At 68.2% G+C, this 55,700-nt stretch carries 56 protein-coding genes (2 of these 56 cut by a window edge); 30 read left to right on the top strand and 26 right to left on the bottom strand.

The window, feature by feature from the left end; translation table 11 throughout:
* A protein-coding gene (locus F792_RS0104110; RefSeq protein ID WP_051080697.1) for a GGDEF domain-containing protein crosses the window boundary here: on the top strand, positions 1–703 show its 3' portion. 287 nt of this gene lie to the left of the window's left edge; 703 of the gene's 990 nt are visible here — the last part of the coding sequence; its start codon lies off the left edge, out of view; it ends in the stop codon at positions 701–703.
* A gap of 30 nt (positions 704–733) precedes the next feature.
* Here F792_RS0104110 and F792_RS0104115 read toward each other — a convergent pair whose 3' ends face one another.
* From F792_RS0104115 to purM, 4 genes are read right to left on the bottom strand one after another with little or no spacing between them, the layout of a single operon-like run.
* Positions 734–2,140 carry an NAD(P)/FAD-dependent oxidoreductase gene (locus F792_RS0104115; RefSeq protein ID WP_018168478.1) on the bottom strand — a complete coding sequence of 469 codons (1,407 nt, stop codon included), beginning with the start codon at positions 2,138–2,140 and terminating at the stop codon, positions 734–736.
* Between the two features lie 5 nt (positions 2,141–2,145).
* On the bottom strand, positions 2,146–2,895 hold the full coding sequence (locus F792_RS0104120) for a DUF3108 domain-containing protein (RefSeq protein ID WP_018168479.1): 750 nt from the start codon (positions 2,893–2,895) through the stop codon (positions 2,146–2,148).
* Between the two features lie 7 nt (positions 2,896–2,902).
* Positions 2,903–3,631 (bottom strand): phosphoribosylglycinamide formyltransferase, encoded by a 729-nt coding sequence (purN, locus tag F792_RS0104125; RefSeq protein WP_018168480.1) that lies wholly within the window; start codon positions 3,629–3,631, stop codon positions 2,903–2,905.
* On the bottom strand, positions 3,628–4,683 hold the full coding sequence (purM, locus tag F792_RS0104130) for a phosphoribosylformylglycinamidine cyclo-ligase (RefSeq protein ID WP_018168481.1): 1,056 nt from the start codon (positions 4,681–4,683) through the stop codon (positions 3,628–3,630). Before purM ends, purN begins: the two co-directional genes overlap by 4 nt.
* Before the next feature lie 185 nt (positions 4,684–4,868).
* On the opposite strand from purM, the gene F792_RS0104135 reads away from it, so the two are divergent.
* Genes F792_RS0104135 through hda form a run of 4 tightly spaced genes read left to right on the top strand, consistent with a single transcriptional unit; the run spans position 4,869 to position 8,376 of the window.
* The gene (locus F792_RS0104135; protein ID WP_026305893.1) at positions 4,869–5,900 is read left to right on the top strand and encodes a DUF2066 domain-containing protein; all 1,032 of its coding nucleotides are present in this window, start codon (positions 4,869–4,871) and stop codon (positions 5,898–5,900) included.
* Positions 5,901–5,936: 36 nt separating this feature from the next.
* Entirely contained in the window at positions 5,937–6,527 is a 591-nt protein-coding gene (locus F792_RS0104140) for a CDP-alcohol phosphatidyltransferase family protein (RefSeq protein WP_018168483.1), read from the top strand.
* Positions 6,524–7,642 carry an AI-2E family transporter gene (locus tag F792_RS0104145; RefSeq protein WP_018168484.1) on the top strand — a complete coding sequence of 373 codons (1,119 nt, stop codon included), beginning with the start codon at positions 6,524–6,526 and terminating at the stop codon, positions 7,640–7,642. The genes F792_RS0104140 and F792_RS0104145 overlap by 4 nt, the downstream gene beginning before the upstream one ends.
* A complete protein-coding gene (gene hda, locus F792_RS0104150) occupies positions 7,639–8,376 on the top strand; it encodes a DnaA regulatory inactivator Hda (protein ID WP_018168485.1) in 738 nt (245 codons plus the stop codon). The genes F792_RS0104145 and hda overlap by 4 nt, the downstream gene beginning before the upstream one ends.
* Positions 8,377–8,719: 343 nt before the next feature.
* Here hda and F792_RS0104160 read toward each other — a convergent pair whose 3' ends face one another.
* The 3 genes from F792_RS0104160 to arsC are packed head-to-tail and all read right to left on the bottom strand — an operon-like array spanning position 8,720 to position 10,037.
* Positions 8,720–9,076, bottom strand: coding sequence for a DUF2069 domain-containing protein (locus F792_RS0104160; RefSeq protein WP_018168487.1), 357 nt, complete (start codon positions 9,074–9,076; stop codon positions 8,720–8,722).
* Positions 9,073–9,684 (bottom strand): NAD(P)H:quinone oxidoreductase, encoded by a 612-nt coding sequence (wrbA, locus tag F792_RS0104165; protein WP_018168488.1) that lies wholly within the window; start codon positions 9,682–9,684, stop codon positions 9,073–9,075. Before wrbA ends, F792_RS0104160 begins: the two co-directional genes overlap by 4 nt.
* Positions 9,681–10,037 carry an arsenate reductase (glutaredoxin) gene (arsC, locus tag F792_RS0104170; protein WP_018143908.1) on the bottom strand — a complete coding sequence of 119 codons (357 nt, stop codon included), beginning with the start codon at positions 10,035–10,037 and terminating at the stop codon, positions 9,681–9,683. The genes wrbA and arsC overlap by 4 nt, the downstream gene beginning before the upstream one ends.
* Positions 10,038–10,059: 22 nt before the next feature.
* Between arsC and F792_RS0104175 the strand changes: the two genes are divergently transcribed.
* Positions 10,060–10,350, top strand: coding sequence for an acylphosphatase (locus F792_RS0104175; RefSeq protein ID WP_018143907.1), 291 nt, complete (start codon positions 10,060–10,062; stop codon positions 10,348–10,350).
* A 12-nt stretch (positions 10,351–10,362) separates the two neighbouring features.
* Here F792_RS0104175 and F792_RS0104180 read toward each other — a convergent pair whose 3' ends face one another.
* From F792_RS0104180 to F792_RS0104195, 4 genes are all read right to left on the bottom strand, one after another.
* On the bottom strand, positions 10,363–10,977 hold the full coding sequence (locus tag F792_RS0104180; RefSeq protein WP_026305894.1) for a hypothetical protein: 615 nt from the start codon (positions 10,975–10,977) through the stop codon (positions 10,363–10,365).
* A 68-nt stretch (positions 10,978–11,045) separates the two neighbouring features.
* The gene (locus F792_RS0104185; RefSeq protein ID WP_026305895.1) at positions 11,046–12,908 is read right to left on the bottom strand and encodes an SLC13 family permease; all 1,863 of its coding nucleotides are present in this window, start codon (positions 12,906–12,908) and stop codon (positions 11,046–11,048) included.
* Positions 12,909–12,980: 72 nt separating this feature from the next.
* Positions 12,981–14,693, bottom strand: coding sequence for a proline--tRNA ligase (locus F792_RS0104190; RefSeq protein ID WP_018168491.1), 1,713 nt, complete (start codon positions 14,691–14,693; stop codon positions 12,981–12,983).
* Positions 14,694–14,727: 34 nt separating this feature from the next.
* Positions 14,728–15,069, bottom strand: coding sequence for a phenylpyruvate tautomerase MIF-related protein (locus F792_RS0104195; protein ID WP_018143903.1), 342 nt, complete (start codon positions 15,067–15,069; stop codon positions 14,728–14,730).
* A 286-nt stretch (positions 15,070–15,355) separates the two neighbouring features.
* Here F792_RS0104195 and F792_RS0104200 point away from each other — a divergent pair, with 286 nt between their 5' ends.
* The 5 genes from F792_RS0104200 to F792_RS0104220 all read left to right on the top strand — a co-directional run bounded on the left by F792_RS0104200 (position 15,356) and on the right by F792_RS0104220 (position 24,094).
* Positions 15,356–16,381 (top strand): efflux RND transporter periplasmic adaptor subunit, encoded by a 1,026-nt coding sequence (locus tag F792_RS0104200; RefSeq protein WP_018168493.1) that lies wholly within the window; start codon positions 15,356–15,358, stop codon positions 16,379–16,381.
* Positions 16,378–19,683, top strand: a complete 3,306-nt coding sequence (locus tag F792_RS0104205; RefSeq protein WP_018168494.1) for an efflux RND transporter permease subunit — start codon at positions 16,378–16,380, stop codon at positions 19,681–19,683. The genes F792_RS0104200 and F792_RS0104205 overlap by 4 nt, the downstream gene beginning before the upstream one ends.
* Before the next feature lie 123 nt (positions 19,684–19,806).
* Entirely contained in the window at positions 19,807–20,025 is a 219-nt protein-coding gene (locus F792_RS0104210; RefSeq protein WP_018143900.1) for a hypothetical protein, read from the top strand.
* A gap of 42 nt (positions 20,026–20,067) precedes the next feature.
* Positions 20,068–20,274, top strand: coding sequence for a hypothetical protein (locus tag F792_RS0104215; protein WP_018143899.1), 207 nt, complete (start codon positions 20,068–20,070; stop codon positions 20,272–20,274).
* 28 nt (positions 20,275–20,302) lie between these two features.
* Positions 20,303–24,094: a PAS domain-containing protein gene (locus F792_RS0104220; protein ID WP_018168495.1), complete on the top strand. Its 3,792-nt coding sequence runs from the start codon at positions 20,303–20,305 to the stop codon at positions 24,092–24,094.
* A 46-nt stretch (positions 24,095–24,140) separates the two neighbouring features.
* On the opposite strand, the gene F792_RS0104225 is transcribed toward F792_RS0104220, so the two are convergent.
* From F792_RS0104225 to F792_RS0104235, 3 genes are read right to left on the bottom strand one after another with little or no spacing between them, the layout of a single operon-like run.
* A complete protein-coding gene (locus F792_RS0104225; protein WP_018168496.1) occupies positions 24,141–25,517 on the bottom strand; it encodes a nucleoside recognition domain-containing protein in 1,377 nt (458 codons plus the stop codon).
* A 19-nt stretch (positions 25,518–25,536) separates the two neighbouring features.
* Complete coding sequence (locus tag F792_RS0104230) at positions 25,537–26,391, bottom strand: SDR family NAD(P)-dependent oxidoreductase (RefSeq protein ID WP_018168497.1); 855 nt, start codon at positions 26,389–26,391, stop codon at positions 25,537–25,539.
* Between the two features lie 10 nt (positions 26,392–26,401).
* A complete protein-coding gene (locus tag F792_RS0104235) occupies positions 26,402–26,779 on the bottom strand; it encodes a DsrE family protein (protein ID WP_018143893.1) in 378 nt (125 codons plus the stop codon).
* Positions 26,780–27,204: 425 nt separating this feature from the next.
* Here F792_RS0104235 and F792_RS0104245 point away from each other — a divergent pair, with 425 nt between their 5' ends.
* From F792_RS0104245 to F792_RS14985, 8 genes are all read left to right on the top strand, one after another.
* Positions 27,205–27,522 (top strand): FmdB family zinc ribbon protein, encoded by a 318-nt coding sequence (locus F792_RS0104245; RefSeq protein ID WP_018143892.1) that lies wholly within the window; start codon positions 27,205–27,207, stop codon positions 27,520–27,522.
* 3 nt (positions 27,523–27,525) lie between these two features.
* Positions 27,526–28,176, top strand: coding sequence for a DUF502 domain-containing protein (locus F792_RS0104250; protein ID WP_018168499.1), 651 nt, complete (start codon positions 27,526–27,528; stop codon positions 28,174–28,176).
* Positions 28,177–28,277: 101 nt separating this feature from the next.
* Positions 28,278–30,062: an aspartate--tRNA ligase gene (gene aspS / locus F792_RS0104255; RefSeq protein ID WP_018168500.1), complete on the top strand. Its 1,785-nt coding sequence runs from the start codon at positions 28,278–28,280 to the stop codon at positions 30,060–30,062.
* Positions 30,063–30,083: 21 nt separating this feature from the next.
* Positions 30,084–30,713, top strand: coding sequence for a triacylglycerol lipase (locus F792_RS0104260; RefSeq protein ID WP_018143889.1), 630 nt, complete (start codon positions 30,084–30,086; stop codon positions 30,711–30,713).
* Between the two features lie 402 nt (positions 30,714–31,115).
* Positions 31,116–31,856 carry a YebC/PmpR family DNA-binding transcriptional regulator gene (locus tag F792_RS0104265; RefSeq protein WP_018168501.1) on the top strand — a complete coding sequence of 247 codons (741 nt, stop codon included), beginning with the start codon at positions 31,116–31,118 and terminating at the stop codon, positions 31,854–31,856.
* Positions 31,857–31,877: 21 nt separating this feature from the next.
* Complete coding sequence (ruvC, locus tag F792_RS0104270; protein WP_026181986.1) at positions 31,878–32,393, top strand: crossover junction endodeoxyribonuclease RuvC; 516 nt, start codon at positions 31,878–31,880, stop codon at positions 32,391–32,393.
* Positions 32,390–32,998: a Holliday junction branch migration protein RuvA gene (ruvA, locus tag F792_RS0104275; RefSeq protein ID WP_018168502.1), complete on the top strand. Its 609-nt coding sequence runs from the start codon at positions 32,390–32,392 to the stop codon at positions 32,996–32,998. Before ruvC ends, ruvA begins: the two co-directional genes overlap by 4 nt.
* A gap of 438 nt (positions 32,999–33,436) precedes the next feature.
* Positions 33,437–33,622, top strand: a complete 186-nt coding sequence (locus tag F792_RS14985; RefSeq protein ID WP_081620113.1) for a hypothetical protein — start codon at positions 33,437–33,439, stop codon at positions 33,620–33,622.
* Between the two features lie 260 nt (positions 33,623–33,882).
* On the opposite strand, the gene F792_RS0104280 is transcribed toward F792_RS14985, so the two are convergent.
* Together F792_RS0104280 and F792_RS0104285 are read right to left on the bottom strand one after the other, a co-directional pair.
* Complete coding sequence (locus F792_RS0104280; RefSeq protein WP_018143885.1) at positions 33,883–34,185, bottom strand: cell division protein ZapA; 303 nt, start codon at positions 34,183–34,185, stop codon at positions 33,883–33,885.
* Positions 34,182–34,409, bottom strand: coding sequence for a cell division protein ZapB (locus F792_RS0104285; RefSeq protein ID WP_018168503.1), 228 nt, complete (start codon positions 34,407–34,409; stop codon positions 34,182–34,184). Before F792_RS0104285 ends, F792_RS0104280 begins: the two co-directional genes overlap by 4 nt.
* 217 nt (positions 34,410–34,626) lie before the next feature.
* Here F792_RS0104285 and F792_RS0104290 point away from each other — a divergent pair, with 217 nt between their 5' ends.
* From F792_RS0104290 to F792_RS0104315, 6 genes are all read left to right on the top strand, one after another.
* Positions 34,627–34,914, top strand: coding sequence for a hypothetical protein (locus F792_RS0104290; RefSeq protein ID WP_018168504.1), 288 nt, complete (start codon positions 34,627–34,629; stop codon positions 34,912–34,914).
* The gene (locus F792_RS0104295) at positions 34,914–35,519 is read left to right on the top strand and encodes a UPF0149 family protein (protein ID WP_018143882.1); all 606 of its coding nucleotides are present in this window, start codon (positions 34,914–34,916) and stop codon (positions 35,517–35,519) included. The genes F792_RS0104290 and F792_RS0104295 overlap by 1 nt, the downstream gene beginning before the upstream one ends.
* Positions 35,520–35,551: 32 nt before the next feature.
* Positions 35,552–36,880 carry a Xaa-Pro aminopeptidase gene (gene pepP, locus F792_RS0104300; protein ID WP_018168505.1) on the top strand — a complete coding sequence of 443 codons (1,329 nt, stop codon included), beginning with the start codon at positions 35,552–35,554 and terminating at the stop codon, positions 36,878–36,880.
* A gap of 483 nt (positions 36,881–37,363) precedes the next feature.
* Positions 37,364–38,626: an FAD-dependent monooxygenase gene (locus F792_RS0104305; RefSeq protein WP_018168506.1), complete on the top strand. Its 1,263-nt coding sequence runs from the start codon at positions 37,364–37,366 to the stop codon at positions 38,624–38,626.
* Positions 38,623–39,810: an FAD-dependent monooxygenase gene (locus F792_RS0104310; RefSeq protein ID WP_018168507.1), complete on the top strand. Its 1,188-nt coding sequence runs from the start codon at positions 38,623–38,625 to the stop codon at positions 39,808–39,810. The genes F792_RS0104305 and F792_RS0104310 overlap by 4 nt, the downstream gene beginning before the upstream one ends.
* Before the next feature lie 1,055 nt (positions 39,811–40,865).
* Positions 40,866–41,999: a porin gene (locus F792_RS0104315; protein ID WP_018168508.1), complete on the top strand. Its 1,134-nt coding sequence runs from the start codon at positions 40,866–40,868 to the stop codon at positions 41,997–41,999.
* Between the two features lie 175 nt (positions 42,000–42,174).
* Here the strand turns inward: F792_RS0104315 and F792_RS0104320 are convergent, their stop codons facing one another.
* The 8 genes from F792_RS0104320 to F792_RS0104355 form a co-directional block, all read right to left on the bottom strand.
* Positions 42,175–43,026 carry a hypothetical protein gene (locus F792_RS0104320; RefSeq protein WP_018168509.1) on the bottom strand — a complete coding sequence of 284 codons (852 nt, stop codon included), beginning with the start codon at positions 43,024–43,026 and terminating at the stop codon, positions 42,175–42,177.
* On the bottom strand, positions 42,992–43,474 hold the full coding sequence (locus tag F792_RS0104325; RefSeq protein WP_018168510.1) for a hypothetical protein: 483 nt from the start codon (positions 43,472–43,474) through the stop codon (positions 42,992–42,994). The genes F792_RS0104320 and F792_RS0104325 overlap by 35 nt, the downstream gene beginning before the upstream one ends.
* A gap of 383 nt (positions 43,475–43,857) precedes the next feature.
* Positions 43,858–44,355 (bottom strand): GNAT family N-acetyltransferase, encoded by a 498-nt coding sequence (locus F792_RS0104330; RefSeq protein ID WP_018168511.1) that lies wholly within the window; start codon positions 44,353–44,355, stop codon positions 43,858–43,860.
* A gap of 360 nt (positions 44,356–44,715) precedes the next feature.
* Positions 44,716–45,306 carry a chalcone isomerase family protein gene (locus F792_RS0104335; RefSeq protein ID WP_018168512.1) on the bottom strand — a complete coding sequence of 197 codons (591 nt, stop codon included), beginning with the start codon at positions 45,304–45,306 and terminating at the stop codon, positions 44,716–44,718.
* Positions 45,303–46,646, bottom strand: a complete 1,344-nt coding sequence (locus F792_RS0104340) for an MFS transporter (RefSeq protein ID WP_018168513.1) — start codon at positions 46,644–46,646, stop codon at positions 45,303–45,305. The genes F792_RS0104335 and F792_RS0104340 overlap by 4 nt, the downstream gene beginning before the upstream one ends.
* Position 46,647: 1 nt before the next feature.
* Positions 46,648–47,904, bottom strand: coding sequence for a cyclopropane-fatty-acyl-phospholipid synthase family protein (locus tag F792_RS0104345; RefSeq protein WP_018168514.1), 1,257 nt, complete (start codon positions 47,902–47,904; stop codon positions 46,648–46,650).
* Complete coding sequence (locus F792_RS0104350) at positions 47,904–48,674, bottom strand: DUF1365 domain-containing protein (protein ID WP_018168515.1); 771 nt, start codon at positions 48,672–48,674, stop codon at positions 47,904–47,906. Before F792_RS0104350 ends, F792_RS0104345 begins: the two co-directional genes overlap by 1 nt.
* Positions 48,675–50,057 (bottom strand): NAD(P)/FAD-dependent oxidoreductase, encoded by a 1,383-nt coding sequence (locus F792_RS0104355; protein WP_018168516.1) that lies wholly within the window; start codon positions 50,055–50,057, stop codon positions 48,675–48,677.
* Positions 50,058–50,179: 122 nt separating this feature from the next.
* Here F792_RS0104355 and F792_RS0104360 point away from each other — a divergent pair, with 122 nt between their 5' ends.
* The 4 genes from F792_RS0104360 to F792_RS0104375 all read left to right on the top strand — a co-directional run bounded on the left by F792_RS0104360 (position 50,180) and on the right by F792_RS0104375 (position 53,016).
* On the top strand, positions 50,180–50,986 hold the full coding sequence (locus F792_RS0104360; protein ID WP_018649794.1) for a DUF3429 family protein: 807 nt from the start codon (positions 50,180–50,182) through the stop codon (positions 50,984–50,986).
* A gap of 24 nt (positions 50,987–51,010) precedes the next feature.
* Entirely contained in the window at positions 51,011–51,664 is a 654-nt protein-coding gene (gene folE / locus F792_RS0104365) for a GTP cyclohydrolase I FolE (RefSeq protein ID WP_018168518.1), read from the top strand.
* 276 nt (positions 51,665–51,940) lie between these two features.
* Positions 51,941–52,570, top strand: coding sequence for a class I SAM-dependent methyltransferase (locus F792_RS0104370; RefSeq protein WP_018168519.1), 630 nt, complete (start codon positions 51,941–51,943; stop codon positions 52,568–52,570).
* Between the two features lie 233 nt (positions 52,571–52,803).
* Entirely contained in the window at positions 52,804–53,016 is a 213-nt protein-coding gene (locus tag F792_RS0104375) for a putative motility protein (RefSeq protein WP_018168520.1), read from the top strand.
* Positions 53,017–53,438: 422 nt separating this feature from the next.
* On the opposite strand, the gene F792_RS0104380 is transcribed toward F792_RS0104375, so the two are convergent.
* Together F792_RS0104380 and F792_RS0104385 are read right to left on the bottom strand one after the other, a co-directional pair.
* Positions 53,439–54,077, bottom strand: a complete 639-nt coding sequence (locus F792_RS0104380) for a YceI family protein (RefSeq protein WP_018168521.1) — start codon at positions 54,075–54,077, stop codon at positions 53,439–53,441.
* Positions 54,070–54,849 (bottom strand): CDP-alcohol phosphatidyltransferase family protein, encoded by a 780-nt coding sequence (locus F792_RS0104385; protein ID WP_018168522.1) that lies wholly within the window; start codon positions 54,847–54,849, stop codon positions 54,070–54,072. The genes F792_RS0104380 and F792_RS0104385 overlap by 8 nt, the downstream gene beginning before the upstream one ends.
* A gap of 136 nt (positions 54,850–54,985) precedes the next feature.
* Between F792_RS0104385 and F792_RS0104390 the strand changes: the two genes are divergently transcribed.
* Positions 54,986–55,700 carry the 5' portion of a zinc-binding alcohol dehydrogenase gene (locus F792_RS0104390; RefSeq protein WP_018168523.1) on the top strand. It continues 296 nt past the right edge of the window, so the window shows 715 of its 1,011 coding nt (coding positions 1–715); the start codon lies at positions 54,986–54,988; its stop codon lies off the right edge, out of view.

Raw genomic sequence — 55,700 nt, forward strand, 5'->3', positions numbered from 1 at the left:
GGCCTTTCGCGACGGCGATGGAGTCGAAAAGGAAGGGCACTGGCTCACCCTGCTGTTGCCCGTGCATGACACGCAGGGCGCGATCACGCACTTGTTCGGAATTTCCCAGGATGTCACCGAGTTGCGCCTGGCGCGTGAGGATCTGGAGCGCTACAGCCACAACCTGGAGGCCGTGGTCGAGGAGCGCACGCAGGCCCTGAACCAGGCCAACCGCGAGTTCGAGGAGGCCAATCGGCGGCTGGAAAAGCTCGCGTCCTGCGACCCCCTCACCGGGGTTGGCAATCGCCGGCACTTTCAGGCACGGGCCGAGAGCGAGATGGAGCGCGCCCGCCGCCACGGCAGCCCCCTTTCGCTGTTGATGTTCGATCTCGACGGCTTCAAGCGGATCAACGACGAAGTGGGACACGCGGCCGGCGACGCCATGCTGAAGCGGGTCACCGCGACCGCGCAGGCAACCCTGCGCGACGCGGACCTCCTCGGACGCTATGGCGGGGACGAATTCGTCGTCCTGCTTCCGCATACCCCGTTGGCGGATGCCCGACGGATGGCCGAGCGCCTGCAGGCGCGGGTGCAGGAACGGGCGGACATCTCCATCAGTGTCGGCGCGGCCGGCTTTCTCGCCGACGACACCCATCTCGAGCACCTCGTCCACCGCGCGGATACCGAGCTCCTGGCCGCCAAACGTACCCGGGCTGAACGCTAGCCCAGGACTTCCGGGTGGCTTAAGGCCGGGTCAGAGACCGAAGATCTCGGACTTGAGGTTCCACTTGGATGCGAGGGTCTCGGTGGCGTTGAGGAACTCCTCGGCGCGGGTCGGGTGGTTCCATTGGCCCTTGGCGATCCAGGCCAGCGCGGTGTCGCGGTTCGGGGCCAGCGACAGGATGTGGATCAGCTCGCCGGCTTCGGCGCCGATCACCTCGCCGCCCAGCAGGGCCCCGGTATCCATGTCGCCGATCAGGCGCACGAAGCCCTCGGGCTCGTCCTGGCCCAGGGCGCGCGGGGAGGTCTCGAAGGCGGCGAAGCCGACCGCGGGTTCCAGTTCATCGTCCTCGGCGTCGTCCTCGTCCATGCCCAGACGCGCCATCTCGACGGCCGAGTAGATCGCGATCGGGACGAAGCGCTCGTCCTGTTCGCGGGTGTTGCCGTTCTGGATGTTCTCGACCGCGATGGTCGCGTCGGCCAGGGCGTGGTTGGCGGTCTGCCACTCGCTGGCGACATCGCCGATGACGTAGATGTTGTCGACGTCGGTCTGCAGGGTGGGGCGGCGCTTCACGAAGCCGCGGCCATCAGTCTTCACCCCGATCGCATCCAGGTTCAGGCCCTCGGTGTGCGGGGTGCGTCCGGTGCCGAGCAGGACCCAGTCGACCTCGAAGGTGTTGCCTTCGCTGTCGGTGATGGTGACGCCGTCGTCGGACATCTCGACCTTCTCGTAGCCCTTCACGCGGGTGGGCTCGACGCCGTCCTCGGCCAGGCGTTCCTTCAGCGTGCCCAGCGCCTGGGGGCTGAATTTCTGGCCGGACAGCGGCTTCGAGCGGCTCAGCCAGGTGACGTCCTTGCCGAGGTGGTGAAAGATCCAGGCGAACTCGGTGGCGACCACGCCGGAGCCGATGATGGCGACGCGCTGACCGGCCGGCGGCTTGTCGTCGAACAGCATGTCGGTGGTGAGGACGCGGCCGGGCGCCGCCTCGAAGGGCGCGGGCACGCTGGCGGTGGCACCGGTGGCGATGATGGTGTGCCGGGCCTGCACGGTCTCGGTGCCATCGTCGGTCACGACCTCCAGGGTCTCGGCGTCGCGGAAGCTCGCGGCTCCGTGGCGGTACTGGATCTTGAGGTGCTTCATGTAGCCGAGGTAGGAGTTGCGCACCTCGGTCACCACGTCCTTTTGATGGTCCCAGGCCTTGCCCATGTCGGCGCTGAGGCGGCCGCTGATGCCACGTGCCTCGAAGTGGCGCTGGGCGGCAACCGTGCGTGCGGTGTGGTACCAGTCCTTCTTGGGCACGCAGCCGCGGTTGAGGCAGCAGCCGCCCCAGTCGGCCTTCTCGATGATGACGACGCTCAGTCCGCGCAGGGCGCCCAGGACGGCGGCACGATAGCCCCCGGGGCCACTGCCGATGATGGCCAGGTCAAAGGTTTCGCTCATGGTGGTTACTCGTCGGTCAGATCAATGATCGGGTCGTGCCATTCCAGCTGCGTGAGGTTCAGCTCGAACACGCGGCCGTCGGCCTCGTAGTCGAAGCGCACCGGCACATGGCGCAGTTCGCGGGCGAACCAGGCGGACAGGGCGACATCGCTGTCGTCCGTGCGCCGATCGATGCGGATGGTCTCGACCCGGCCGATCGGGGAGTCCATGGTCTCGCGCCCGGCGTATTCGAAGCGGTATTCGCGCAGGCGGTCGCGTTCCAGGGCCTGGATGGTTTCGCGGTCGCCTTCGCTGGACAGCTCGCCACTCTCCAGGCGCTGCATCATCAGGTACAGCGAGCCGAGGAAGTCCAGGGTCTGCGGCGGCACCTCGAGATCGAAGCGTTCGCCGTTGATGGTGCCGATCGCGCGGTTGGTCTCCCAGTCGAAGCGGGTCTCGACCTTGCGCTCGCGGCGCGGGGTGATCTGCTGGCTGCGCGATTGCACCAGCTGCAAATCGCCGTTTCGGTTGTTCATCAGGGCCTCGCGGCTCAGCTCGAAACGCCCGAGGATGCGCAGAAAGCCGGAGACATGGGCGTCCATCGCCATGCGGGTCTGCACGTCTTCGTGATTGAGGGTGATGCGCGCCTTGAGAGTGTTGCCCATGGCGTTGGCCTCGTAACTGGCGGTGTACGGCGGGATCGGGCTCAGGTCGCGCTCCGCAGCCGCGGGGGCGGCCAGCAGTGCCAGCAGCAGGGCGATTGCGAGTCGGAACATGGGGGTTCTAGCCGACCGGGTGCGGTGGGCGGCTCCGGGCGTCAGGGCCTGAAACATCGTGGGTGTCCTCGTCGAGTTGCAGCGGCGCCTCAAGCGGCGAGCCGTCGGCCTGCAGGATCCGCCCGGACCACTGAATTTCACCTGAACACACCCGGCGCACGGCCTCGGGGTACAGCCGGTGCTCGGCCCGTTGCACGCGGGCGGCCAGGGTGTCGGGCGTGTCGTTGGGGTCGACCGGCACGCGGGCTTGCATGACGACCGGGCCGCCGTCCAGTTCCGGGGTAACAAAGTGCACGCTGGCGCCGTGTTCGGGCTCGCCATCGGCCAGGGCGCGGGCATGGGTATCCAGACCACGGTACTTCGGCAGCAGCGACGGGTGAATGTTCAGCATCCGGCCGGTGAAGCGGTCCACAAAACCGGGGGTCAGGATGCGCATGAAGCCGGCCAGGATGACCAGGTCGGGGGCATAGTCCTCGATGGCGGTGGCCAGGTCGGCGTCAAAGGCCTCGCGCGAGGGGTAGTCGCGGTGGTTCAGTACCCGGTGCGGGATGTGATGCTGTGCGGCAAAGCCCAGCCCGGCGGCATCGGGGCGGTTGCTGATGACGCCGACGACCTGCGCCGGGATGCGGTCCTGCTCGCAGGCCTCGATCAGGGCGCCGAGGTTGCTGCCACGCCCGGAGATCAGCACCACCAGGCGCTTCGGGGTCGCGGCCGATTGCCCGGCGGGGACGCTCATGCGGCGTAGGAGACGCTTGGCTGGTAGTCGTCGCGTTCCTGGATCACGCCGATCGGCCAGCTGCGGATGCCGGCGCGGGCCAGCTGCGAGCTGGCGGCCTCGACCCGGTCCTCGGGGAGGATCACGGTCATGCCGATGCCGCAATTGAAGGTGCGCAGCATCTCCTCGTCGGCGATGTCGCCGGCCTGCTGCAGCCACTGGAAAACCGGCGGGCGGGCCCAGCTGTCCGGGTCGATGCGCGCCCCCAGGGTATCCGGCAGGACGCGCGGAATATTCTCGGTCAGACCACCGCCGGTGATATGCGCCATCGCGTGCACCGGGAACTGCTGCAGCAGCTCCAGCAGCGGGCGTACGTAGATCCGGGTGGGGGCCATCAGCGCCTCGCCGAGGGAGACCCCGTCGGCGCCCGGCAACGGGGCGTCCAGGCCGGCGCCGGAGTGTTCCAGGACGCGGCGGATCAGGGAATAGCCGTTGGAGTGGGGCCCGCTGGCCTCCAGGCCCAGGACCACATCGCCCGCGGTAACCCGGCTGCCGTCGATCAGGGCGGCCTTCTCGGCGATCCCGACTGCGAAGCCGGCCACGTCGTAGTCCTCGCCCTGGTACATCCCGGGCATCTCGGCCGTCTCGCCGCCGATCAGCGCACAACCGGCCTGCTCGCAGCCCTCGGCGATGCCAGTGACCACGTCGGCGGCGATGTCCACGTCCAGGTGGCCGGTGGCGTAGTAGTCGAGGAAGAACAGCGGCTCGGCGCCTTGAACGACGATGTCGTTCACGCACATCGCGACCAGATCGATGCCGATGCTGTCGTGACGACCGGTCTCCTGGGCCAGGCGCAGCTTGGTGCCAACGCCGTCGGTGCCGGAGACCAGAACCGGCTGCTTGTAGCGATCCATCGGCAGTTCGAACAGGGCGCCGAAGCCCCCCAGTCCGGCCATGACGCCGGGACGCCGGGTGCGCGCCGCGTGCGGCTTGATGCGTTCGACCAGTTCGGCACCGGCCTCGATGTCGACACCGGCCTCGCGGTAGGTCAGGCCTGAACGGGATTCGGACATGGGTTCCCCGATGTTTGATGACCGCGCGCTGCGGCGGTCTCGCAGAACCCGGCATGGTAGCGAGCCGGGTGCGGGCGTGCAAAGAAGACGGTCCGGCCCGGGCCGCATTTGGCCGCTTTCCTCAGGGACTTCGGCGCGGTGGCCTGTGGTATTTTGTGGCGCTTGTCGAACAATTGAACGCAACCATGTCACTGCACCCCCGAACGCATTCGCGCCTGGCTATGCTGCTGGGTCTTTTCCTCCTCGTGCTGACCCCGGCGGCCGCAGCCGGTGGCCCGGTGGTGGTGACGGTCACGGCCGAGGACGAGTCCACGGCCCTGGAGCAGGGCCTGGAACAGGCGCTGGTGCGTCTGGCCGGGCTGCGCTCGGAGCCGGTACTGGAACTGGTCGAGGCGTTGCTGGACGCCCGTGACGACGCGGGCTGGATCGCGGCCCTGGAACGCCGGCAGCAGGTCGAGGACGATTCCTACCGCCTGGAGTTCGACCGCTTCCGTCTGCGCACCGCGCTGCGCGATGCCGGGGTGCCATCCGTGCTCGGGGAGCGTCCGGGGCTGCTGGTGTGGGCCGTCCACGAGCGGGGCGGGCAGCGCGAACTGCTCGGGGATGCCGTGGACGGTCCGGGCATTCTCTCCTCGCTGGGGGATCTGGCCGCGGCGCGCGACATGCCGCTTTTGTTCCCCCTGGGCGACCTTCAGGACCGCCGCGCGGCCCAGCCGTCCGACATTGTCGGCGGCGTGACCGAGCCGCTGGTGGAGGCGGCGCGTCGCTACGACGCCGATGGCGTCGTGCTGCTGCATGTGCGCGAGACCACGAGCGGGGCGGAGGCGCGGGCGATTGCCGTGCACGATGGCCGCGAATATCGCAGCGCGGCGAGCGGGGAGGATCCCGGTACTGCGGCGCACGACGCGGTGGCGCGAGGGCTGGATCAGGTGGCCGAACGCCTGGCGCGGGTGGCGGCCGAGCCGGAATGGCTGCGTCTGGGCTTTGCCGGGGTTCAGGGCTATGGGGCCTTCGAGCGCCTGCGCGCCGAGCTGACGCGGTTGCAGGCGGTGGAGACCGCGCGCCTGGATTCCCTGGCCGGCGATAGCGTGGTGCTGCAGGTCCGTACTGGACTCGAGCAGGACGATCTGATCGATCTGCTGCGTGGCTCCGGCTTCGCGCGGGCCGAGACGCCCGAGGACGCCGCCGGTGCCGATGCCTGGCTGGACCGGCGCTAATCCGCGCCGGTCTCGGTTCGCGCCCACTTTCATCGAATGTTCCCTCGCCACCAGATCCCCAACGCCGTCACCATTGGCCGGATCGCGCTGATTCCGCCGATCGTGTGGTTGCTGGCGCTGGAGTACTACGTGGTGGCGGTGGTGCTGCTGACGATCGCCGGGCTGAGTGATGCCCTGGATGGCTGGCTGGTGCGGCGCTACGGCTGGCACACGCGGCTCGGGGCCTGGCTGGACCCGGCGGCGGACAAGCTGCTGATGCTGGGGGTCTACGTCGCGGTGACGCTGTCCGGGCTACTGCCGTTGTGGCTGCTGGTGCTGGTGGTCGGGCGGGATGTCTGGCTGACCGTGGGCTCCGCGTTGTATCGGGTGTTCGTGGGCCCGCTGGCCATCCGGCCGCTGCTGATCAGCAAGGTGAACACCTTTTTGCAGATCACGCTGGTACTGGTCGCCATCGTGAAGGTCGGTCTGCTGGCGCTGGATCCGATCTGGGTGCAACTGCTGGTGATCGTCGTGGCCTTCACCACCGTGGCCAGCGGGCTGGCCTATACCGTGCAATGGGGGTTTTATGCCTGGCGTCACCTGCACGGACACACGAATCCGGCAGGGACCTCGGGGAGGACGCCATGAATCCGGATACCCGCGACCATGTCTGGCCGCTTTCGGCCGCCCCTCTGGCTGCCCTGGTTGGGCTGCTGGTCCTTGGCGGAGCGCTGTACCTGCTGGCGCCCATCCTCACGCCCTTCGTCGCAGCCCTGCTGATCGGCTACCTGTTCAACCCGCTGGTGACCCGGCTGGTTGCGCGCACGGGGCGCTCGCGCACCCTGGCGACCGTGGTGATCTTCCTGCTGGTGATGCTGGGGTTGGCGGCGCTGATCCTGATCCTGATCCCGCTGGCGATCGCCCAGTTCGAGCGGCTTACGCTGGCGATGCCGCAAATCCTCGGCTGGTTCGACGATCAGGTGCGCCCGCGGCTGGAGGATCTGGCCGGGGATTCCCTGCCGCCGCTGGATGCCAGCGCGCTGCAGGGGCTGGTGGCCGACCACTGGCGCGAGGCCGGCGGGCTGGCCGGGGGCGTGCTGCAATGGATCGGCAGCTCGACCGGCGCGCTGGTGCTGGGGGTGCTTAACGTGGTGCTGATCCCGGTGGTGAGCTTCTATCTGCTGCGCGACTGGCCGCGGCTGCTGGACGGCCTGCGGGATCTACTGCCGCAGGCCTGGCGCCCGGCGGTGCTGACCTTCGCCGCGGAGTCGGACGAGACCCTGGGGGCCTTCCTGCGCGGGCAGTTGCTGGTGATGCTGGCGCTTGGCCTGTTCTACGCCGTCACCTTGACCGTGGTGGGCGTGGAGATGGGGCTGGCGATCGGCCTGATCGCGGGGCTGGTGAGCTTCATTCCCTACGTCGGCGTGATCGTTGGCGTGTTGCTGGCCACCGCCGCGGCGCTGGTGCAGGGCGACGGCTGGAGCCTGCTGCTGATCGTGCTGGTGATCTTCGCCATTGCCCAGGTGCTGGAGTCCATGGTCCTGACGCCCTGGCTGGTGGGGGACCGTACCGGGCTGCACCCGGTCGCGGTGATCTTTGCCGTACTGGCGGGCGGCCAGCTGTTCGGGTTCTTCGGCGTGCTGCTGGCGTTGCCGGTGGCGGCGGTCCTGGCCGTGGGTGTGCGCCATACCCTGGCGCACTACCGGCGGCTGAATGCGGGGGATGCGCCCGCGGATGCGGATACAGGGGGCGGAGGCTCATGACGACGGGGCGGCAGGGCGGCAATGCTGCGCCGCAGCGCCAGCTCCCGCTGGATTTGCGCCTGCGCGACGCCTCGCGCTTTGCCAGCTTCTATCCGGGCGGCAACCGCCTCGCGCGGGACGCGGTGGAGGCCCTCTCGATCGGGACCGGGATAACCGAGCCACAGATCCTGTTGCACGGCCCGGCGGGCCTGGGCAAGACCCATCTGCTGCAGGCCGCCTGCCACCAGGGCCACGAACGCGGCGAGCCCGTGGCCTATCTGCCGCTGGCCGAACTGGTGACCGCGCCGCCGCTGGCGGTGCTGGATGGGCTGGAGCGCGCCCGCCTGGTTGCGCTGGATGATCTCGACGCGGTGGTCGGGCAGGGCGACTGGGACGAGGCCCTGTTCGGGCTGCTGAATCGACTTCGCGATGGCGGCTGCCGGGTGCTGCTGGCGGCCGCGCACGCGCCGGACGGGCTGGGCAGTCGCCTGCCGGATCTGACCTCGCGCCTCGCCTGGGGGCCGGTGTTCCGCATACAGGCGCCGGAGGAGGAGGATCTCAAACGCATCCTCGCCCAGCGCGCGGTGCTGCGCGGGCTGGAGCTGCCGGAGGCGGTGGCCGAATACCTGCTGCGCCACTACCGCCGCGACCTGGTGGCGCTACTGGAGCTGCTGGACCGCCTGGACCTGGCCGCCCTGGCCGAGCAGCGGCGCCTGACCATCCCCTTCGTCCGCGACCAGCTCGCGCGTTTCTGATAGTCACCCCGAAGCGCACGCAGAAGGGCAAGGGCGATTCACAGGCAGAAGGGAAGGGCAGAAGAACGGAATTATTGCTTGGAGTCGATCGCCCGGAACGCCATCGCGGTGTGCAGTGCCCCGCCCATGTCCGTCATCCCGGACACCGCGCAGCGGTGATCCGGGATCTGGTTGTCCTGCGCCGGAGATCCCGGCTCTGCGCTGCGCTCCGGCCGCCGGGATGACGGGCAACGGAGGCGGCAGCCCTGAAGGTCCTTGCGCCCGCGGCGCCCCATCCAGAACCGCCTTATTTCCTGTGAGACGCCCTTGCCCTTCTGCGTGCGCTTCGTGGTGGATGGAAAAGTCAGGAAGCCATCTGACGGGCGCGGCGGGCGTCCAGCTTGACGTAGAGCAGGCAGCCGGCGAACCAGGCGAGGCTGGCGGTGGTCATCAGCACGCCGTAGAGTCGGGCGTCCGCCGCGGCGGCCAGCGTGATACCGAGGGTGATGTAGGCCAGCGCCAGCAGGCTGGACCAGGCGTGGGTGTAGCGGCGTCCGTGCAGCATGCCGCGCAGCGGGAACATCAGCGGCAGGACCAGCACGACCAGCGCCACGGCGACCGGAACGATCTCCGGCGGGTCGATCCAGGTCGTCCAGATCAGGATCACGCCCAGCAGGCCGAAGTAGGCGATCAGCGCCAGCGCGCGGGCCGCGAGGATCATGCGTCGTCTCCGGCCTGGAGCCGCAGGGCAATGCGGCCGACGCGTTCGCCCAGCGCGCCGGCAATGCGCTGCTCGTCGCGCGTGACCGGGTGTTCGCCCTGCCCCCCCGCGACGTGGCTGGCGCCATAGGGCGAGCCGCCGCTCGTGGTGGTGCTCAGTTCCGGCACGGTGTAGGGCACGCCCACCCACAGCATCCCCTGGTGGATCAGCGGCATGGCCATCGTCAGCAGGGTGGTCTCCTGCCCGCCATGCTGGGTAGCCGTGCTGGTGAACAGCCCGAACGGCCGATCCACCAGCCCGCCGCTCGCCCAGAGACCGCTGGTGCCATCAAGGAAGTGTTTCAGCGGCGCGGCCATGTTGCCGAAGCGAGTGGGCGACCCCATCACCAGCCCGGCGCATTCTTCGAGGTCGCGGGTCTCCGCGTAGGGCGGGCCGTCGGCGGGGACCGCCGGGGCGTCGCCGGTGATGTTGGTGCTCACCGGCGGTACGGTGCGCACGCGGGCGACCGCACCGGCGCGCTCCACGCCACTGGCCACGTGGCGGGCCAGTTCTGCCGTCGCCCCATAACGGCTGTAGTACAGCACGAGGATCTCGGGGGCGGCGCTCACGACAGGATCTCCAGGACCTGTTCCGGCGGGCGCCCGATACGGGCGTCGTCGCCGTGGACGAGGATGGGGCGCTCGATCAGTTTCGGATGCTGGACCATGGTCTGGATCAGCGCTTCGTCGTCCATCTCGGCATCCTTCAGGCCCAGCTCGCGGTACTCCGCCTCGCCGGTGCGCAGAAGGTCGCGTGGCGCAATGCCGAGCTTGTCCACGATCGCGCGCAGGGTGGCCGCGTCCGGCGGGGTCTTCAGGTATTCGACGATCTGCGGTTCCACGCCCTGTTCGCGCAGCAGCGCCAGGGTCGCACGCGACTTGCTGCAGCGCGGGTTGTGGTACAGCGTAGGGGCATCGGACATGAATCCACTCCGGAGGACAACGATGACGGAGACCAATGATAACCATGCCCGCCGCTGGCGTGTGAGCGGCCAGGTACAGGGCGTGTTCTTCCGCGCGTCCACCCGCGACGAGGCGAAACGCCTGCACCTGACCGGTTATGCCCGCAACGAACCGGACGGCAGCGTGGAGGTGCTGGCCGTGGGTCCGCGCAAGGCACTGGACGCGCTGGAGGAGTGGCTGGCGGACGGCCCGCGTATGGCGCGGGTGGACGCGGTGGAGGCCGAGGAGTTGCCGCCGCCCGACCCGGCGCCGGGAGACTTCTCCACCGGTTGACCCGATGGCGCGTCAGTAGCGCCGCAGCGGGCGGCCCGGTGGCGGAATGACCTGGACGAAGGCACGCACGTCGCGCAGCCGGTGTGGCCCGTCCGAACGAATGCGGGACTCGGTCCCCTGCATCCAGTCGCCGTCCCAGGCGACGCGTGCGGCCCCGGTGCGGGAATGGCGCGGCAGGTCGATCAGCAAGAGGCCGTCTTCATAGGCGACGTCGAGCTCGCTGCGATAGCGCTCGGCGTGGACCTCGACGCTGCGGGTCTCGCCACTGGCAAGGGTAAAGCTTGTCGGCTCCAGCGCCCGGTCGCGACCGCCGATGCGCAGGGTCCCGCCGCGCAGGCTGACGCGGATCAGGTCCCCCGGCAGTCCCGCATCGCCGCTGCGGATGGCCGCGACCTGCGCCGCCCGTTCGGCCGCCAGGGCCGTCTCCTGCTCGGCCTCGGCCTGCAGGCGGGCCTCGCGCGCCTTCTGCACCGATTCCCAGGCGCGGATGGCCTCGACACGCTCGGCCTCGCCCATCGTGTCCCACTGTTCCTCGCTTACCCCGTAGATCCGCGGGCTGCAGGCGGCCAGAAGCAGCACCATGGATGCGGCTGCCAAGGGGAGCATTCGATGAAGGGTTTCGGCCATATCGGGTTCCGGTGCAGGGGCGCTGCCGCCAGTCTCTCCGTTCAGGCTGTATCGGGGCTGAACCGGGCTCAGAAGATCAGGTTGATCACGAGCAGCGAGACGACCATGAAGAGCACGGTCATCAGGGAGCCGGCGCGCAGGTAGTCGGCCACGCGGTAGCCGCCGGGGTCCATGATCAGGGCGTTGACCTGGTGGGTGGGCAGGATGAACGAGTTGGAGGCGGCGATCGCGACGATCAGTGCAAAGACCCGCGGATCGGCGTCGATGCCCATGCCCTGGGCGACGCTCGCGAAGCTGACCGCCAGCGGCACCAGCAGCACGGTGGCGCCCACGTTGGACATCACCAGCGTGAAGAAGGTGGTCAACAGGAAGACCGCGACCTGCAATACCCAGACCGGCATCCCCTCCAGCTGCTGCATGCCGTTGGTCGCGATCCACTCCCCGGCGCCGGAGTTCTCCACCGCAAGCCCCAGCGGGATCAGCGAGGCCAGCAGAAACACCGTCTTCCAGCTGATGCCGCGATAGGCCTCGTCCATGCTGATGACGCCGCTGAAAATCATCCCCAGTGCGCCGCCCAGCAGGGCCAGCGCCAGCGGCAGGTCGGTGAACAGCACGAGCCCCAGCCCCAGCGCGAGCGACCCGAGCGCAGCCAGCGGCCGGTGGGTCTTCGAGGCCTCCTGCTTGCGCCGCGGATAGCGGCTGGTCACTACCACGAAGTCGCGGTTGTCCTCCAGCGCCTGCAGGTGCTCCCATGGGGTATGCACCACCAGCGTGTCACCGGCCTTCAGCGGGGTGTCCGGGACCTCTTCGATGATCAGGTCGTCGCCGCGCTGGATGCGCAGGACCGAGATGCCGTAGGTGCGGCGCATGCCCTTGTCGCGCACGGTCTGTCCGATCAGATCCGAGCCGGGCGGCACGATGACCTCGGCGATCCCGCCATGGCGGGCCGACAGCACGCGCGCAAACACATCCAGCTCGTCCTTGAGGATGGTCCCGGTACTGTCGCAGGTCTTCTCGATAGTGGTGACCGGTCCGAGGATGGCCAGGTGCGCCCCGCGCTTCAGTTCCACGTCGCGGTTGGGCTCGATGCGGGTCTCGTCATCGCTGGTCACGCCGACGACATGTACGCCAAAGGCCGCCTCGAAGTCGCCCACCGTGCGTCCGGCCAGCGAGCTGTCCTCGCCCAGGCGCGCCTCGCGCACGCCGAAGTCCATGCCATAGACCTCGCGGAACCAGGCGGAAGTGGTCTGCACCCGGCTCTCGTCCGGGTCTTCGGTCTGCGGATCGCGGGCGGGCAGAACCCATTTCCCGAGCACCGCGAAGTACAGGATCAGGGTGGCCAGCAGGGCCAGCCCGATGGGCGTCACGTCGAAGAGGCCAAAGCCCTCGACATCCCCGGGCAGCAGGTCGTTGAGCAGGATCAACGGGCTGGAGGCGACCAGCGTGAGTGTGCCCCCGACGATCGCGGCAAAACCCATCGGCATCAGCAGGCGCGAGCGCGGGATGCGGGCGGCGGCACCAATGCGATTGATCACCGGCATGAACAGCGCGGCCGCGCCGATGTTCTGCATGAAGCTGGTCACGATGCCCACGGCGCCCGAGGTGGTCGCCATCACCCGGCGTTCCGTCTTCCCGCCAAACCGCAGGATCAGGTCCGCCAGGCGGTTCATCACTCCGGAGCGGTCCAGCCCCGTGCCGATGATCATCACCGCGATGATCGCGATCACCGCGTTCGAGGCAAAGCCGGAGAAGAGCGCCTCGCCCTCGACGATCGACGCGACCCCCGGCACCAGCGCGACCATCCCCAGCAGGAACAGCACACTCAGCGCCGCCAGGTCGATCCGGATCACCTCGGTCACGAACAGCAGGATCGTCAGCCCCAGCAGGCCGAATACGATTCCCATCTCCAGCGTGAACGCTATGTGTTCCATTGCACCCGGCGCTTGCCGCGCGTGGCGGCGTTTCGGATCAGCACATCATGAACCGCAGACAAAGCGCGTGCCTCATCCCCGCAGCCGTTCGCGCAGGGTGTCGATCAGGTTGTCGAGCGGCAGGTGTTCGGCCTCGGGGGCGCGGCGGTCCTGGTATTCGAGTTCGCCGGCGTCCAGGCCGCGTTCGCCGATGACGATCCGGTGCGGGATGCCGATCAGCTCCATGTCGGCGAACATCACGCCGGGGCGCTGTTCGCGGTCGTCCAGCAGGACCTCGAAGCCGGCCGCCTGCAATTCGTCGTGCAGTTGTTCCGCCGCCTCGCGCACGCGCTGGGATTTCTTCGCGCCGATTGGGCACAGGGCGATATCGAAGGGCGCGATGGCGGTGGGCCAGCAGATGCCGCGCTCGTCGGAGTTCTGCTCGATGGCCGCCGCCACGACGCGCGAGACACCGATGCCATAGCAGCCCATGGTCACGACCTGTTCGCGGCCGTCCTCATCCAGCACCCGGGCGCCCAGGGCCTGACTGTACTTGTCGCCCAGCTGGAAGATGTGGCCGACCTCGATGCCGCGACGGATCTCGATCGCCCCGGAGCCGTCCGGGGCCGGTTCGCCCTCGGTGATGTTGCGCAGGTCCGCGCTCTCCGGTTGCGGCAGGTCGCGGCCCCAGTTCACGCCGGTCAGGTGATGGCCGTCCTCGTTGGCGCCGACCACGAAGTCGGCCATGCCCAGCATGGCCTGGTCGGCCAGCACCGGGATCGGGCTGTTCACCGGTCCCAGCGAGCCGGGGTCGGCGCCGAACGCGGTGCGGATCTCGGCCGCCTCGGCCATGCGCAGCGGCTCCGCGATCCACGGGTGCTTCTCGGCCTTGACCGCATTCAGCTCGTGGTCGCCGCGCAACACGATGGCGACCAGGTCGGCGTCGATCTCGTCGGAGGCGGCGACCACCAGGGTCTTTACCGTCTGCTCGGTCGGGATGTTCAGGAACCCCGCCAGTTCGTCAATGGTGTGCACGTCGGGCGTGGCGATCTTCGCCATCTCCGCGCCGGGTGCCGGGGCCGGGTCTGGCTTCGGGCAGGGGGCCAGTTCGACGTTGGCGGCGAAGCCGGCCGGGGAGAAGGCGATGGCGTCCTCGCCGGAGCTGGCGAGGACGTGGAATTCGTGCGAGGCATTGCCGCCGATGGCGCCGGTGTCGGCCTCCACCGCGCGGAAGTCCAGCCCGCAGCGTTCGAAGATGCGGGTGTAGGCGGCGTGCATCTGGCGGTAGGTCTCGGCCAGCGAGGCGTTGTCGATATGGAACGAGTAGGCGTCCTTCATCAGGAATTCCCGCGCGCGCATGATCCCGAAGCGCGGGCGGCGTTCGTCGCGGAACTTGGTCTGGATCTGGTAGTAGTTGATCGGCAGCTGGCGGTAGCTGCGGACCTCGCGGCGTACCAGGTCGGTGATGACCTCCTCGTGGGTCGGGCCGAAGCAGAAGTCGCGGTCGTGGCGGTCCTTCAGGCGCAGCAGCTCGGCGCCGTAGAAGTCCCAGCGGCCGGATTCCTGCCACAGCTCGGCGGGCTGCACCGCCGGCATCAGTACCTCCAGCGCGCCGGCGCGGTTCATCTCCTCGCGCACGATGCCCTCGACCCGGCGCAGCACGCGCAGCCCCAGTGGCAGCCAGGTGTACAGCCCGGAGGCCAGCCGGCGGATGTAGCCGGCACGCAGCATCAGCTGATGGGAGATGATCTCGGCGTCGGCCGGGGTTTCCTTCAGGGTGTTCAGCGGGAATTGCGAGACGCGCATCGGGGGCAGTCCGTGGTTGATGGCTGGAAAGGGTTCAGAACGTGGTGCCGTTGGTGCCCCAGAAGTGGCGCGGGGCGTCGGCGAATTCGATGTACACGCGGGCGGGTTCGATACCCAGCTCTGCCTGCAGGGCGTCGCACAGCTTGCGCGACAGCTCGCGGGTCAGGCCCTCGGGCAGGCCGATGCTCTTGAGCTCGCAGTAGGCGAGCGCATCGGTACTGCCGCCAAAGCACATGGCCGGATTATGCGTGCAGGCCACCATCACGTAGCCCTCGGGCTTGCCTAGCCAGTCGGCGACCTCCGCGGACAGGCGCTGGCTGAGGCCGGTGGCATCGTCCGGCAGGGCGGTATTGGTCTCGACTCGCAGCAGCGGCATGGCGTCCTCCAGATCTTGTGTGGTTCCCGGATCGGTCGCCATGATACGGGGAGCGCGGGTGCGCTGCAGCGTCCCGGCGAGTCGCCGGGGTGGGTGAAACCCTTGTCAGGGTGGCTATACTCGCTGCGAGGGAGCGGACCGGTCGCGGGAGGATGCGCCCGGATTGCGTTCAGCATCAGGAAATAATAAATTAGAAAAAGCTAATATATGGAGCCGGGACGAGTGCGAGACGGCCCATCCCCGGCGACCTCACCAAGCAAGGAAAGACCCCATGACACGAATCCGGATGCGCCACACCCTGTGGGCCCTGCTGCTGTTGCCGTTTGCGGCCCAGGCGGAGCTGCCGTTCGACACGGCCACCGCGGAACGCCAGACGATTGCCCAGGAACGCATCCTGGATGGCCGCGTCGAGGCGGTGCAGCGGTCCACGATCTCCGCCCAGACGTCCGGGCGTGTCCGCGAGATCTACGTGGACGTGGATGACTTCGTCGAGGTCGACGAGCTCCTGGTTCGGGTCAGCGATACCGAGCAGCAGGCCCGTGTGAGCCAGGCGGAGGGGGATCTGGCCGACGCCCGCGCCCGCTTCAACGAGGCGCGTTCGGAGTTCGCCCGGATTGAGGATGTGTTCGAGCGGGGGGTGGTCTCGCGCTCCGAGTTCGACCGCGCCGAGGCCGCGCTAGGGTCGGCGCGTGCCCGCCTGCGCTCGGCCGAGGGTCGGGTCGAGGAGGCCCGCGAGCAGCTCGGCTACACCGAGGTGTATGCGCCGTATTCCGGGATCGTCACCGAGCGTCATGTCGAGGTCGGCGAGTCGGTCAGCCCGGGCTCACCGCTGTTGTCCGGGATCAGCCTGGATCAACTGCGCGTTGCCGTGGATGTGCCGCAGCGCTTGATCCACAACGTGCGCGAGCGGCGCAGTGCCGAGGTCCTGCTGAACGGGGACCGGGTGGCGGCCGAGAGTCTGACCATCTTCCCCTATGCCGATCCGGCCAGCTCCACCTTCCGGATTCGCGTGAACCTGCCGGAGCAGCAGGATCTGGGCCTGTTCCCCGGCATGTTCGTGAAGACCGCCTTCGTGGTGGAGGACGTTGAACGCCTGCTGGTGCCGGTGGAGGCCGTGGTCTATCGCAGCGAGGTTATCGCCGTGTACGTCGTCGATGAGGACGATCGGGTCGCGTTCCGCCAGGTGCGGGTCGGGCGCCAGCATGACGGCATGATCGAGATCCTCGGCGGTCTGGACGACGATGAACGCGTGGCGCTGGATCCGGTGCATGCGCAGATCTATCTGAAGGAACATCAGCAGGTGAACCGATGAGCGATGCCGGCACGGAGGGGGCGTCCGAGCGCATGGGGATCTCCGGGCGCATTGCCAAGGCCTTCCTGACCACCCAGATCACGCCGCTGCTGGCCCTGATCGGTCTGCTGCTGGGGTTGTTCGCGATCCTGGTCACGCCGCGCGAGGAAGAGCCGCAGATCAACGTGACCATGGCCGATGTGTTCATCCCGTTCCCGGGGGCGAGCGCGCAGGAGGTGGCCCAGCTGGTGGCCACGCCGGCCGAACAGGTGCTCTCGGAGATCGAGGGCATCGACGACATCTATTCCGTCTCGCGCCCGAACATGGCGCAGATCACCATCCAGTTCGAGGTCGGCGAGGATCGCACCGCGGCCCTGGTGCGCCTGTACAACCAGGTGTTCTCCAACCAGGACTGGCTGCCGCCGGGTCTGGGGGTCGGCGAGCCGATCATCAAGCCGATGGGGATCGACGACGTGCCGATCGTCAACGTGACCCTGTGGACCGAGGACCCCGAGCGCGGCGGACATGACCTGCTGCGCGTGGCGCACGGCATCGAGGCCGAGCTCAAGCGCGTACCGGGCACCCGCGACATCTATACCGTCGGTGGGCCCGATCACGTGGTGCATGTGCGCTTCAAGCCGGAGACCCTGGCGGCCCACAACCTGTCGGTGGACGACCTGCGCGACAGCCTGCAGGCCTCCAACTTCTCGCGTGACGCCGGGCAGCTGTACCACGACGACGAGGAAATCCTGATCCAGGCCGGTGACTTCATCACCGAGCCCGAGGCGTTCGCCAGCCTGGTGGTCGGGATGCACGAGGATCGCCCGGTCTACCTGTCGGATGTTGCCGAGGTGGTACAGGGTCCGGCCTATGCCACGGAGCATGTGCGCTTTGCCCATGGCGCCGCCGCGGGGGACCGCGCGCGCCTGGGGGATAGCCATCCGGCGGTCACGGTGGCGATCGCCAAGCAGCCGGGCACCAATGCCCCGGATATTGCCGATGCCCTGGTCGAACGCCTGGAGCAGTTGCGCGGGACCTACATCCCGGACGGCATCGAGACGACCATTACCCGCAATTACGGGCAGACCGCGGACGACAAGGCCAACACGCTGATCCAGAAGCTGATCCTGGCGACCGCCTCGGTGGTTATTCTGGTGTGGATCGCGCTTGGCTGGCGCGAGGCGTTTATCGTTGGCGTGGCGGTGGTGATCACCCTGGCGATCACGCTGTTCGCCTCCTGGGCCTACGGCTTCACCCTCAACCGCGTGTCGCTGTTCGCGCTGATCTTCTCCATCGGGATCCTGGTGGATGACGCCATCGTCGTGGTCGAGAACATCCACCGGCACATGGCCAAGGGCGGCAAGAAGTTCATCGAGGCGATTCCGCTCGCGGTGGACGAGGTGGGCGGACCGACGATCCTCGCGACCTTTGCGGTGATCGCCGCGCTGCTGCCGATGGCCTTCGTGACCGGGCTGATGGGCCCGTACATGAGTCCGATCCCGATCAACGCCTCGATGGGGATGATCATCTCGCTGGCGGTGGCCTACGTGGTCACGCCCTGGCTGACCTACAAGGTCCTGCGTCGGCAGGCCGAGAAGCACGAGCACGCGGCGCCCGCCAGCGGCGGCCACAGCGCGGAGAACGAGAGCGCCTCGGCCGGGCTGATGAAGATCTTCAACACCCTGCTGCTGCCCTTCCTTGGTACTGGCGGACGCAAGAAGACTGCTCGCCTCGCGCTGTGGTTGGGCACCCTGGTGCTGATCCTGGCCTCGGTGTCGCTGGCGTACTTCCAGCTGGTGGTCATGAAGATGCTGCCGTTCGACGACAAGTCGGAGTTCCAGGTGGTGCTGGATATGCCGGAAGGTACCAGTCTGGAGCGCACCTCCCGCGTGCTGGCGGAGATGGGCGACTACCTGAAGACGGTCCCCGAGGTGCACAACGTGCAGACCTACGCGGGCACCGCGGCGCCGATCAACTTCAACGGCCTGGTGCGTCAGTACTACCTGCGCGAGGGTTCGCACGTCGGCGACATTCAGGTGAACCTGGTCGGCTCGTACGAGCGCGATCGCAAGAGCCACGCGGTGGCCCTGGGCGTGCGCGAGGCGATCAACGCGATCGCCGATCGGCATGGCGCGGCGGTCAAGGTGGTCGAGGTTCCACCGGGTCCGCCGGTGATGTCGCCGATCGTCGCCGAGATCTACGGCCCGGACTATGACGGCCAGATCGAGATCGCCCGGCAGGTGCGCGAGCGCTTCGAGAACACCGGCGACATCACCGACATCGATGATTCGGTCGAGTATCCGGGGCAGAAGAAGATCCTGCAGGTCGACCGCGAACGGGCCGCGCGCCTGGGTGTGTCACAGCAGGCGGTGGTGCAGGCGATCTCGACCTCGCTGTCGGGCGAGGACGTGACGTATCTCTACGGCTCCAACGTGAAATATGCGGTCCCCGTGCGGCTGGAGTTCGATCAGGCCGAGAAGGGCAGTCTGGACCCGGTGCTCGGGCTCAAGGTGCGCTCGCGCGACGGCACGCTGGTGCCGCTGTCCGAGGTGGTCAACGTGGTCGACTCGAGCCTCGAGCACTCCATCCACCACAAGAACCTGCTGCCGGTGGTCTACGTGATGGGTGATCTGGCCGGTGGGCTGGATAGCCCGCTGTACGGCATGTTCGACATGTTCTTCGGCCTGCGCGACCAGCCCATGGCCTACGACGAGCCGCTGGAGCAGCTGTTCATCAGTCAGCCGGACAATCCCTACAACTTCTCGCTGAAGTGGGACGGCGAGTGGCAGGTGACCTACGAGACCTTCCGCGACATGGGGATCGCCTACTCGGTGGGGCTGCTCCTGATCTACCTGCTGGTGGTGGCGCAGTTCCGCTCGTACATGGTGCCGTTGATCATCATGGCGCCGATCCCGCTGACCGTGATCGGGGTGATGCCGGGGCATGCCTTCATGGATGCCTTCTTCATGGACGCCAAGTTCACCGCAACCTCGATGATCGGGATGATCGCGCTGGCCGGGATCATCGTGCGCAACTCCATCCTGCTGGTGGACTTCATCAACGAGGAGATTCGCCGCGGCGTGGATGTGATCGAGGCGGTGGTGCACGCCGGCGCGGTGCGCGCCAAGCCAATCGTGCTGACCGGCCTGGCGGCGATGGTTGGGGCCGGGTTTATTCTCGACGACCCGATCTTCTCCGGCCTGGCGATCTCGCTGATCTTCGGCGTGTTCGTCTCCACGCTGCTGACGCTGGTGATCATCCCGGTGCTGTACTACCTGTATGTGCGCACCCGGGTCGACCTGATCCGCGCCCAAGCGGTGTAGGCCATACCGGTCATTGCGCGGAGCCCTCGGCTCCTCGCAATGACGTGGCCGGAGTCCGGCGTTTTCGCAGCCGGTGTGCGAGCGGCTACAATCGACCCCATTCAACCGAACAGGAGTCGCTCGATGGATGTCGAGATGGGAGAGAACGGGCTGAATGTCCTCGGAATCAGCCGTGAGCAGTGCGCCACCCTGGTCGAGGTGCTGAAAGCCAGCGAGGACCAGCGCTTCATGGAGGACCCCGAACTGCGCAAGCTGTTCAAGCTGCTGGCCGTACTGCAGAGCGATCTGTGGGACGACATGACCGCCGGGGAATTCGACTTTACCCCCTACAAGAAACAGTAGCGTTCACTGGCGTCGCTCCAGGCGCCTGTACCGGAGCCGTCCATGCCCGACAATGATTCCCGCCGGCCGTCCAATTTCGTGATCGGCAATATCTTCCTTGGTGCTGCCGCCATCATGCTGTTTTTCTTCGTGACGCTCTGGGAGGTCCTCGGGGTGTTCGCGCTGCTCATGTGGATGGGTCTGGCCGCCATCGGGGTCTACTTCATCGTGAAGGACAAGGACATCAATCCGGGCGGTCCCCCGAACTGATCCGTTGCATTCGTTACAACCGACGGCCGTGAAGCCGGCCCCGGCATCGCCGGGGCTGGCACGGTTGCGGGGCGAGTTTCTCGAATCCCTGGCCCAGCGGGTCGCGGAACTGGAGCGGCTGTCCCGGGCCCTCGACGGTTCGGCGCAGGATGGCGACCGGCTGACCACGCTGTACCGCGAGGCCCAGGGCTTGGCGCAGGCCGCCCAGATCTTCGATGTTGGGTTGATCCGCGGCGTGGCCGACTCGTTGCGGGCGGCCGTGGCCGGTGTCCGCCGTGCCCCCGCCGGGCCGGATCGCGACCTGATCCACGCCGGGGTCCGGCGCCTGGCCACCAGCCTCGAGGCCTACCGGCAACGCGCGCGCCCCGTGGCGCAGGCCCGCGTGCAGCCGCTGGGCGGCTGCACGGCGCGATCGCGGGTACGGCTGATCGACGACGGTGGCGAGGTCGGTCACGAAATCGCCCGCATGCTGGACGAACAGGGCTTTCGCGTGACCCGTGGCGCGGCCGATTTCTCCGGTTCCGATGCCGCCCCCGACGATGACCCCTTTTCCGCGGTCGTCCTGTGCGCCGATGCCGTGGCCGCGGATGGCGGCGGGCTGCCCGGTTTGGGGGTCGCGCTCGGCAGCGGTCTTCCCGTGCTGGCCGTTGTGCACAGCTGGAGCCCCGGCGCGCGTCTGGAATGCGTGCGCCAAGGGGTGGCGCGCTGCCTCGACCACCCGCTGGCCACCGACACCCTGATCGAGCAGCTGATGCAGATTGGCGGCTTGATCGTGGACTCCGACTATCGCGTCCTTCTGGTCACGAATGATGCGACAGACGGCGGCCTCGAGCCGTATCTGACGGGCGTTGGTCTGGGCGTGGCCACCGCGTCGGACCCAGAGGCGCTCCGGCGGCAGCTGGAGGAAACCCGAGTGGACGTGGTGGTCCTCGATCTGCAGAGGTTGGCAGAGCCGGTGGAATCCTTTGTCGCGCTGCTGCGAACCCGGGATACCGGGGGTGTGGTCCCGTTGCTGCTGTTGACCGAGGATCCGGGTCGGGTCAACCACCTGATGACCCTGCACCCGGGGGTCGCCGGAGTGTTCCTGAAGCCGGTGGAACCGGCCCGTGTTGCGGCGGCGATCACCGCGCGGGCGCGCCAGATGCGCCAGATTGACGGGGTCAGCCAGTCCTATCGCGATGCGCTCTACGAGCGCGAGCGCGAGCACGTGGCGGTCAACGAGCACGCCTTGGTCAGCATCGCCGATGTCGCCGGCAACATCATCTACGCCAACGAGCGGTTCTCGCGGGTGAGCGGCTACGCCGTGTCCGAGCTGATGGGGCGCAACCACCGCATTCTCAAGTCCGGGCAGCATCCGCCGGAGTTCTACGCCGACTTGTGGGAGACCATTGCCGCCGGCCAAATCTGGCGGGGCGAGGTGTGCAACCGGGCGCGCAGTGGATCGCTGTACTGGGTGGAGACCACCATCGTCCCGTATCTCGGAAGCAACGGCCGTCCCTACCAGTACGTGTCGATTCGCACCGAGATCACCCACGTGAAGCATCAGGAGCACCGCCTGCGCTCCAGCCAGATCTTCGCCAACATGGGGACCTGGGAGTGGGCGCCGAACCGCGAGGCGCTGGGCTGGTCGGAGCGCATCCCGCCGCTTCTGGGCTGTCCCGAGGGCGGGCTGGAGCCGACGGTCTCCAATTTCTTGGACGCCGTGCATCCCGATGATCGCGCCCGGGTACGCACCGCCATAGCCAGCAGTCTACGCCGCGGTTCCTACCTCGAGCTGGAACACCGGGTGATCTGGCCGGACGGGTCGGAACACTGGCTGCTGGAACGCGGCGACGTGGTGCGTGGCCAGGACGGCGAGATCCTGTACATGCTGGGCGTGATGCAGGACATCACCAAGCGCAAGAATTCCGAGCTGGCGCTGTCTGACCTGTCCACCCGCCTGCTGGAGTCGCAACGGCTCGCGCGTATCGGCAACTGGGAGATGGATGCGCTTGATGGACGGATCACCTGGTCCCGGGTGCTCCGCGAGATCTTCGAGCTGGATGCCGAAGACGCGCCGCTCGAACGCGACGACTACCTGAACCTGGTGCACCCGGAGGACCGCCATCGGGTCGAGAACTTCCTGGCTGGCGTTGGCGAGAGTCGGTACCACGAGATCAACCACCGGGTGGAGCTGCCCGGTGGACGCATCCGCTTTGTCCACATGATCGCGAGCGGGCGCTTCGATAGCGACGGCCGATTGACGCACGTCGGCGGAAGCTTGCAGGACATCACCGAGCTGCACCAGGCGCAGGAACACCTGGCGTTGTTCCAGCGCATCTTCGAAGCCTCCGAACAGGGGATCGAGGTGGTGGATCGCGAAGGCCGCTTCGTCTACGTCAATCTGGCTGCTCTGGAGATGCTGGGCTACCGTTCGGATGAGTTGCTGGGCCGGGATTTCCACGAGCTGGGGATCATCCCGGCGGAGAACAAAAAGGAGGAGCAGGAGATCGACCAGGTGCTCGCCGAGGGCGGGGCCTGGACGGGCAAGCTGCCCCAGCGCTGTGCCAACGGGGCCGTGTTCATTACGGCCAGCACTATCGGCGTGGTGCGCGATGCCCGCGGGGAGCCGCAATACGGCTTCAACATCTTCAGTGATTTTACCGACGAATTGCGCCGTCGCTCGGAGCTCCATCGGGCCCGCGAGACGGCCGAGGCGGCCAACCGCGCCAAATCCGACTTCCTTTCCAATATGAGCCACGAACTGCGCACGCCGATGAATGCCGTTCTCGGCTTTGCCCAGTTGCTGGAGAGCGATCCGGCGCTGGATGGACACCAGCGTGGCCATCTGGAGGAGATCACGCGCGCGGGCCGGCACCTGCTGGACCTGATCAACGAGATCCTGGATCTTGCCCGAATCGAGGCCGGTCGCATGCGGGTCGAGCCGGAACCGGTGGCGCCGGGGCCCGTGCTGGAGGAGTGTCTGTCCCTGCTGGAGCCCATGGCGCGCGAGTGTCGCGTGGAGCTTGAGCCGGACGCCCTGCCGACCGTGATGCTGCAGGCCGATCCGCGGCGGCTAAAGCAGGTGCTCCTGAACCTGCTCTCCAATGCGATCAAGTACAACCGGCCCGGCGAAAGCGTGCGTGTGAGTGGCGAGGTGGGGGACGCTGATGTGCGGATCGCTGTGCGTGACAGCGGGCCGGGCCTGACCGAGGAACAGTGCCGGCGGTTGTTCCAGCCGTTCGAACGGCTGGCGGCGGAGGAGCAAGGGATCGAGGGCAGCGGTGTCGGGCTTGCGGTTACCCGCAATCTGGTCGACCTGATGGGGGGCGAGATCGGGGTCGACAGCGTGCCGGGAGAGGGCAGTACCTTCTGGTTCCGTCTGCCCCGGGCCCGTGACCGGATGCCGTCCGGCACCGGGGACGATGCGGCACTGCCCGGCGGCTCCGGCGCGCCGGGCGACTGCCGCGTGCTCTGCATTGAGGACCACGATGCCAACCAGCGTCTGATGCGCGAGATGCTCAAACAGCAGGGCGCGGCCGACTGCCGCATGGCGGAATCCGCCGCCGAGGGACTCGACATGGCCCTGCGGGATCCGCCCGAGCTGATCCTGCTGGACCTGAACCTGCCGGTGATGGATGGGTTTCAGGTGCTGCGCGCGTTGCGGGCCGAGCCGGAGCTGGCCTCGATCCCGGTGATTGCGGTGACCGCCGATGCCACGGATGCCACGCGCCAGCGGGCCGAACAGGCCGGTTTCAACGACCTGTTGACCAAGCCGATCGGTGCGAGTGACCTCCTGCGGGCGCTGGATCACTGCCGCGCGAGTCGCCCGGACGGCTGACCCCGCGAGGGAGTGCGTCGCGCACGCCGTCGTCGCGCACGTCGCCCTACAGGAAGAGGAAGCCGACGATTGCCACCGCCGCGATCACCGCGACGGCATCCGCCGTCAGCGCGGCGGCCAGGGTGTGGCGCACGCGCTTGATGCCGATGGCGCCAAAGTACACGGCGAGCACGTAGAAGGTGGTCTCGGTCGAGCCCTGCAGGGTCGAGACCAGGATGCCGACATGCGTGTCCGGCCCGGTGGCCGGATCCTGCATGATGCCGGCCATGATGCCGTAGGCGCCGGAGCCGGACAGCGGGCGCAGCAGCGCCATCGGCAGCGCCTCGGCCGGCAGGCCGAACGGCGTGGTCAATGGCCCGACCAGCCCGACAAACATCCCCAGTGCCCCGCTCTCGCGCAGCATGCCCACCGCGACCAGGATCGCGACCAGGTAGGGGATGATGCGCAGCGCGACATTGAAACCCTCCTTCGCCCCCTCCACGAACACCTCGTAGACCGGTACGCCGCGAATGACGCCGTAGGACAGGAAGCCGACCACCAGCCCGGGGATGATCCACGGGGCGATGGCCTGACCGTAGAGGATGGTCAGCGGGATGATTGCGAGCACTCCGGCCAGCACGGTCAGCGAGACCCACGCGGGATAGCCCTCGGTGGGGACCTCGATGTTCATCGGTTGCTGGTTGGCCGTGTCCGCTGTCGGGTCGGCGTCCTGGGTCGGCTCGGCGGTCGCCTCCCGGCCGGCCTCGCGCATGGTGTCGTCCAGCTCGCTCGCGCCATCCGCGGACGTCTGGTCCGGATCAATGCTGCGAGTCGCCGGTGGTGGCAGGAAGTAGCGCTGCAGGATCAGCGCGCTGGCGATGCCGGCGATGGTCGCGAACAGGGTCGCGAACAGCGTGGTCGGCAGGATCGCGGCCGGGGCCTCGGAACCCAGCGAGGCGCGCAGGGCGATCACGCCGGTGGGCAGCAGCGTGATGCTGGAGGTGTTGATCGCCAGGAACAGCGCCATCGCGTTGGTCGCGGTGCCCGGGTGCGGGTTAAGCTTCTCCAGCTCCTGCATCGCGCGGATGCCGAACGGCGTGGCGGCGTTGCCCAGGCCCAGGATGTTCGCGGAGAAATTCAGGATCATTGCGCCCATCGCCGGGTGTTCGGGCGGCACCGACGGGAACAGGCGCACCATCAGTGGCCGCAGCAGCCGCGCCAGTACGGTCAGCAGGCCACCGGCCTCGGCGATCTTCATCAGGCCCAGGAACAGGGCCATCACCCCGACCAGCCCCAGCGCCAGCTCCACCGCGGAACCGGCGGCCTCGATCGCGCCCTCGGACAGGGCCTGCATCGGTTGTTCGTCGGGATCGGTAGAGCGGATCTCGCGGATCGCGGCCGTCGCCACGGCGATCACGATCAGCGCGAGAAAGATCAGGTTCATGCGGTGCAGTGTGCCACGGTCAGCGGTTCTCCCCGCGTGATACACCGCGCAGCACGGCATCCATCGCGCGGGCCGGTAGCAGCCACTTGAGGAAGGCGAACAGCCGCGTGGGGAAGGTCACGTGATAGCGCACCCGCGGGCGGCGGGCCTCCAGGGCGTGCACGACACAGCGCGCGACGGCCTCGGGCCCCAGCGTGAACGGTGCATCGGCCTCGGCGTCCGCCATGCGGGCCTCGGCGGCGCGGTAGGTCTCCTGCCAGGGGCCGTGTTCGCGCTGGACGTGGTAGCGAAAGGCCTTCAGCGCGTTGGCGCGGAACGCGCTGCGGATCGGCCCCGGCTCGATCAGGGCGACATGGATGCCGGTGCCGTGGAGTTCCTGGCGCAGGGTGTCGCTCATGCCCTCGATCGCGAATTTGGAGGTCACGTAGGCCCCGCGCAGGCGCAGGGCGACCAGGCCCAGGACCGAGCTGTTCTGGATGATGCGGCCTTCGCCGGCGCGGCGCATGGCGGGCAGGACGGCGTTGGTCAGTTCCAGCCAGCCGAGGACGTTGGTCTCCAGCTGCGCGCGCAGCGTGGCGCGGTTCAGATCCTCCACGGCGCCGGGCTGGCCGTAGGCGCCGTTGTTGAACAGGGCATACAGATGGCCGTCGGTCCGGTGCAGGATCTCGGTGACCGCGCTGTGGATGCTGGCGGAGTCGTCCAGATCCAGCTGCAAGGCCTCGAAGCCGTCCTTCTTCAGCCGGGCGACATCCTCGCCGCGCCGGGCGGTGGCGAACACGCGGTAGCCGCGATCACGCAGCACGCGTGCGGTACAGGCCCCGATGCCGCTGGAGCAGCCGGTGATCAGGACGGCGCGGGAAGCAGTGTCACTCACGGCGGCGCGCTCAGTAGGTCAGGGTGGCGACGCCGTCCTCGACGACCTCGCCGATGAAGGCACCGCCGCCGCGCATCCCGTCCAGTTCCGGCACGGCGTTGTCCAGCGTCAGGCCGTTCTCGCTCATCGCTCCGGCGCAGGCGTAGAAGGCGCAGCCGGCCTCGTGGGCGTCCTGCATGAAGCTGTAGACGGACTTCTCCCTGGCCTCGCCGGGGTAGATGGTCTCCGCTACGCCCTGACGCAGCAGGCGTGTGGTGCCGGCGGCGAAGTAGATCTCCACCTCGAGATCCATCGCGGCGGCGACGGTGGCCTGGAAGAAGGGCGCCCCCAGCGTGCCAGGGCGGTCCAGGTCCAGGTTCAGCAGCATGATCACGATCTTTTCGGCCATGACAGGTCCTTGCGCGGTCGTATCGTCGAGTTGGGGGTGAATGATCCGCGCTGCGGCCGCCCGGCGCAAACCCCAGCGCGGATTGGCCGGGCAGCATCAAGATACGCGCCCGGTGGCGGCGGATATCGGCTGCATGGCCCGGAACGGCTCCCGCCTTGTCGTCATCCCGGACACCGCGTAGCGGTGATCCGGGATCTCCCCGGTCGGGAAGGGGCTGACGCTGGAGATCCCGGTTCTGCGCAGACCTTCGGCCGGGCTGCCCTTGACGGCGTGCAAGGCGAGCCGGCTGCTTGCGTGTGTCTGGGAAATACCGTTCTGGATTATGAAAACGGATTGTCGGGAGCGAAGGCCTTTCATTCCCCGAAAACGGCCGCATAATACGCCTCAACCCGTGTTTTCGCGGATGCATTCCGAGGATTCCAGTCATGCCCATTTACGAATACCAGTGCAAGGATTGCGGCGAGGTCTCCGAGATCCTGCAGAAGATCTCCGATCCGCCGGCCACCATTTGCCCGGAGTGTGGTGCCGAGGCCCTGACCAAGCAGGTGTCCGCGGCCGGCTTCCGTCTGGCCGGCGGCGGCTGGTACGAGACCGACTTCAAGAAGGACGGCAAGCGCAACCTGAAAGAGGGCAGCAGCTCGGCCACCAGCTCCAGCGGCAGTAGCTCAACGAAGTCGGACGCCTCCGGAAAGTCCGCATCTTCCGGTAGCGCCAAGACCGGTACCGCCGCGACCGGCACCTGATCAATGCTGGTCTCCCTGCGCCGCTATCTGATTGCAGGGCTGCTGGTCTGGCTGCCGCTGATCGTCACCGGCTTCATTATCAAGCTGCTGGTCGACCTGCTGGATTTCACCATCCTCCTTCTGCCGCCGCCCTGGCGGCCGGAGGCGATTCTCGGCTTCTCCATCCCGGGTGCCGGCATCGTGCTGGCGGTGGTGGTGGTGTTCGTGACCGGGGTGGTGGTTGCCAATATCGTTGGGCGCAAGCTGGTGTCGGTGGGCGAATCGATCGTCCGCCGAATCCCGCTGGTCAGTTCGATCTACGGCGCCGTCAAACAGGTCACCGAGACCGTGCTGTCCGATGGTGGACAGGCGTTTCGCAAGGTGATGTTGATCGAGTACCCGCGCCGCGGCCTGTGGTCCGTGGGGTTCATGACCGGTGTCGCCGTCGGCGAGGTGCAGGACCGCACCGAGCGTGACGTCATCACCGTTTTCGTGCCGACCACGCCCAATCCCACCTCCGGCTTCGTGATCATGGTCCCGCGCGAGGAAGCCATCGAACTGGACATGACGGTGGAGGATGGTCTCAAGTTCGTGATGTCCATGGGGGTCGTGACACCGATGAGAAGCCCTGAAGAAGCGCCGGCGCCGGTTGCGCAGGGGCAGGGCAAATCGTAAGATTTCCGGCCTTTTCGCGGGTGCGAACGCCATGTTCGTCCCGTTTTCCCGACTCACCGTGCAGGCCCCTGGCGGGCGTGCCCTTCGGCTGGAACAGCGCAATGCGAACTCATCTGTGTGGACGTGTCACCGAGAACGAACTCGACTCGGAGGTGACCCTTTGCGGCTGGGTGAACCGCCGACGGGACCACGGGGGGGTGATCTTCGTTGACCTGCGCGACCATGCGGGCCTGGTCCAGGTGGTGTTTGACCCTGACCGCGAGGAGGTCTTCGCGCGCGCCGAGCAGCTGCGTACCGAGTACGTGATCCGCATGACCGGCCGCGTGCGCCGGCGCCCCGAGGGCACCGAGAATCCCGACCTGCCCACCGGCGCCGTGGAGATCCTCGGGCTTGAGCTGGAGGTGCTGAACGCCGCCAAGACCCCGCCATTCCCGCTGGACGACGAAGACGTCGGCGAGGACACCCGCCTGCGCTATCGCTACATGGATCTGCGCCGCCCGTTGATGCAGCAGCGCCTGCGCCTGCGCGCGCAGGTCTCCGCGGCCATGCGCCGCTTCCTCGAGGAGCGCGAGTTCCTCGACCTCGAGACCCCGATGCTGACCAAGGCCACGCCGGAAGGCGCGCGTGACTACCTGGTGCCCAGCCGCACGCATCCGGGCAGCTTCTTCGCCCTGCCGCAGTCGCCGCAGCTGTTCAAGCAGTTGCTGATGATGTCCGGCATGGATCGTTACTACCAGATCACCCGCTGCTTCCGTGACGAGGACCTGCGCGCCGACCGCCAGCCGGAGTTCACCCAGCTGGACATGGAGATGGCGTTCGTCGACGAGGCGGACGTGATGGAGGTGACCGAGGGCCTGATTCGCCACCTGTTCCGCGAGGTCCAGGGCGTGGAGCTGCCGGATCCGTTCCCGCGCATGGCCTATGCCGAGGCGATGGCCCGCTTTGGCTCCGACAAGCCGGATCTGCGCATCCCGCTGGAGTTCACCGAGCTGACCGAGGTGATGCAGGCGGTGGAGTTCAAGGTCTTCAACGGCCCGGCGAACGATCCCGAGGGTCGTGTGGCCGCCCTGCGCATCCCGGGCGGTGCCAAGCTGACGCGCAAGGAGATCGACGTCTACACCGAGTATGTCGGTCGCTACGGCGCGAAGGGCCTGGCCTACATCAAGGTCAACGACCCGGCCGATCTCGCGGGCGGGTTGCAGTCGCCCATCCTCAAGTTCCTGCCGGAGGACGTGACCCGGCAGATCCTGGAGAAGACCGCGGCCGCCGCCGGCGACCTGATCTTCTTTGGCGCGGACAAGGCCTCGGTGGTCAACGAGGCGATCGGCGCCCTGCGCGTGAAGATCGGCCACGACCTGAAGCTGGTCGAGGCAGGCTGGCAGCCGCTGTGGGTGGTCGACTTCCCGATGTTCGAGTACGACGACCAGGACAAGCGCCTGTACGCCCTGCATCACCCGTTCACCGCCCCGGCAGTGGACAGTCCGGAGGCGCTGCGCGCCAACCCGCGCGAGGCGCTGTCCCGCGCCTACGACATGGTGCTCAACGGCACCGAGGTCGGCGGCGGCTCGATCCGTATCCACAACCCCGAGATGCAGCAGGCCGCGTTCGAGGCCCTGGGCATCGGTGAGGAAGAGGCGCGCGAGAAGTTCGGCTTCCTGCTGGATGCCCTGAACTTCGGCGCCCCGCCGCACGGCGGCCTGGCCTTTGGTCTCGACCGCCTGGTGATGCTGATGAGCGGTGCCCACTCGATCCGCGACGTGATGGCCTTCCCCAAGACCCAGACCGCCGCCTGCCTGCTGACCGACGCCCCGGCGCCGGTCGGCGAGAAGCAGCTGCGCGAGCTGGGTATCCGTCTGCGTCCCAGCGCCACGCAACAGGCCGAGTAACCGCTTGTCTGGCCGAACGCCATGACCGGCATGCGCAGCAGTGTGGTCATGGTCCATGGCTGGCACATGCCGGGCCTGGAGATGGCCCTGCTGGGCCGCCGTCTGCGCGCGGCCGGCCACGAGGTTCACGGGTTCCGCTATGCCTCGCGCCGGCAAACGCCGGAGCAGGCCGCGCGAGCCCTGGCTGCGTTTCTCGAGGATGTCCCCGGCGACCTCGTGCACCTGGTTGCCCATAGCCTGGGCGGCGTGATCGTGCGCCACCTGTTCGAGGTCGCGCCCGTGCAGCGCCCTGGGCGTATCGTGATGCTGGGTTCGCCGCTGCAGGGCAGTCGTGTGGCCGCGCGCCTCGCGCAGAACCGACTTGGCCGCTGGTGGCTGGGCGCCGCCCTGGACCGTGGCCTGCTCGGCGGCAGTCCCGTCCTGCGCGGTCGCGACGTCGGCATGATCGCCGGCAGCAAGCCGTTCGGGCCGGGGCCCTGGGTCGCGCCGCTCCCGGATCCGCACGATGGCACGGTCGCGGTGGACGAGACTCGCGGCCCGGAGGTCTCGCGCCACCTCACCATGCCGGTCTCCCACTTCGGCATGCTGGTCAACCGTCTCCTGGTCCAGGAGACCCTCCATTTCCTGGAAACGGGCGAGTTCCTCCCATAACCCCAGCCGGCCCGACCCCACCGCCGCCCCCCGTCATTGCGAGGAGCGCAGCGACGAAGCAATCTCCGTCCGGAACCACCGGATCGTGACTCCAGCGCTCTGCCACCGTGAGGAGATTGCCACGGCCCCTTCGGGGCCTCGCAATGACGGGGCTTGTGCGGTTGGTGACGCGCTGCGCGTCCTTCTTCGGGCCGGCCTGCGGCCGTTCAAGGCAGCTTCGCTGCTTTTGTGCTTCGTCGCTGCGCTCCTCGCAATGACGGGGGAGGGAAGAGGCGGTGTGGGTGAGTACTGCGTAGGCATCCGTGATTACCGCCGCGCCAGCGATTAGACTGTGCGGGTCCTGCGGCTCGGTGGAATCCCGGGGCCGCTGCAACCGAACCCAATCGAAGGAGTCGTGACCGAATGGCAGGCCACAGCAAGTGGGCGAACATCCAGCATCGCAAGAATGCCCAGGACGCCAAGCGCGGCAAACTCTTCACCAAGCTGATCCGCGAGATCACCGTGGCTGCGCGCCAGGGCGGCTCGGACCCGGAGACCAACCCGCGCCTGCGCCTGGCGATCGACAAGGCGCTGGGCGCCAACATGACCCGCGACACCATCGAGCGCGCGGCCAAGCGCGGGGCGGGCGAGAGCGACGGCGACAACGTCGAGGAGATCCGCTACGAGGGCTACGGTCCGGGCGGCGCGGCCATCCTGGTCGACTGCATGACCGACAATCGCAACCGCACGGTCGCCGAGGTGCGCCACGCCTTCTCCAAGATGGGCGGCAACCTGGGGACCGACGGCTCGGTGGCCTATCTGTTCCAGAACAAGGGCGTGATCCGCTTCGCCCCCGGGCTGGACGAAGAGGTGGTGATGGAGGCCGCGCTGGAGGGCGGGGCCGAAGACGTCCAGGTCGAGGATGACGGTTCCATCGAGGTCATCACCGAACCCGATACCTATCAGGACGTCCGCGCGGCGCTGGCGGAACGCGAACTCCAGCCGGAGGATGCCGAGGTCACCTGGCGCCCGGAGACACTCGCGCCACTGGACGCGGAGACCGCCGAGTCGATCCTCAAGCTGCTGGACATGCTCGACGACCTGGATGACGTGCAGAACGTCTTCACCAATGCCGACTTCCCCGACGAGGTCAGCGGTGACTGATCCGGCCGCCACGTGACCGGCGTGCGCATCCTCGGGATCGACCCCGGTTCCCGGATCACCGGCTTCGCGGTCGTCGAGTATGATCGCAGCCGCGGCCGCTCCTGCGGGCACGGTGTGATCCGGCCCAAGGCCAAGGGCTTCCCCGAGCGCCTGGGCGAGATCTTTGCCGGCGTGGTCGAGGTGATCGATGAACTGAAGCCCGACGTGCTGGCCATCGAATCGGTGTTCGTCGCGCGCAATGCCCAGTCCGCGATCAAGCTGGGACATGCCCGGGGCGCGGCCATCTGCGCCGCCACCCAGGCCGGCCTTGCGGTACACGAATACGCCCCGCGTGCGATCAAGCTGGCCGTGGTCGGCATCGGCGGGGCGGACAAGGAACAGGTCCAGCACATGATGCAGCAACTTCTACGCCTGGCCGAACCGGCCAGCAGCGATGCCGCCGACGCCCTGGCCGTCGCGCTTTGCCACGCTCACACCCAGCAGCACGAGGCGCGTCTGGCGGCCGCCACCTCCGGCTCGATCGGGGGCCGTCCATGATCGCGCGGCTGGAAGGCCGGCTGATCAGCCGCGAGGTTAACGGCGTCGTGATCGACGCCGGCGGGGTTGGCTACGAGGTTGACGTCCCTTTGTCCACGCTGGCGGCCCTGCCGGAGCCGGGCGAGACCGTCGTGCTGGCCACCCATCTGGTCGTGCGCGAGGATGCCCACCAGCTGTTCGGCTTCCTGAACAAGCGCGATCGCGACCTGTTCCGGCGTCTGATCCGTGTGAACGGCATCGGCGCGAAGCTGGCGCTTGCCATGCTTTCTACCTACGCTGGCGACGAGCTGGCCGGCCTGATCAGCGGCGGCGATGTCACCGGCCTGGCCAAGGTGCCGGGTATCGGCAAGCGTACCGCCGAGCGCATCGTGCTGGAACTGGGCGAACGCCTTGCCGAGATGGGGTTTGTCGGCGCGCCCGCCGGGGGAGCGGGCGGCAGCGAACCGACGCCCGCCGCCGCGATGGAAGCCGAGGCCCTGGCCGCGCTGGAGTCGTTGGGCTATCAACGCGCCAGCGCCGAGAAGATGGTCGCCGCCGTACGCGACCAGGCGGACTCGGTGGAGACCCTGGTACGCCTGGCCCTCCGCGCCACCGTCAAGCGCTAACGTACACCAAGCCGCGCGGCTCCCTGGCTGCCGTTTGAGGTGTCGTCCGCCCTGGGGCATGTCTCGCTCAGTAGAGGCTGGCCTTGGTTCGTCCTTCGGTGTTTACGGTGGCCTCGGTCCGCTTACTGCCAAGCGCTCTCTCGCGAGCGCACCGCGCCCGTTGTTGATCAAAAACTGGCTTCTTTGCCCGTGCAAAGAAGTACCCAAGAAACACGCCCGACTGCCGCGACCCCGGCCCGCTGCGCGGGCCGGGGTTTCCCTCGCTCCGAGGCTTTTCGCGGGCGGCGCTGAACTCGCTACGCTGCGCTCCGCTCAGACATCCAGCGCCTTTTCTCCCGCGAAAAGCCTCTCCACTCGGCGCGACGACAACGGGGAGGTAGGTCAAGACAATTGCGATCCGAAGGCCTGCGCCATTAGTCGAAGGCAGGCTATTCCGACATCTTCGGCACGCTCGGCCTTCGGCCATGGCGTGCCGCGCCCGCAGAGCGGGCGCCGGGGGCTTTCGGGCGGCGATGCCTATGGTTAGGCGGAGGCGTGGGGATACGGTCGGTTTTGACCTTCCCCTCCCGTATGGAGCCCCTTGCGGAAGGGTTCTCGGGCCGGGAGAAGGCGCTGGATGTCTGAGCGAAGCGCAGCGTAGCGAGTTCAGCGCCGCCGGCCCGAGAACCCTGGAGCAAGGTTCCCGGGCGGAATCCGGGTGCCCTTCTTTGGGTACTTTCTTGGGCAAGCAAGAAAGGACCTCGGGGCGCGCTGGCGAGTCAGCGCGTGGCAGGCGGCGTACCGAGGGCACGTAAACACCGGAGGACGAACCAAGGCCAGCCATCAGGCTGTACCGGGGTCTTGGCAATGCAGGGAAGAAAGACGGCGGGACGCCGCCAAACGCGCTAGCGCGACGAGCCGAGGCTTTTCTCGATGCGGTCGGCGAGGGCGACCAGGCGTTCCGAGCTTCCGGAGGTGTCCGCGCCGGCCTTCTGCTGCCGGCACTCCAGCATCTCGTGCGCCAGGTTGAGCGCCACCATCACCGCGATGCGCTCGGCGCCCACAATGCGCCCGCCATCGCGCAACTCGCGCATGCGCTCGTCGATCAGCGACGCCGAGGCAAACAGGTCGGCGCGTTCCTCCGGTGGGCAGGCGATCTGGTACTCCTTGCCCATGATGGAGACGCGGACGGGTTCGGACTGGCTCATTCGCTGTGCTCCATCGAGCGCAGGCGCGCGATCATGTTCTCGACCCGGTGGCGGGCCTGTTCGTTGCGTTCCTTGAAGGTCGCGCGTTCGCCCTTGAGCTGGCGGATCTGCTCCTGCAACAGGTGGTTCTCCTCGCGCAGGGCCGCATGCTCTTCCAGAAGGCGCGTGATCGCGGCCTCCAGGCGTTCGGTCGGGTCGATCGCTGAATCGTCGTTCGGCTGCATGGCCTCGGGCCCCGCGTGGCAGGTGCGGCTTTCGCCGCGAGTCGATTAATCTCTGGAGTCTAGGAGGCGTTCGAGCGAAGCGTCAACTTGCGTGACTCACAGGGAGACGCCGGTCAATGTACGCGTTCGTGCACCAGGCATTCCGGGGTTTGTTGCGGCCTGGCACCCGCGCTGGCCACAATACGTGGAATCCCTAAGCCATCAAGTGTTGTCGCCCATGACCCAGCCACCCGAACCCGGCCCCGACGCTACCGTGATCGAGGGTACGGCCCATAACGGAAAGCCGTGCCGGATTGTCGACAATACGGGCACTGTGCCGCGTCCGGAGCTGGAGCAGCTGTTGAACGCCTTGATCGAGGACAAGCGCTTCGGTCTCAACATGCTGTCCTCCACCGGCTCCAGCGCGATCAAGCTGGGCGAGCCGCAGTTCACCCATCTGCAGGTGGGGGACGATCTCTACCGCTTCCTGCTGTTCCCCTACGAAGCGCGGCTGGAGTCCTTCTGATGACGCATTCACCGGGCACCGGAAACGCCAAGTCCCTGGACGGCCTGGAGCGCGACCCCGAGGCCCTGCGCGAGCAGCTCGAACACGGGCTGCGCAGCATGGGCTATGCGCAGACGCCGGCCTCGGCCCACGGGCTGTTCACCGGATGCCTGGTAGCCGATCCGGGTTCCTCTGTGGAGGCCCTGGAGCTGAGCCTGGGCGAGGCCCTGCCACTGACCGAAGGCGCAGGAGAGCGCTTCGACAAGACCGTGGAGGCGATCCGCCGCGCGCTGCTGGCGCAGCTCTACGACGTGGAGCTGGGTTTCGGTCCGCTGTTGCCGGAGGACGACGCCATCGAGGCGCAGGCCCAGGCCCTGTCGGAGTGGGTGGACGGCTTCATCGCCGGGCTCGGGCAGACACCCCGTCTGGCCAAGCTCAAGCCCTCGGCCGAGGCCAGCGAGATCCTGCGCGACTTCGCCGAGATTGCTCGCATCGAGCTGGAGCCGGACGATGACGAGGACAACGCGGCGGCCTTCGAGGAACTCAACGAATACGTGCGCGTGGGCGTGTTGCTGATCGCCGACGAGCTGGCTCCGGACGACCCGAAACGGATCCCGATGCAATGACGCGAACGCGACAAGCCCCCCGGCCGGGCCGGATGCCGGAGATCCCGCAGGGCGAGTTTGCCCGGCGTCGCCAGCGGTTGATGCGGGCGATCGGGCCGGACTCGATCATCGTCGTCCCGGCCGCCCACGAGCGTACGCGCAACCGGGACGTCGAATATCCCTTCCGTCAGGACAGCGATTTCCTCTACCTGACCGGCTTCCCCGAGGCGGATGCGGTGGCGGTGCTGGTGCCGGGGCGTCTGGCGGGCGAGTACATCCTGTTCTGCCGCGACCGCGACCCCACCCAGGAGACCTGGCAAGGGCGGCGCGCGGGGCCGGACGGCGCGATGGAGACGTACGGGGCCGAGTGCGCCTTCCCGATCGAGGATATCGACGAGATCCTGCCGGGGCTGATGGAGAACCGCGCGGTGCTGGCCGCGCCGTTCGGACGCGACGAGCCCCTGGACCAGCGCCTGTTCGGCTGGGTCAACCAGGTCCGGGCCAAGGCCCGCAACGGCGTGCGCGCGCCGCACGAGTTCGTTGCGGTGGAGCACCACCTGCACGAGCAGCGGCTGTTCAAGAAGGCACCGGAGCTGAAGCTGATGCGCCACGCCGCGGCCATCTCCACCCAGGCGCATGTGCGCGCGATGCAGGCCTGCCGGCCGGGCCTGACCGAGTTCGCGGTGGAGGCGGAACTGCTGCACGAGTTCCACCGCTACGGCACCGAGACCGCGTACCCCTCCATCGTCGGCGGTGGCGAGAACGGCTGCATCCTGCATTACATCGAGAACCGCGCCGCGCTGAATGACGGCGACCTGCTGCTGATCGACGCCGGCTGCGAGGTGCAGGGCTACGCCTCGGATATCACCCGTACCTTCCCGGTCTCCGGGCGCTTCGGCGAGCGTCAGCGCGAGGTCTACGAGTGCGTGCTGGCCGCCCAGCTCGCCGCGATCGAGCAGGTCCGCCCCGGCAACGACTGGGACACCCCGCATGTAACCGCCGTACGCGAGCTGACCCGCGGGCTCAAGGAGTTGGGCGTGCTAAAGGGCCGCCTGGACAAGCTGATCCGCGACCAGGCCTACCGTCCGTTCTACATGCACCGTACCGGCCACTGGCTGGGGCTGGACGTGCACGACGTCGGCGACTATCGCGTCGGCGACGCCTGGCGCCAGCTGGAGCCGGGCATGGTGATGACCGTGGAGCCCGGCCTCTACTTCGGGCCCTACAGCGAGGCACCGAAGGAGCTGCGCGGTATCGGCGTGCGCATCGAGGACGACGTGGCCGTCACCCGCGACGGTCACGAGGTCCTGACCGCGGACTGCCCCAAGACCGTCGCCGACATCGAGGCCTGCATGGCCGGCGACCTCCCGGGCTGGAGCTGACCATGCCCGCCCGCCACACCGCCCGTTGCAATGAAAGGCCGGGGATTCGGTCCGGCGCTCTTCGCCTGCGAGCAGGCTCCTACAGGGGGCAGGATGCACGATCCTCCGTGGGAGCCTGCTTGCAGGCGAATGGGGGAGCGACAATCCCGCTCCGCCCGTCAGGAACCGTAGGAACCGTAGGGTGCGTTGAGCTCTGCGAAACGCACCGCTCACCACGGAGCCACGCGCCCCGTGATGCGATTCGCTGCGCTCATCCGCATCCTGCGCAGCGGTATTTTGCCAACGGTCCATCAGGAGCCTGCGTGTTTTGGGGCCGGCATGGCCATGGCTACAAATGGACGGGAACCCACCACTCCCGTCATCGCGAGGCGCGCAGCGCCGTGGCGATCGCCTTCCGTTGCCACCCGATCCCGCCAATGTGCAGGCATCCAGAGGTTGCCACGGCCCCTGCGGGGCCTCGCAACGACGGGGTATCTGGCTGACATGACCGAACAACGATCCGATATCGCCATCGTCGGTGGCGGGCCGGTAGGTGGCCTCGCCGCCTGCACCCTGGCGCGGGCGGGCTACGCGGTCACGCTGTTCGAGCGCGGCGCACCGCCGGCGCCGGACGCCCACGCGAATGACACCCGCGGCTATGCCCTGGCGGCCGGCTCCGTGCAGTTCCTCGATGATCTGGGCTACTGGGCGCCGCTGGCCGAACGGGCGACTGCGATCCGCTCCATCGTCGTCAGCCGCCGCGGTGGCCTGGGGCGCGTCCACCTGAACGCGGCCGATCACGGCCGCCACGCCCTCGGCCAGGTGGTGCCGGCCGTCGCGCTGGAGCCCATGCTGGATGCGGCCTGCCGTGACGCCGGCGTGGACGTGCGCCACCACTCGACGCTGGCGGGCGTGGGCGAGGTGACGGACGGCCAGCGCGCACTGCGCATCCACGGCGCCGAAGGCGAGAGCGCCTGGGCCGCGCGCCTGATCCTGGCCGCCGACGGCATCCAGTCGCCGACCCGCAAGGCCCTGGGCCTGCCGGTGAACCGCCTGCGATACGCCGCGGATGCCCTGGTCTTCGATGTCCTGCCCGCGCGGCCGCACAACGGCCAGGCCTTCGAACGCTTCACCGACGAGGGCCCGCTGGCGCTGCTGCCGCGGGCGGATGGGCGGATGAACGTGGTCTGGGTGGCCCCGCCGGAGACCTGCGAGCGCCGCCTGGAACTGGACGAGGCCGAACGCCTGCGCGAGCTGCAGGCCCGCTTCGGCTGGACCCTGGGTCGGCTGCGCCCGGCGGGCCGCGTGGTGCGCTTCCCGCTGGAGCGGGTGCATGCCCCGGAGCCGGTCGCGGACCGCGCGCTGCTGCTGGGCAATGCCGCGCACGCGGTGCACCCGGTGGCGGGGCAGGGGTTGAATCTTGCCCTGCGCGACGTGGCGACCCTGCTGGGGGCGCTGCGCGAGGGATGCGGGCAGGGCGGGGCGCCCGGTTTTGTCGCCGATCCCGGCACGCCCGCAACCCTTGCCGCCTATGCCCGGGCCCGGCGTGCCGACGTGAACGGTGTGGTGGCGGCGACCGACTTCCTCGCGCGCGGCATGCTGCACGCAGCGGGCCTGCGCGGGCATGCGCTGGGCAGCGGGATGATGGCGGTCGACCGCCTGCGCCCGGCGCGCGATCGCCTGGCACAGGCGGCGATGGGCCTTGGCCCGCTGCCGCGCCATACCGCGCGCCATCTCGCGCGGCCGGACGCAGGGGGCGGGGCATGAGCGCGTCCGGTTCCCGCGACGTGCTGGACCTGCTGGTGGTGGGCGCTGGCGCGGTTGGTGGTGCCATCGCGCTGGGCGCGGCCCGCCAGGGCCTGCGCGTCGGGCTGCTGGAGCGCGCTGGCGCGCCCACCTTCAGCGACGCGACCCCGGTGACGCGCGTCGCCACGCTCAACATCGCCTCCATGGAGTTCCTGGCCCGTCTGGGGGTGCAGGACGCCCTCGAGGCGCGCCGCGCCCATGCCTTCTCCGGCATGGCCGTATGGGATGGCCACGGCCCCGGGCATATCCGCTTCGACGCCGACGAGCTGGGCGTACCGGCGCTCGGCTGGACCGTGGAGCACGCCGCCCTGGAGGCCGTGCTGTGGGCCGAACTGGAGGCCACCGGCGTGGCCCTGTGGCCGGAAACCGAATGGAAGAGTCTCGACACCCGCCCGGATCGGGTGGATCTCTACGGCCCGCAACATGCGCCGCTGGCCTCCGCCCGTCTGGTGGTCGCGGCCGATGGTGCGCAATCGCCCCTGCGCACCCGCATGGGTATCCCGGTGCGCGAGCAGGACTATCACGCCCGTGGTGTGGTCGCGACCGTGACCACCGAGCGCCCGCACGAGGACACCGCCTGGCAGCGCTTCGTCGACGACCAGATCATCGCCTTCCTGCCGCTGGCGGACGGTCGCAGCTCCATCGTCTGGTCCCAGCCCGAACACCAGGCCGACGACACGCTGGCGCTGGACGATGCCGGCTTCTGCCGGGCGCTGGAGGCGGTGATCGACCACCGACTGGGGGCGATCACCGCCACATCGAAGCGCGCCAGCTTCCCGCTGGTAGCTCGCCACGCCCGCGACTACCACGCCGGCCGCGTGGCCCTGGCCGGGGATGCCGCCCACACCATCCACCCGCTGGCCGGGCAGGGCCTGAACCTCGGCCTGGCCGACGCCCGCGCCCTGGTCGAGCGCCTGCACGGCCCCGCCCGTCGCGACCCGGGCGCCGAGACCGTACTGCGCGCCTACACCCGCGACCGCCGCAGCGAGAACGCCTTCATGCAGCGCGCCATGGACGGCTTCCGCCTGATCTTCGGCACCCACGCCGCCGGCCTCCCGGAACTGCGCGGTCTCGGCATTCGCCTGGTCGACCAGGCCACCCCCCTCAAGCGCCGCCTTGCGTTCCGCGCCTTCGGCCTCGATTAAGGCGACCCAGGCTGTTCGGCCCGGGGTGATGCGATTCGCTTCGCTCATCACATCCTACGAGTGCTTTAAACCGCAGTTCGAGCCGGGCTCGGGTGCGGCAGCCCTCGCTGGACCCTGTGCATGGCGGGCCGTGGTATCCCGTAGGGTGCGCTGAGCGCAGCGAACCGCATCATGGCCTCGGGAACCCCTCCTCATCGATCCCTGGCACGCTGCCATGTCCCCGCGACGCCGCCCATGGTCCCCCCGACCGTTCGTTGAACCCCCGGCATACCGCCCACACGTCCACCCCACCCGTCATCGGCCGGAGCGAAGCGCAGGGCCGGGACCTCAAGGGATTGGGGTTCCCCGAACCTGCGAGATCCCGGATAACCGCTGCGCGGTTTCCGGGATGACGGCGGCGGGTGGCCGAGGCGCGTTACTCGAAGAGATCCCGAGACGAGTCCTGCACTCCCTCATCCCGGCCGCAGCGAGGCGAAGAGCCGCGATCTCCGGATTACACCCCGCGCTTCAACCGCCCCCCATGCCCCTGTAGGAGCGGCCTCGGCCGCGAAGCCCCTGCCAAAGCATGACCAGCGCAAACGTGTCGATCTCCGCCAACGCTTCGACGGCCCAAGGACATGTCGCATTTCCACAACACACCCTCCTCGCCGTCACCCGAAAACGACCTCGTTGCAAAAAAACAACGGGCGTTGCAATGCATTGACCTGCCTTGCGAGCGTTGCAAAACCCCCGCGCGCAGCAAATCCCGAAAAAATAAGAAAAACCTGATCAAGCCACCCGTTTGCTCGCCTCCAGGCAGGTAAGCCGATCCTAATGCTCCCCTCGATTCAGCAAGTTGCCGGATATCTCGCGCCTTTCTGTAGCCTGTTCCCGCAAGTGTTTGATCTTCCGAAACCCATCCTGCGTCACGTTTACCACCCAACTGTGGCAATTTTTTCTCGCCCAGGGGTTGAAACGAGACACCGTGGTGTATATAAAACACCTGTCATTCGCGGCATCGACCGTGGATGCGGCGTAAGAAACGAACAACACACCTCTCCTGGGAGATACGCACCATGAAAAAACAGATTCTCGCCGTCGCCGTTGCCGGCGCCTTCGCAGTCCCGGCCTTCGCCGCCGCCGACTCCGACGTCACCCTGTTCGGCCAGCTGCAGACGCAGGTCGTCTACAACTCCGGTGGCAGCAGCGACTTCGACAACGGCTTCAGCATGTACGACGCTGGCGGCGCTGGCTGGGTTACCGATGGCAACGGCCCGAACCGTCTGGGCGTGATGATCAACCACGACCTGGGTAATGGCCTGACCGCTCTCGCCAAGCTCGAGCAGGACGCCCAGACCACCAGCGGCCTGAATTCCGGTGCGCGTGACGTCTACGTTGGCCTCGATGGCAACTTTGGTCGTGTCACGATGGGCCGCATGGGTCTCCCGTACAACACCGCCGGCAAGGACCCGCTGAACGGTACCTTCATGCAGGCTCGCCAGGCTGTCCGTCTGGGTACTGCCGATGCGGGCGTTGGCTTTACCGGTGAAACCGATAATAACGGCAATCCGATCCGTACTGGTGGCATCGGCGGCCTGGGTAACGGCTCGTACGAAGATCGCGTGATCAACTATGGCAACAGCTTCGGGATGGTCGGGCTGCAGCTCGCGGTCGCCCAGAACAACGGCAGCGGTAGCGGCGAGCAGGCCATTTCCGGTCGCCTGAACTTCGATCTCGGTGCCGTGGACCTGTACGTTGCGCACACCAATGCCGATGACTATCGCTATGATGATGCTGATTTCCAGGCCAGCAAGATTGGCGCCGACTGGAAGTCCGGTCCGTTCCGTGTGGTGGGCGAGATCGAATCCTACAAGTTCGAAGATGCGCTCGGTAACGTGGAACGTGACGCCACCGGTGGCTTTGTCTCCGGCGTGTACACCATGGGTCGCAACGACTTCGTGCTGACCCTGGGCCACACCCGCAACTCCTCGACCGACTATCAGGTTAATGGCGAGGACTTGGACGGCAACACCGACTTTGTCGCCCTGGGCGTCAAGCACAACTTCAGCAACCGCGTGATGGCGTTTGCCGGTGTCTCCTACGCCGACCACGACGACAACATCCCGTTTGCCCGTGCCGAAGGTGGCGCTGTTAACGCCGCTGGCAATTCCTACACCGGCGTCGGTGGTGGCCTGCGGGTGTCCTTCTAAGGGCAGCCACTGCTACCAAGCGGTATAACAACAAGTTTTTAGCTTGTTTTGCGGGGCCCCCAGGGGCCCCGTTTTTTATGCGTGACCGGGCCCCGTTGGGGCCTTTTTGCGTTTGGGGGTGTGGCGTTCGGCGCCGGGTACAGTCGAAGCGCAGGGGGGGGCTATTTTGGGCGGTTTACCGGACGGGATCGACGCGGATTTCGAGGGTGAGGGTGTCGCGGTCGCGGGTGGTTCGGCGGGAGGCGAGGCCGCGCTGCTCGGCGGCGCTCTTGCTGTGGGCACCGCCGAGGGTATGCCAGGCGCCCGGCTCCAGGGTGAGTTGGGTATCCACGGCGTCGCGGTCCACGGCGCCGCGCGCGAGCGGGCGTTCGTGGAGGTGGGCAATGGCGACGCGCACGCGGCCGTCGGGTTGCACCTGGGGGCGTACGCGGAAGCCGCGGGCGGTGTCCTGTAGCAGGGGTTCGACGCCGACGCCGGCGCGGCCGTGGATGATGCGGAAGCCGGCGGTGCGGGTCTCGCCCACCAGGATGATCGCATCGGTGCCTTCGCGCAGGCGCAGGTGTTGGGTCTGGTCGTCGCGGCGCGTGGTGCGCAGGCGCTGGGTGGTGATGCGCCCTTCGGTGCCGTCCGGGCCGCTCTCGAACTCGAAACCGCTGCCGCGTTCGGTTCGCGGGGCGTCGCTGTGGCGGCGCACGGAGAGGATGAGGTCCTGAGTCGGGGCGTCGAGTTCGGTGACGACCTCGCGGATCTGCTGGAGGGTGCGGGCGTCGGCGCGCACCAGCAGGCGGAAGCCGTCGCCGCGCAGGGTGGCGGTGTCGCCGAACAGGGCCTGGAGCTCGGGCAGCAGGCTGTGGGCCGGGCGGTTTTGCAGCGGCAGGACGGCGACTTCGGCGTGGGGTTCACGCGCGAGCGCGGCTACAGGCAGGAGCGTGCCGGCGGCTAATGCGAGGGCGCCCCGTAGCCAGCGGCGCCGATCCACCATGCGGGGCATGTCAGACGAGGAGGCGGCGGAGCTCGACGGCTTCATCGCTGAGACTCCAGTTGGCCTCGAAGTCCTGGACTGCGCGCTGGGTGCCGGGCCGGTCCTCGACGTCGCCGCGCAGGATGCGGCGGCCGCCGGCCTGGGTGAGCTGCATCCAGCCGCTGTGATCGGCGATGGCGGTGACGGTGAGCGGGCTTTCCTCCGCGGCCGCCAGCCGGCGCACCGAGACGGCGCTGGGTAGACGCTTGATGCTCTCGACCAGGCTCGGGAGTTGTTCTTTCAGGGCGAGATCGTCGTCCACCAGCAGGCGGATATCGGTGTGTCGATGGCGGCGCGCGATGCCGGCCAGCTCGGCGCCGAGGTCGGCACCCGCGATCTCGGCCAGGAGCGCGACGCGGGCATGCAGCCAGAGGCGCCGGCGGGTGGCGGCCAGGAGTTCGGCCAGCAGGGCCTCGGCGTCGATCAGGGTCGGGTCGCGTTCGGGGGTGGTCATCGGCGTTTCGCTCGCGTGCTGGGTGCTTCTCTCAGCATAGGCGAGTGCGGGTGTGTTCGCATCTCTGGGTACGGTGGTGGTTTCGTGCGGCGTCGGGGGCCGGCTGGATTCGTTGGTTTCGGGGCGGGGATTCGCGTGCAGGCACGCTCCCACAGAATGCCTCGTAGGATGCCGAAGAGCGTAGCGAATCGCATCGTGGGTGGGGTATGCCCCGTGGTGAGTGGTGCGTTTCGCAGGGCTCAACGCACCCTACGTTTGTGGGCGTTGCGGGGTGAGGGGTGTTGCCGATTCGCGGGCGAGTCGGCCCCCATAATGACCCTCGTAGGATGCCGATGAGCGTAGCGAATCGCATCACGAGGAGCCCGGCCCCGGGGGGGGGTAGGCTATAGCGGATGTGCGGCCAGGCCGTGGTTCGGGTGGCTCCAGGGTTGGCTGGGTCGTGCGATCGGGGAGTGGACGCGGTGGAGCATGCGGCGGTGGGGGATGCCGGCGTCTTCGAAGGTGTCGCTGATGACGAAGAAGTCGTGGCGGGCGTAGAAGCCGATGCGGGTGCTCTGGGCGTTTAGCCACACCTCGCGCCAGCCGTGGCGGGCGGCGGCGTGGACGGCGCAGTCCAGCAGGCGCGAGCCGATGCCGTGTCCGCGCCAGGGTTCGCGCACGGCCATGCGGCCGATCTGGCCGGAAGGCAGCATGCGCAGGGTGCCGACCGGTTCGTCCCCTGGCCCGGTGGCCAGCCAGTGCAGGGCGGCGGCGTCCAGGCCGTCGAACTCCAGTGGTTCGGGCACGCCCTGTTCCTCGACGAAGACCTCGCAGCGAACTTGGGACAGTGCCTCGGCGTCGGCAGGCCAGGTGGCCTCCCGGAAGGCGATGCGGTGTTGCATGGCAATCCTCCGTCGGAACGCTGTGAGGGAGAGCCCCGATCCGTACGCGAGCGGACGGGTGGATGAATGGCTCCCCGGCCTTCCTGGCCCTGGGTCCCGAACGGAAAAGTTTAGTCTACGTTGGGGCAATCTTCCTGTGAGTCAGTTAGCGGATCGTGAGCCGCGCGAACCAATCGAAACGGAGGTGCCTTTTGTCGTTGTGCGCGCCGCGCGGCCATCCATGGGCGCGTGCGGGTAGCAGGGCGGTGCGATCGCCACGGCGCTTCGCGCCTCGCGATGACCGGTGAACGTTTGGCGCCTGGTTTGAGCCTGCGATGCACTTGCGCGAATGCAACTGCGGGCAACCGGGATGCGACGGATTCAGCGTTGGCCGATCAGGGTGTCGCGGAAGCGACCGGACAGGGGCTCTTCCGGGTGCAGCCAGATACCGAAGTAGGCCGTGGCGAAGTCGTGGCCGGGGACCTCGACCAGCGGTGTGCCGTTTTGCAGCAGGCGGGTGCCGTGGCCCGGGCGGTATTCCAGGGCGTAGCGGTCGCCCGCCTCCATGTCGCGGTAGGCGGCGTTGAAGGTCTCGAGCCGGTCGGACAGGGCTGCAAGGGTTTCCGGGGTCTGCTGGTCTTCGAGCAGGCGGTTGCCGCTCTTGCGGAAGTCGTCGGCGTTGATGGCGCGCAGGTACTCCAGTTCCAGGCGCTTGGGCACGTCGGCCGTCAGCACATCGTCCGGAGCGACGTTTTCCGGGACGTAGAGCGCGCCGACGTAGACCCGAAAGATGGTGTAGCGATAGAGCCGCCCGGCGCGCAGCGGGACGGTCGTGTCGTCGATCGTGACCGTGTCGGCAAAGCGGACGCCGTCGATCTCGGTCGTGGCGCTGGCGGGTGCGCCGGTCAGGAACAGTGCAAGCAGCAGCATGGATGCGAGCAGGGTCCCGCGGCGGGTGGCGTGGCTATTCATGGGTTGGTTCCTCCGGGCTGGGCTGAAGGTGCGGCGCGTTCGCGCGCGTGGATGCGTTCGCGCAGGGCGTGCTGGGCGTCGGCGTCGATGGGGAAGCGCCAGATCAGGGCCATCGCCGCGAGCTTGAACAGCACCGGGAGGCCGGCGTAGGCCAGCGCCAGCACGAGCAGGGCGGTGGGGCCGTTGTCGCCGTCGGCCGAGAACCCGGCCAGGCCCAGCAGCGGGAAGCTGATGCCAACGGCCAGGGCCAGGGCCAGCTTGGTAGCCATGCCCCACAGCCCGAAGAAGAGTCCGGCGCGCTCGCCGCCGCCGTCGGCGGTGTCCTGGTCGATCACGTCGGCCTGCATCGCGGCCGGCAGCGCCAGGTCCACACCGAGGCTGAGCCCGGTCAATACGGTGATGGCGTAGAACGCGAGCACGTCGCCGGAACCGAGGAACGGAACCCAGATAAAGAAGGTCGAGGCGAGCAGCATCGACAGCGTCCACACCCGGTGCTTGGGCAGCCGGCGGGCGAGGCGCAGCCACAGGGGCAGCGCGAGGATGCCGGTGGCGAAGTAGACCAGCAGCAGTGGCCCGGCGTGGCCGGGGGCCTCCAGTACGTGGGTGATGAACAGCAGGAACAGGGTAGCCGGGATGGCGTTGGCCGTACCGTTCAGGACCCAGGCGAGGACCAGGCGGCGGAACGGTTGGTTGGACCGCAGCAGGGTCCAGCCGGCTCGCCAGGGCACCGGTGCCAGGCGCCCCGGGCGCTCCGGCACCCGCCAGAGCAGGACAACGAAGGCGATCGGCAGCAGCACCCACAGCAGGACTGCAAGGGTGGCCAGCGCCGCGCCGGCATCGTCCTGCAGGCCCAGGACCGCGGGGAGCGCGGCGGCCGTCACCGTGCCCAGGACGACGAAGCCCTCGCGCGTGGCGGTGATGCGCGAGCGCTCGTGGTAGTCACCGGAGAGCTCGGCGCCCCAGGCGGCGTAAGGCAGGGCGACCAGCGTCCAGCCGAGGTAGACCAGGGTGCTGAAGATCAGCAGATACCAGGCGCCGGCATCCGCCGGTGGGCGGAACAGGAAGGGCGCGGCGATCAGCAGCAGCGGGACGCCCGCCAGCATGACCGCGCGCCGCCGCCAGGCGCCGGGGATGCGGTCGGACAGATGGCCGATCAGCGGGTCGGTGACGACATCGAGCAGCCGTGCCAAGAGCAGGAAGACGCCCACCAGGGTGACGCCCAGGCCGGTGTGCTCGGCGTAGTGGGCGGGCAGGAAGACATACAGCGGCAGGCCGAGGACGGCCAGGGGCATGCCCAGGCCGCCGTAGGCGAACAGCCGCGGCCAGCGAAGGGTGCTCACCTCATCGGTTCGCGGGGTCGCGGCCCGGCGCGGCGGACTGGACCGGGCTTTGCAGAACCGCCTGCATCAGGTTCACGCGGGCGGTGTCGAAGCCGACCTCGCAATAGGCGAGGTAGTAGCGCCACATGCGCAGGAACGACTGCGAGTAGCCCAGCGCCTCGATGACCGGCTCCGCCTGGCGGACCTCCCGGTGCCAGTGGCGCAACGTGCGCGCGTAGTCTTCGCCGAACAGGGCCTGGTCCTTGACTGCGAGCCCGGCGCGTTCGGCCTCCGCGTTGAAGCGCGGGACCGAGGGCAGCATGCCACCGGGGAAGATGTAGAGCTGGATGAAGTCGGCGTTGCGGCGGTAGTACTCGAAGGCCTCCTCCGCGATGGTGATGACCTGCAGCGCCGCGCGGCCGCCGGGGCGCAGGCAGCTGCGGACCTTGGCGAAGAAGGTCGGCCACCACTGCTCGCCCACGGCCTCGAACATCTCGATCGAGACCACGTGGTCGTAGGTGCCCTGCAGGTCGCGGTAGTCCTGCAGGCGCAGTTCCACGCGGTCGGCCAGGCCGGCGCGTTCAATGCGCGCGCGAGCGTAGTCGAGTTGCTCCTGCGAGAGCGTGACCCCGGTGACGCGGAAGCCGCGCTGAGCCGCCATCTCGGCGAAGCCGCCCCAGCCGCAACCGATCTCGAGGATATGCGCGCCGGGTTCGGCGTTCAGCTGGTCCAGCAGGCGGGCGTACTTTTGCGCCTGGGCCTGTTCCAGGGCCTCGTCGCCGCGGGTGAACAGCGCCGACGAGTAGCTCATGGTGCGGTCCAGCCACAGGTTGTAGAAGTCGTTGCCGAGATCGTAGTGGAAGCGAATGTTGGCGCGGCTCCCGCGGCGACTGTTGCGGTGCATCCAGTGGCGCATGCGGTCGATGGCACGCTGCCATGTCGGGCGCTCGGCCATCGGCGCCAGGGCCTGTTCGTTGTCGGTGGCGAAGCGCAGCAGCGTCTGCAGGTCGGGGGTGATCCAGTCGCCACTGATGAAGCCTTCGGCGAAGCCGATATCGCCGTGGCGCAGCAGGCGCAGGATGGCCCGCCACGGGCGGCGGAAGTGCCATACCGCCTCGACGCCGGCCTTGCGCCCGCGCACGGTGATGCGGTCGCCGGACGGACCGATCAGGGTGATCTGCCCGGTGTCGATGTCCTTCAGGGCGCGGGCAACCAGGCGCAGGGCCCAGTCGGGCCGGGTCGTGCCTTCCTGCGGGGTGTCGAGGTGGTCGAGGGCCATTAGTCGATCTCCTGTGCGGGGGGTGCGGGCCGTGGGTGATAGCGCCCGCCGCGCCACCAGATTCTGAGAGCCTGCCAGTGGATCAGCGGCAGGATCTTGAGGGTCATCCAGGGTTTCTTCAGGAAGGCGGCCAGCAGCGCGCGGTCGCTGAACGGGCGCAGGCGGCCGTGTTGCGAGGCCACCAGCATCAGGTCCTGGTCCTGGTATTCGTTGATCGCGATGCGCAGCGATGCGCCGGACTGCAGGCGTGGCGGCGTCAGGGTGAAGGCGTAGCGCGCGTGCATGTCGATGAACGGTGAGACGTGGAAGGCCTTGTTCTTTTCCTGGCGCACGGGGAGGGCCATGGGGGCGCCGTTCTCGTGCAGCAGGTAGTGGTGGTGCTCGCCGAAGGTATTGCGCACCTCCAGCAGGATGGCGCGCAGGTCGCCGTCGGCATGCCGGGCGTACCAGACACTGAGCGGGTTGAAGGCATGGCCGAGGACGCGCGGCATGGTCAGCAGGTGGATCGGGCCGCCGGCCAGGTCGATGGCGTGCTCGGCCAGGTGGGCCTCGATCCACGGGCGCCAGGCGCGACCGTCGCGCGGGCCGTGGTCCCGGGTACGCAGGCTGAAGAGGTTGAAGCGATTCAGCGAGAACAGACGGCAGTGCCGGGTGGTCTCCGCCAGGCGATCGATATCGAACAGCGCGCTGGTTACCGGGTAGCGAAAGCGATACTGCTGCGGAAAGAACCGCTGGTGCAGCACCGTGCCATGGACCAGGGCGGCGTCCATTCACGCGCTCCGGGATTGCGCGGCCGGCGCGTGGACCGGTACCGTCCCGCCGCCATGGATCGCGGGTTCCGGTTCGCGCCCGGGGTGAGCGGGGGCGTCCGCGGGCTGCGCCGGGTACGACCACGGCGGTTGGATGCCCAGGACCTGGCCGACGGCGACCGCCGAGCGCAGCCCGTCCTCGTGGAAGCCGTAGCCCATCCACGCACCGGCGAAGTACAGGTTGTTCTCGCCCTGGGTGGCCGCGAGGCGCTGGCGCGCCTTCTCTGCCGCGGTGTCCATGACCGGGTGTTCCCAGTGCTGTTCGCCGAGCACGGTGTTCGGGTGCGGCTCGCGCCAGGGGTTCAGGCTGATGATGTAGTCCTGGCGCCGTTCCAGGCGATGCAGGCGGTTCATCCAGTAGGAGACCGACACGCTGTCGCGCGCCTGGGTGGAGCGCCCGGAGAGATAGTTCCAGGAGGACCACACGCGTCGTGAGCGGGGCATCAGCGCCGGGTCGGTGTGCAGTACCGCGCGGTTGGGCTGGAAGCGGCAGGCGGCGAGCAGACGCTCGCGCGCCGGGTCGGCCTTGTTCAGCAGCCAGCGCGCGGTGTTGGCGTGGCAGGCGAACACGACCGCGTCGAACCCCGCTGCCTGATCGTGGGTCAGGACCCGCCACCGGTCGGCATCGGGGATCACTGCGCGCACCGGTTGGTGAATCACGCTGCCGGGTTCCAGGCGCTCCGCGAGCCGCTGGACGTACTCGCGGCTGCCGCCGACCACCGTGCGCCACTGCGGGCGATCACGCAGATCCAGCAGGCCGTGGTTGTGGAAGAACTGCAGGAAACTGGCGGCCGGGAACTCGCGGATCTCCTCGGGCGGACAGGACCAGATCGCGGCCGCCATCGGCAGCAGGTAGTCCTCGGCGAAGCCGCGGCCCAGTCGGTGTCGGGCGAGGAACGCGCCGAGCGTGCCCTCCGGGCTTTCGCCACGCTCGAACAGGCCCTTGCCCAGGCGGTTGAAGCGCAGGATATCGCTCGCCATGCGCAGGAAAGCCGGGCGCACCAGGTTGCGGCGCTGCGCGAACAGGGTGTTCAGATCGGAGCCGGCATACTCGACGCCCGCGGGCTGGCGCGAATAGCCGAAGGACATGTCCGTATCCTGGGTGGGGACGTCGAGTTCCGTGAACAGGCGGGTGAGCAGGGGGTAGTTGCGCTCGTTGTAGACCACGAAGCCGGTATCGATGGCCGTGTGGCCCTGCGGATCGGGTACCTCCACCGTATGGGCATGGCCGCCGAGCTCCGGTTCCGCTTCGAACAGTTGGACCTGGTGCCGGGTCTGCAGAATCCAGGCGGCGGACAGGCCGGCGATGCCTCCGCCGATGACGGCGATGCGCGAGCGTTGCATGGTGGTGGATCTCCGGGCCGCAGGGCGATGTACATCTTATACAATAACTGTACAATCTTTGTAAATGGTGGCGGTAAAAAGTTCCCCGGCTTCCAATAGGAGGGCGGTATACCGCGAAACAGGTGCAGCGGGAGACGCGGATCGTGAACACAGATAACCAGGCGCAAGCGGGCGCCCCCGAGTGGCCAGCAGAGGTGCGCGATGCACTGACGACCCACGAGATCGTGGGCATCACCTCCGGGCTGTCGGATTTCCGGGATGCCGAGGCGCTTCTGAAGGCGACGGCCCCGGGGCGCTGGCAGCGGCTGGAGTGGGGCATGGGTTCGGCCCATAACCGCGAGCAGTTCCATGCGTTGCAACAGGCCACCGGCGCCGCGGTGCTGCCGCTGTTTGTGACGCGCGAAGGGGTGATCGGCGGCCTCCCTGAACTGCGCGAGTACCTGGGCCACCGGGCCCTGCAGGCGCGCGGCGAGGGTGCGCGCCCGGATACCCCGGCACCTGCATTGCAGGTGCTCGGGTATGCCGGGCTGCTACCCTTCGCGTTCTTCGGCATCGGCGCCTGGATGGCCCAGCCCGAATGGCAGGTTTTCGCGCTGGAGGCCCTGGCGCTCTATGGTGCGGTGATCCTGTCGTTCCTGGGGGCGGTCCACTGGGGAATCTATCTGGCGGATCGGCAGCACCGGGTGGGTCCGCTCTCGGCGCCGGTGTGGGCGGTGGTGCCGTCCGTCCTGGCCTGGCTGGCGGTGCTGCAGCCGCTGCCGCAGGCCTTGATGACGTTGGCCGTGCTGTTTCTTGGGGTGTGGTGGGTGGACCGGCTGAGCCTGCAGCGGCGGGCGTTGCCCCGTGGCTATCTCGGTCTGCGCCTGGTGCTGACCGTGGGCGCGATGCTGGCCCTGGCCTCCGGCCTCGCGGTCACCATCGCGGCCTGAGCAGGAAAGAGGAAGAACGCGAGAATGAACGAGAACAAGGAACCATCGATGAACGCAGATGCCCGCATGGCCGACGAGCCGACGGCCACCCCTGCCTCGGGCCAGCCGCTGGCCGCCCCGGAACAACTCGCCGAGCACTACCGCGAGATTCTCGCCGGGCTCGGCGAGAATCCGCAACGCGAGGGCCTGCGGGACACGCCGATGCGCGCGGCCAAGGCGATGCAGTATCTGACGCGTGGCTACCAGCAGGACCTGGACACCATCGTGAATGATGCGCTGTTCTCGTCCGATAACGACGAGATGGTCCTGCTGCGCGATATCGAGCTGTACTCCCTGTGCGAGCATCACCTGCTGCCGATTATCGGCAAGGTGCATGTCGCCTACCTGCCGGATGGCAAGGTGATCGGCCTGTCGAAGATTGCCCGCATCGTGGACATGTTCGCCGCGCGGCTGCAGATCCAGGAGAGCCTGACCCGCGAGATTGCCGAGGCGCTGATGCAGGTGACGGGGGCCAAGGGGGTTGGCGTGGTGGTGGATGCCAAGCACATGTGCATGACCATGCGCGGGGTGGAGAAGCAGCACTCCTCGATGGCGACCTCGGTGATGCTGGGCGCCTTCCGCGAGGACGGGCGCACCCGGCGCGAATTCCTCAATCTGATCGGCCGTACCGGCAACTGAGGGAGACGCTGTGCTGGCGCGAACGCGTCAGCCTGTACCGGTCGGAGCGGCCACGCAAAAAAATGGCCCGGCGAAGACGCCGGGCCAAAGATCATTCGGACACCCGTGTGATGGAGGGTTTGCGTCCGAACGGCGGATCACCGGCTGCCGTTGCCACGAGCCGATGATTTCCGCAACTTGTATAAGTGGACAGGGACTGTGGAAACAGGTTCCTGCCACCCGCCGCAAGAATGTGGCATGCGTCACATTTCTCCCCCTGGCACCCACGGAGTCGCGATGCGCGGTCTTGAACAGATCCCCTGGCTGTATGACGGCCTGATGGCTGGTGCCGATCTTCTGGGGCTGCGCCGCTGGCGGCGGCGCCTGGTGGAGGGCGCCGAAGGCCGGGTGCTGGAGGTCGGGTGCGGGACCGGGCGCGATCTGCCGCTGTACGCGGATCCGACGCAAGTGATCGGCATGGATCCGGACCTGGCCGCGCTGCGGAGGGCGCGACGCCGTGCGCCGGCGGTCCCGCTGGTGGTGGCGAAGGCCGAGGCGCTGCCATTTGCGGATGGGGTGTTCGATAGCGTGGTCTCCGGCCTGGTTTTCTGCAGCGTCCAGGACCCGCCGCGGGCCCTGGGCGAGGTGCGCCGGGTGCTGGCGGACGGCGGCGCGTTGCGCATGCTGGAGCATGTGCGCCACACCCGCCCGCTGCTGGGACGGGCGCAGGACCGGGTGCAGCCGGCCTGGACCTGCGTCACCGGCGGTTGCCATCCGAATCGCGACACCGAGGCCGCGGTGGAACAGGCCGGGTTCTGTATCGACCCCGAGGATCGCGTGGCCCGCGGCGTGATGCGGCGCTTTGCCGCGCGGGTCTGCCATGCGCCCGAAGGTCCTGCCGGATACAACGCCGGGAAGACTGATTGAAGGTCGAGGACCTTGTTCACCACGAAGGGCACGCAGGCGGGAAGAAGGGGAAGGATCGGCGACGAGAGTTCCGGTGCTGATGGTCGTCGTGAGGTTGTGCGTTGAAAATTCTCCCGCGTGCGAAAAAATCGTGCATGGAGGCTCAAGTCTTGCGGGATGCGGCCGTCACCGGGGGCAGGTCCGTCGTCCTGAGCGCAGGCGGGCCTGTACATTCAGAGTTCGGGAGTACCAGGATGGACGCAAGCGCGATTGCCGCAATGGCCACCCAGCAAAGCCAGCAGCAGCTGGCCATGCAGAAAGATGTGGCCCTGCAGAAGAAGGCGATGGAGTCGCAGGAGATGGCCGCTCAGTCGATGCTGGAGGCACTGCCCGACATTGGCGAGATGCAGGCCGCCACACAGGGTCTGCCGGCAAACGTGGGCACCAACATCAACATGACCGCCTGACGCCCCCCCAGTCCTTTCGCCCTGCAAGGCCCCGGCGCGTTACTGCCCGGGGCCTTTTCGTTTTGCCATCGAATCGCACTCGGGAGCGATCTCGACCCGCGTCGTCCCGGAAACCGCGAAGCGGTGATCCGGGATCTCGCGGGGGTGCGCGGCGGCGTGGGTGTCATGGGCTGGAGATCCCGGCTCTGCGCTACGGCCGGGATGACGCGGAAGTGTTCTAGTCCCGGGTGTCGGATCCGCTGCGTCCGGATGCCCCCGTACCCCGCGATCACGCGGTCTTCCGTCCAGAGCCGTCGCGCCCTGCGCGGCAGGCCAGGAGCCTGCCACGCTCCGTGTCTTGGGTGCCCTCTGTGGTTACACGCCCCGGTGTTTCCTTCGTCTCTTCGTGTGCTTCGTGGTGAATCCTTTCAGACGGCCGTCCGTTACTGCCGCTGCGCCTCGAACTCGATCATCAGTTCGACCTCGTCGCCAACGATGTCGCGGGTCAGGCCGTAGGTCATGCCGAAATCGGAACGATCGAAGCTGCCACGCATCGACGCCCCCAGCACGTACGGGCGGCCGAACAGGCCACCCAGCGGGAACGGGTAGCGCCCGACCTTGTTGATGGTCACGTCGAGATGGATGGTGCGGGTCTCGCCCAGCAGCTCGAGACCGCCACTCAGGCGCCCGGTGTTGTCGCCGGTGGGCTGGTAGTGCGTGGCGGTGAAGCGCATCTCCGGGTATTCCTCGACGTGCAGGAAGTCCTCGTTGCGCAGATGGTCGTCGCGTTCGGCGTGGTTGGTGAACACGCTGTCGGTCTTGATGACGAAGAAGCCGCCCTCCAGCTCGCCCGAGTCCGGGTCGAAGGTGAACTCGCCCTCGGCCTCCAGGAACATGCCCATGACCTTGGCGTAGCCGGCGTGATCGACCAGGAAACCGACTGCGAAGTGGTCGGGGTCGATGACCCAGCGGTCGGCATCGGCCAGGGCGGCAGCGGGCAGGGCGAAGGTCGCGGTCAGCAGGCAGGTCAGGAGCGCGGAGCGCAGGCGGCTGGAAAAGCGGTGGTTGCGGGCGTCAGTCATGACACACCTCCGGTCGGTGGCGGTACAGCCAGTGGATATCCACGGCAAAGGACAGGCCGAGGGCCAGTAGCCCGGCCAGGGCGATGGTGATGGCGGCAATGGCGGGCAGGCCGGGGATCAGCACCAGAAGCAGCACCACGGCCTGCAGCACACAGACGGTCTGGCGGCGGCGGCTGGGTGGCAGCGCCCCGGCCAGCCAGGGCCAGGGGCGGGCGGCCAGCACGAAGGCATAGCGCATCAGCCCGATCAGGATCACCCAGGGGCCGACTGCGGTCATCTGCCAGGCGAGCACGGACAAAGCCAGGATCATCGCTGCGTCCAGTTCCATGTCGAAGCGGGCCCCGAATGCGGTGGCGCTGTCGGTTCGCCGCGCGACGGCCCCGTCGAGCCCGTCCAGCAGCAGGGCCAGGCCCGCCAGCGCAATCACCCAGAGGGCCAGCAATGGGTCACCCGTGGCAGGGGGGACGAATACCAGGGCCCCCAGGGGTGCAGTCAGGGCGGCGCGCAGGAGCGTGACCCGGTTGGCCGGGCCGGGGCCACGCCCGTCCCGGGCCAGTCCGTCCGGGGGGGTGGTGGTGGCGAGCAGGGCGCCGAGCATGAACCAGAGCACGACAAAGCCGAGGATTGCGTGCGGTCCCAGTTCGGCGTGCAGCATCAGCGCCGCCGTGACGACCAGGCCCAGCAGGCCGGCGACGAGCCCGTCGGCCGCCCAGACGCGGAGACCGGTCCGTATCCGTGCCGCGGAGCGACGTTTGGCGGTGGATGATTCCATGGGGGGATTGTAGCCCTCCGTGGGAGGTCTCCGGGGCCTTGCCTTGCGACCACGCCGCGCGCCGGGAGTTGCCGCTTGGAATGCGCTTCGCCCACACTGCGCGGATGATGACGCCGCCTTGCATGCTGACCTTGCAGTGCCTCCGGTGAACACGCCGGCTCCCGAACAGGCCTTCTGGGTCGTCCGTCCCGGCACGGGCGAACTGCGTCCGGAGGCACTGGCGGAGCCGGTGTCGGGGGAGGTGCGGGTGCGCACGCAGTTTTCCGCGATCAGTCGCGGGACCGAGGCGCTGGTCTTTCATGGCCGGGTCCCCGCGAGCCAGCATCAGGCGATGCGCGCGCCGTTCCAGGCGGGCGAGTTCCCCGGGCCGGTCAAGTACGGATACATCAGCGTCGGAACGGTCGAGGCGGGGGGCGAAGGGGGTGTGCCGCTGGGGCAGCGGGTGTTCTGTCTGTATCCGCACCAGAGCGCCTACGTCGTTCCCGCGGCCGCGGTGGTCCCGATCCCGGATGCGGTGCCCGCGGAGCGCGCGGTGCTGGCGGCCAACATGGAGACGGCGATCAACGCGGTCTGGGATGCGCACTCCGGTCCGGGGGATCGCATCGCCGTAATCGGGGCGGGGGTGGTCGGGCTGCTGGTGGCCTGGCTGCTGCGGGCGATCCCTGGCACCGAGGTGACGTTGATCGACCCCAACCCCCAGCGCGAGGCTGTGGCGGTCCGGCTGGGATTGAGCCTTTGCACCCCGGACGCGGCGCAAGCGAATCCGGACCTGCAGGGCCTGGACGGGGTCGTGCATGCCAGCGGCAACCCGGCCGGGCTGGAGCAGGCGCTGGCGCTCGCCGGGGTCGAGG

The organism is Thioalkalivibrio sp. ALMg9 (assembly GCF_000380625.1).
Classification (GTDB): domain Bacteria; phylum Pseudomonadota; class Gammaproteobacteria; order Ectothiorhodospirales; family Ectothiorhodospiraceae; genus Thioalkalivibrio; species Thioalkalivibrio versutus.

Coding starts and splice junctions, on each gene's coding strand:
- F792_RS0104115 (WP_018168478.1), bottom strand. CDS start 2,140: ATGAGCGAAACCTTTGACCTGGCCATCATCGGCAGTGGCCCCGGGGGC.
- F792_RS0104120 (WP_018168479.1), bottom strand. CDS start 2,895: ATGTTCCGACTCGCAATCGCCCTGCTGCTGGCACTGCTGGCCGCCCCC.
- purN (WP_018168480.1), bottom strand. CDS start 3,631: ATGAGCGTCCCCGCCGGGCAATCGGCCGCGACCCCGAAGCGCCTGGTG.
- purM (WP_018168481.1), bottom strand. CDS start 4,683: ATGTCCGAATCCCGTTCAGGCCTGACCTACCGCGAGGCCGGTGTCGAC.
- F792_RS0104135 (WP_026305893.1), top strand. CDS start 4,869: ATGTCACTGCACCCCCGAACGCATTCGCGCCTGGCTATGCTGCTGGGT.
- F792_RS0104140 (WP_018168483.1), top strand. CDS start 5,937: ATGTTCCCTCGCCACCAGATCCCCAACGCCGTCACCATTGGCCGGATC.
- F792_RS0104145 (WP_018168484.1), top strand. CDS start 6,524: ATGAATCCGGATACCCGCGACCATGTCTGGCCGCTTTCGGCCGCCCCT.
- hda (WP_018168485.1), top strand. CDS start 7,639: ATGACGACGGGGCGGCAGGGCGGCAATGCTGCGCCGCAGCGCCAGCTC.
- F792_RS0104160 (WP_018168487.1), bottom strand. CDS start 9,076: ATGATCCTCGCGGCCCGCGCGCTGGCGCTGATCGCCTACTTCGGCCTG.
- arsC (WP_018143908.1), bottom strand. CDS start 10,037: ATGTCCGATGCCCCTACGCTGTACCACAACCCGCGCTGCAGCAAGTCG.
- F792_RS0104175 (WP_018143907.1), top strand. CDS start 10,060: ATGACGGAGACCAATGATAACCATGCCCGCCGCTGGCGTGTGAGCGGC.
- F792_RS0104180 (WP_026305894.1), bottom strand. CDS start 10,977: ATGGCCGAAACCCTTCATCGAATGCTCCCCTTGGCAGCCGCATCCATG.
- F792_RS0104185 (WP_026305895.1), bottom strand. CDS start 12,908: ATGGAACACATAGCGTTCACGCTGGAGATGGGAATCGTATTCGGCCTG.
- F792_RS0104190 (WP_018168491.1), bottom strand. CDS start 14,693: ATGCGCGTCTCGCAATTCCCGCTGAACACCCTGAAGGAAACCCCGGCC.
- F792_RS0104195 (WP_018143903.1), bottom strand. CDS start 15,069: ATGCCGCTGCTGCGAGTCGAGACCAATACCGCCCTGCCGGACGATGCC.
- F792_RS0104200 (WP_018168493.1), top strand. CDS start 15,356: ATGCGCCACACCCTGTGGGCCCTGCTGCTGTTGCCGTTTGCGGCCCAG.
- F792_RS0104205 (WP_018168494.1), top strand. CDS start 16,378: ATGAGCGATGCCGGCACGGAGGGGGCGTCCGAGCGCATGGGGATCTCC.
- F792_RS0104210 (WP_018143900.1), top strand. CDS start 19,807: ATGGATGTCGAGATGGGAGAGAACGGGCTGAATGTCCTCGGAATCAGC.
- F792_RS0104215 (WP_018143899.1), top strand. CDS start 20,068: ATGCCCGACAATGATTCCCGCCGGCCGTCCAATTTCGTGATCGGCAAT.
- F792_RS0104225 (WP_018168496.1), bottom strand. CDS start 25,517: ATGAACCTGATCTTTCTCGCGCTGATCGTGATCGCCGTGGCGACGGCC.
- F792_RS0104235 (WP_018143893.1), bottom strand. CDS start 26,779: ATGGCCGAAAAGATCGTGATCATGCTGCTGAACCTGGACCTGGACCGC.
- F792_RS0104245 (WP_018143892.1), top strand. CDS start 27,205: ATGCCCATTTACGAATACCAGTGCAAGGATTGCGGCGAGGTCTCCGAG.
- F792_RS0104250 (WP_018168499.1), top strand. CDS start 27,526: ATGCTGGTCTCCCTGCGCCGCTATCTGATTGCAGGGCTGCTGGTCTGG.
- aspS (WP_018168500.1), top strand. CDS start 28,278: ATGCGAACTCATCTGTGTGGACGTGTCACCGAGAACGAACTCGACTCG.
- F792_RS0104260 (WP_018143889.1), top strand. CDS start 30,084: ATGACCGGCATGCGCAGCAGTGTGGTCATGGTCCATGGCTGGCACATG.
- F792_RS0104265 (WP_018168501.1), top strand. CDS start 31,116: ATGGCAGGCCACAGCAAGTGGGCGAACATCCAGCATCGCAAGAATGCC.
- ruvA (WP_018168502.1), top strand. CDS start 32,390: ATGATCGCGCGGCTGGAAGGCCGGCTGATCAGCCGCGAGGTTAACGGC.
- F792_RS0104280 (WP_018143885.1), bottom strand. CDS start 34,185: ATGAGCCAGTCCGAACCCGTCCGCGTCTCCATCATGGGCAAGGAGTAC.
- F792_RS0104285 (WP_018168503.1), bottom strand. CDS start 34,409: ATGCAGCCGAACGACGATTCAGCGATCGACCCGACCGAACGCCTGGAG.
- F792_RS0104290 (WP_018168504.1), top strand. CDS start 34,627: ATGACCCAGCCACCCGAACCCGGCCCCGACGCTACCGTGATCGAGGGT.
- F792_RS0104295 (WP_018143882.1), top strand. CDS start 34,914: ATGACGCATTCACCGGGCACCGGAAACGCCAAGTCCCTGGACGGCCTG.
- pepP (WP_018168505.1), top strand. CDS start 35,552: ATGCCGGAGATCCCGCAGGGCGAGTTTGCCCGGCGTCGCCAGCGGTTG.
- F792_RS0104305 (WP_018168506.1), top strand. CDS start 37,364: ATGACCGAACAACGATCCGATATCGCCATCGTCGGTGGCGGGCCGGTA.
- F792_RS0104310 (WP_018168507.1), top strand. CDS start 38,623: ATGAGCGCGTCCGGTTCCCGCGACGTGCTGGACCTGCTGGTGGTGGGC.
- F792_RS0104315 (WP_018168508.1), top strand. CDS start 40,866: ATGAAAAAACAGATTCTCGCCGTCGCCGTTGCCGGCGCCTTCGCAGTC.
- F792_RS0104320 (WP_018168509.1), bottom strand. CDS start 43,026: ATGAAGCCGTCGAGCTCCGCCGCCTCCTCGTCTGACATGCCCCGCATG.
- F792_RS0104325 (WP_018168510.1), bottom strand. CDS start 43,474: ATGACCACCCCCGAACGCGACCCGACCCTGATCGACGCCGAGGCCCTG.
- F792_RS0104330 (WP_018168511.1), bottom strand. CDS start 44,355: ATGCAACACCGCATCGCCTTCCGGGAGGCCACCTGGCCTGCCGACGCC.
- F792_RS0104335 (WP_018168512.1), bottom strand. CDS start 45,306: ATGAATAGCCACGCCACCCGCCGCGGGACCCTGCTCGCATCCATGCTG.
- F792_RS0104345 (WP_018168514.1), bottom strand. CDS start 47,904: ATGGCCCTCGACCACCTCGACACCCCGCAGGAAGGCACGACCCGGCCC.
- F792_RS0104350 (WP_018168515.1), bottom strand. CDS start 48,674: ATGGACGCCGCCCTGGTCCATGGCACGGTGCTGCACCAGCGGTTCTTT.
- F792_RS0104355 (WP_018168516.1), bottom strand. CDS start 50,057: ATGCAACGCTCGCGCATCGCCGTCATCGGCGGAGGCATCGCCGGCCTG.
- folE (WP_018168518.1), top strand. CDS start 51,011: ATGAACGAGAACAAGGAACCATCGATGAACGCAGATGCCCGCATGGCC.
- F792_RS0104370 (WP_018168519.1), top strand. CDS start 51,941: ATGCGCGGTCTTGAACAGATCCCCTGGCTGTATGACGGCCTGATGGCT.
- F792_RS0104375 (WP_018168520.1), top strand. CDS start 52,804: ATGGACGCAAGCGCGATTGCCGCAATGGCCACCCAGCAAAGCCAGCAG.
- F792_RS0104380 (WP_018168521.1), bottom strand. CDS start 54,077: ATGACTGACGCCCGCAACCACCGCTTTTCCAGCCGCCTGCGCTCCGCG.
- F792_RS0104385 (WP_018168522.1), bottom strand. CDS start 54,849: ATGGAATCATCCACCGCCAAACGTCGCTCCGCGGCACGGATACGGACC.